The 54,679-nt window shown below is 60.6% G+C and carries 56 protein-coding genes and 1 other RNA gene (1 of these 57 cut by a window edge); 34 read left to right on the top strand and 23 right to left on the bottom strand.

Going from position 1 to position 54,679, the window contains the following annotated elements; genetic code table 11:
* The 3 genes in view from dapF to BI292_RS14345 are tightly spaced (at most 12 nt apart) and all read right to left on the bottom strand, a layout consistent with a single transcriptional unit that may run on beyond the window.
* On the bottom strand, positions 1–682 hold the 5' portion of the coding sequence (dapF, locus tag BI292_RS14355; protein WP_092276322.1) for a diaminopimelate epimerase. The gene continues 149 nt to the left of window position 1, outside the view; only the first 682 of its 831 coding nucleotides appear in the window; it begins with the start codon at positions 680–682; its stop codon lies off the left edge, out of view.
* A gap of 4 nt (positions 683–686) precedes the next feature.
* The gene (gene lysA / locus BI292_RS14350) at positions 687–1,934 is read right to left on the bottom strand and encodes a diaminopimelate decarboxylase (RefSeq protein WP_101208232.1); all 1,248 of its coding nucleotides are present in this window, start codon (positions 1,932–1,934) and stop codon (positions 687–689) included.
* A gap of 12 nt (positions 1,935–1,946) precedes the next feature.
* Complete coding sequence (locus BI292_RS14345; protein WP_092276328.1) at positions 1,947–2,123, bottom strand: lipoprotein; 177 nt, start codon at positions 2,121–2,123, stop codon at positions 1,947–1,949.
* A gap of 314 nt (positions 2,124–2,437) precedes the next feature.
* Between BI292_RS14345 and cyaY the strand changes: the two genes are divergently transcribed.
* The 3 genes from cyaY to rnk all read left to right on the top strand — a co-directional run bounded on the left by cyaY (position 2,438) and on the right by rnk (position 3,685).
* The gene (gene cyaY / locus BI292_RS14340; RefSeq protein ID WP_101208231.1) at positions 2,438–2,770 is read left to right on the top strand and encodes an iron donor protein CyaY; all 333 of its coding nucleotides are present in this window, start codon (positions 2,438–2,440) and stop codon (positions 2,768–2,770) included.
* A 4-nt stretch (positions 2,771–2,774) separates the two neighbouring features.
* Positions 2,775–2,993 (top strand): DUF1289 domain-containing protein, encoded by a 219-nt coding sequence (locus BI292_RS14335; RefSeq protein WP_101208230.1) that lies wholly within the window; start codon positions 2,775–2,777, stop codon positions 2,991–2,993.
* A 281-nt stretch (positions 2,994–3,274) separates the two neighbouring features.
* Positions 3,275–3,685, top strand: a complete 411-nt coding sequence (gene rnk, locus BI292_RS14330) for a nucleoside diphosphate kinase regulator (protein WP_092276339.1) — start codon at positions 3,275–3,277, stop codon at positions 3,683–3,685.
* A 4-nt stretch (positions 3,686–3,689) separates the two neighbouring features.
* On the opposite strand, the gene BI292_RS14325 is transcribed toward rnk, so the two are convergent.
* The 3 genes from BI292_RS14325 to BI292_RS14315 form a co-directional block, all read right to left on the bottom strand.
* Positions 3,690–6,548, bottom strand: a complete 2,859-nt coding sequence (locus BI292_RS14325) for a class I adenylate cyclase (protein ID WP_101208229.1) — start codon at positions 6,546–6,548, stop codon at positions 3,690–3,692.
* A gap of 180 nt (positions 6,549–6,728) precedes the next feature.
* Positions 6,729–6,974, bottom strand: coding sequence for a TIGR02647 family protein (locus BI292_RS14320; protein ID WP_092276346.1), 246 nt, complete (start codon positions 6,972–6,974; stop codon positions 6,729–6,731).
* A gap of 257 nt (positions 6,975–7,231) precedes the next feature.
* On the bottom strand, positions 7,232–7,516 hold the full coding sequence (locus tag BI292_RS14315) for a hypothetical protein (protein ID WP_092276352.1): 285 nt from the start codon (positions 7,514–7,516) through the stop codon (positions 7,232–7,234).
* Positions 7,517–7,640: 124 nt separating this feature from the next.
* On the opposite strand from BI292_RS14315, the gene BI292_RS14310 reads away from it, so the two are divergent.
* The gene (locus BI292_RS14310) at positions 7,641–8,300 is read left to right on the top strand and encodes a glutathione S-transferase family protein (protein ID WP_101208228.1); all 660 of its coding nucleotides are present in this window, start codon (positions 7,641–7,643) and stop codon (positions 8,298–8,300) included.
* A 112-nt stretch (positions 8,301–8,412) separates the two neighbouring features.
* Here the strand turns inward: BI292_RS14310 and argH are convergent, their stop codons facing one another.
* On the bottom strand, positions 8,413–9,807 hold the full coding sequence (gene argH, locus BI292_RS14305) for an argininosuccinate lyase (RefSeq protein WP_092276358.1): 1,395 nt from the start codon (positions 9,805–9,807) through the stop codon (positions 8,413–8,415).
* Between the two features lie 508 nt (positions 9,808–10,315).
* On the opposite strand from argH, the gene BI292_RS14300 reads away from it, so the two are divergent.
* The 7 genes from BI292_RS14300 to rsd all read left to right on the top strand — a co-directional run bounded on the left by BI292_RS14300 (position 10,316) and on the right by rsd (position 16,933).
* Positions 10,316–11,062, top strand: coding sequence for a LytTR family DNA-binding domain-containing protein (locus BI292_RS14300; protein ID WP_101208227.1), 747 nt, complete (start codon positions 10,316–10,318; stop codon positions 11,060–11,062).
* A 138-nt stretch (positions 11,063–11,200) separates the two neighbouring features.
* Positions 11,201–12,142 (top strand): hydroxymethylbilane synthase, encoded by a 942-nt coding sequence (hemC, locus tag BI292_RS14295; RefSeq protein ID WP_101208226.1) that lies wholly within the window; start codon positions 11,201–11,203, stop codon positions 12,140–12,142.
* Positions 12,139–12,906 carry a uroporphyrinogen-III synthase gene (locus tag BI292_RS14290; RefSeq protein ID WP_101208225.1) on the top strand — a complete coding sequence of 256 codons (768 nt, stop codon included), beginning with the start codon at positions 12,139–12,141 and terminating at the stop codon, positions 12,904–12,906. The genes hemC and BI292_RS14290 overlap by 4 nt, the downstream gene beginning before the upstream one ends.
* Before the next feature lie 16 nt (positions 12,907–12,922).
* Complete coding sequence (locus BI292_RS14285) at positions 12,923–14,077, top strand: uroporphyrinogen-III C-methyltransferase (protein WP_101208224.1); 1,155 nt, start codon at positions 12,923–12,925, stop codon at positions 14,075–14,077.
* Positions 14,074–15,312, top strand: a complete 1,239-nt coding sequence (locus tag BI292_RS14280; RefSeq protein WP_101208223.1) for a heme biosynthesis protein HemY — start codon at positions 14,074–14,076, stop codon at positions 15,310–15,312. Before BI292_RS14285 ends, BI292_RS14280 begins: the two co-directional genes overlap by 4 nt.
* Before the next feature lie 436 nt (positions 15,313–15,748).
* A complete protein-coding gene (locus tag BI292_RS14275) occupies positions 15,749–16,297 on the top strand; it encodes a disulfide bond formation protein B (RefSeq protein ID WP_101208222.1) in 549 nt (182 codons plus the stop codon).
* 177 nt (positions 16,298–16,474) lie between these two features.
* Positions 16,475–16,933, top strand: coding sequence for a sigma D regulator (rsd, locus tag BI292_RS14270; protein ID WP_092276379.1), 459 nt, complete (start codon positions 16,475–16,477; stop codon positions 16,931–16,933).
* A 59-nt stretch (positions 16,934–16,992) separates the two neighbouring features.
* Here the strand turns inward: rsd and BI292_RS14265 are convergent, their stop codons facing one another.
* Positions 16,993–17,658 carry an FKBP-type peptidyl-prolyl cis-trans isomerase gene (locus BI292_RS14265; protein WP_101208221.1) on the bottom strand — a complete coding sequence of 222 codons (666 nt, stop codon included), beginning with the start codon at positions 17,656–17,658 and terminating at the stop codon, positions 16,993–16,995.
* Between the two features lie 192 nt (positions 17,659–17,850).
* On the opposite strand from BI292_RS14265, the gene BI292_RS29020 reads away from it, so the two are divergent.
* Complete coding sequence (locus BI292_RS29020) at positions 17,851–19,080, top strand: AlgP family protein (RefSeq protein WP_101208220.1); 1,230 nt, start codon at positions 17,851–17,853, stop codon at positions 19,078–19,080.
* On the opposite strand, the gene BI292_RS14255 is transcribed toward BI292_RS29020, so the two are convergent.
* Entirely contained in the window at positions 19,077–19,541 is a 465-nt protein-coding gene (locus tag BI292_RS14255) for a TIGR02444 family protein (protein ID WP_101208219.1), read from the bottom strand. The two genes, BI292_RS29020 and BI292_RS14255, sit on opposite strands and share 4 nt — an antisense overlap.
* A gap of 50 nt (positions 19,542–19,591) precedes the next feature.
* Between BI292_RS14255 and abc-f the strand changes: the two genes are divergently transcribed.
* The 5 genes from abc-f to BI292_RS14230 all read left to right on the top strand — a co-directional run bounded on the left by abc-f (position 19,592) and on the right by BI292_RS14230 (position 25,643).
* Complete coding sequence (gene abc-f, locus BI292_RS14250) at positions 19,592–21,502, top strand: ribosomal protection-like ABC-F family protein (RefSeq protein WP_092276390.1); 1,911 nt, start codon at positions 19,592–19,594, stop codon at positions 21,500–21,502.
* The gene (locus BI292_RS14245) at positions 21,502–22,083 is read left to right on the top strand and encodes a mechanosensitive ion channel domain-containing protein (RefSeq protein ID WP_101208218.1); all 582 of its coding nucleotides are present in this window, start codon (positions 21,502–21,504) and stop codon (positions 22,081–22,083) included. The genes abc-f and BI292_RS14245 overlap by 1 nt, the downstream gene beginning before the upstream one ends.
* Positions 22,084–22,307: 224 nt before the next feature.
* Positions 22,308–22,940, top strand: a complete 633-nt coding sequence (locus BI292_RS14240) for a LysE family transporter (protein ID WP_092276396.1) — start codon at positions 22,308–22,310, stop codon at positions 22,938–22,940.
* A 242-nt stretch (positions 22,941–23,182) separates the two neighbouring features.
* Positions 23,183–25,081, top strand: a complete 1,899-nt coding sequence (locus BI292_RS14235; protein WP_101208217.1) for an FTR1 family protein — start codon at positions 23,183–23,185, stop codon at positions 25,079–25,081.
* 106 nt (positions 25,082–25,187) lie between these two features.
* Positions 25,188–25,643 carry a YaiI/YqxD family protein gene (locus tag BI292_RS14230; protein ID WP_092276402.1) on the top strand — a complete coding sequence of 152 codons (456 nt, stop codon included), beginning with the start codon at positions 25,188–25,190 and terminating at the stop codon, positions 25,641–25,643.
* A gap of 135 nt (positions 25,644–25,778) precedes the next feature.
* Here the strand turns inward: BI292_RS14230 and elbB are convergent, their stop codons facing one another.
* Positions 25,779–26,447 (bottom strand): isoprenoid biosynthesis glyoxalase ElbB, encoded by a 669-nt coding sequence (gene elbB, locus BI292_RS14225; RefSeq protein WP_101208216.1) that lies wholly within the window; start codon positions 26,445–26,447, stop codon positions 25,779–25,781.
* Positions 26,448–26,562: 115 nt separating this feature from the next.
* Between elbB and BI292_RS14220 the strand changes: the two genes are divergently transcribed.
* Positions 26,563–27,798: a sterol desaturase family protein gene (locus tag BI292_RS14220; protein ID WP_101208215.1), complete on the top strand. Its 1,236-nt coding sequence runs from the start codon at positions 26,563–26,565 to the stop codon at positions 27,796–27,798.
* On the opposite strand, the gene BI292_RS14215 is transcribed toward BI292_RS14220, so the two are convergent.
* Entirely contained in the window at positions 27,779–28,411 is a 633-nt protein-coding gene (locus BI292_RS14215) for a DedA family protein (RefSeq protein WP_092276411.1), read from the bottom strand. The two genes, BI292_RS14220 and BI292_RS14215, sit on opposite strands and share 20 nt — an antisense overlap.
* Positions 28,412–28,619: 208 nt before the next feature.
* Between BI292_RS14215 and hemB the strand changes: the two genes are divergently transcribed.
* Positions 28,620–29,633 (top strand): porphobilinogen synthase, encoded by a 1,014-nt coding sequence (gene hemB, locus BI292_RS14210; protein WP_092276414.1) that lies wholly within the window; start codon positions 28,620–28,622, stop codon positions 29,631–29,633.
* Between the two features lie 18 nt (positions 29,634–29,651).
* The gene (gene ppk1 / locus BI292_RS14205; protein WP_092276417.1) at positions 29,652–31,871 is read left to right on the top strand and encodes a polyphosphate kinase 1; all 2,220 of its coding nucleotides are present in this window, start codon (positions 29,652–29,654) and stop codon (positions 31,869–31,871) included.
* A 165-nt stretch (positions 31,872–32,036) separates the two neighbouring features.
* Here the strand turns inward: ppk1 and ppx are convergent, their stop codons facing one another.
* From ppx to BI292_RS14180, 5 genes are all read right to left on the bottom strand, one after another.
* Positions 32,037–33,539, bottom strand: coding sequence for an exopolyphosphatase (gene ppx, locus BI292_RS14200; RefSeq protein WP_092276420.1), 1,503 nt, complete (start codon positions 33,537–33,539; stop codon positions 32,037–32,039).
* Positions 33,540–33,769: 230 nt separating this feature from the next.
* Positions 33,770–34,507 (bottom strand): amino acid ABC transporter ATP-binding protein, encoded by a 738-nt coding sequence (locus tag BI292_RS14195; RefSeq protein ID WP_092276424.1) that lies wholly within the window; start codon positions 34,505–34,507, stop codon positions 33,770–33,772.
* On the bottom strand, positions 34,494–35,144 hold the full coding sequence (locus tag BI292_RS14190; RefSeq protein ID WP_101208214.1) for an amino acid ABC transporter permease: 651 nt from the start codon (positions 35,142–35,144) through the stop codon (positions 34,494–34,496). Before BI292_RS14190 ends, BI292_RS14195 begins: the two co-directional genes overlap by 14 nt.
* On the bottom strand, positions 35,141–35,809 hold the full coding sequence (locus tag BI292_RS14185) for an amino acid ABC transporter permease (RefSeq protein WP_101208213.1): 669 nt from the start codon (positions 35,807–35,809) through the stop codon (positions 35,141–35,143). The genes BI292_RS14190 and BI292_RS14185 overlap by 4 nt, the downstream gene beginning before the upstream one ends.
* Before the next feature lie 21 nt (positions 35,810–35,830).
* Entirely contained in the window at positions 35,831–36,616 is a 786-nt protein-coding gene (locus BI292_RS14180) for a transporter substrate-binding domain-containing protein (protein ID WP_101208212.1), read from the bottom strand.
* 302 nt (positions 36,617–36,918) lie between these two features.
* Here BI292_RS14180 and trxA point away from each other — a divergent pair, with 302 nt between their 5' ends.
* The 6 genes from trxA (at position 36,919) to BI292_RS14150 (ending at position 44,366) form a co-directional block, all read left to right on the top strand.
* On the top strand, positions 36,919–37,248 hold the full coding sequence (trxA, locus tag BI292_RS14175; protein WP_003206727.1) for a thioredoxin TrxA: 330 nt from the start codon (positions 36,919–36,921) through the stop codon (positions 37,246–37,248).
* Between the two features lie 243 nt (positions 37,249–37,491).
* Positions 37,492–38,751 carry a transcription termination factor Rho gene (gene rho, locus BI292_RS14170; protein WP_007942421.1) on the top strand — a complete coding sequence of 420 codons (1,260 nt, stop codon included), beginning with the start codon at positions 37,492–37,494 and terminating at the stop codon, positions 38,749–38,751.
* A gap of 252 nt (positions 38,752–39,003) precedes the next feature.
* On the top strand, positions 39,004–40,959 hold the full coding sequence (locus BI292_RS14165) for an acyltransferase family protein (RefSeq protein ID WP_101208211.1): 1,956 nt from the start codon (positions 39,004–39,006) through the stop codon (positions 40,957–40,959).
* 80 nt (positions 40,960–41,039) lie between these two features.
* Complete coding sequence (gene ubiD / locus BI292_RS14160; RefSeq protein WP_092276439.1) at positions 41,040–42,506, top strand: 4-hydroxy-3-polyprenylbenzoate decarboxylase; 1,467 nt, start codon at positions 41,040–41,042, stop codon at positions 42,504–42,506.
* Positions 42,506–43,474 (top strand): CDP-6-deoxy-delta-3,4-glucoseen reductase, encoded by a 969-nt coding sequence (locus BI292_RS14155; protein ID WP_092276442.1) that lies wholly within the window; start codon positions 42,506–42,508, stop codon positions 43,472–43,474. The genes ubiD and BI292_RS14155 overlap by 1 nt, the downstream gene beginning before the upstream one ends.
* Before the next feature lie 220 nt (positions 43,475–43,694).
* Positions 43,695–44,366 carry a gamma-glutamylcyclotransferase gene (locus BI292_RS14150; RefSeq protein ID WP_101208210.1) on the top strand — a complete coding sequence of 224 codons (672 nt, stop codon included), beginning with the start codon at positions 43,695–43,697 and terminating at the stop codon, positions 44,364–44,366.
* On the opposite strand, the gene glpT is transcribed toward BI292_RS14150, so the two are convergent.
* On the bottom strand, positions 44,339–45,691 hold the full coding sequence (gene glpT, locus BI292_RS14145; protein WP_092276448.1) for a glycerol-3-phosphate transporter: 1,353 nt from the start codon (positions 45,689–45,691) through the stop codon (positions 44,339–44,341). The genes BI292_RS14150 and glpT overlap by 28 nt on opposite strands.
* A gap of 328 nt (positions 45,692–46,019) precedes the next feature.
* Between glpT and BI292_RS14140 the strand changes: the two genes are divergently transcribed.
* On the top strand, positions 46,020–46,634 hold the full coding sequence (locus BI292_RS14140; protein WP_101208209.1) for an energy transducer TonB: 615 nt from the start codon (positions 46,020–46,022) through the stop codon (positions 46,632–46,634).
* A 72-nt stretch (positions 46,635–46,706) separates the two neighbouring features.
* Here BI292_RS14140 and BI292_RS14135 read toward each other — a convergent pair whose 3' ends face one another.
* A complete protein-coding gene (locus tag BI292_RS14135; protein WP_101208208.1) occupies positions 46,707–47,684 on the bottom strand; it encodes an NADPH:quinone oxidoreductase family protein in 978 nt (325 codons plus the stop codon).
* Between the two features lie 150 nt (positions 47,685–47,834).
* Between BI292_RS14135 and BI292_RS14130 the strand changes: the two genes are divergently transcribed.
* A complete protein-coding gene (locus BI292_RS14130) occupies positions 47,835–48,251 on the top strand; it encodes a flagellar basal body-associated protein FliL (RefSeq protein WP_092276454.1) in 417 nt (138 codons plus the stop codon).
* Positions 48,252–48,371: 120 nt separating this feature from the next.
* Here BI292_RS14130 and BI292_RS14125 read toward each other — a convergent pair whose 3' ends face one another.
* A complete protein-coding gene (locus BI292_RS14125; protein WP_101208207.1) occupies positions 48,372–48,821 on the bottom strand; it encodes an EVE domain-containing protein in 450 nt (149 codons plus the stop codon).
* Between the two features lie 193 nt (positions 48,822–49,014).
* On the opposite strand from BI292_RS14125, the gene BI292_RS14120 reads away from it, so the two are divergent.
* Positions 49,015–49,167, top strand: a complete 153-nt coding sequence (locus BI292_RS14120) for a hypothetical protein (protein WP_007942433.1) — start codon at positions 49,015–49,017, stop codon at positions 49,165–49,167.
* A 108-nt stretch (positions 49,168–49,275) separates the two neighbouring features.
* Here the strand turns inward: BI292_RS14120 and BI292_RS14115 are convergent, their stop codons facing one another.
* From BI292_RS14115 to BI292_RS14100, 4 genes are all read right to left on the bottom strand, one after another.
* Positions 49,276–49,890, bottom strand: coding sequence for a 5-formyltetrahydrofolate cyclo-ligase (locus BI292_RS14115; RefSeq protein ID WP_101208206.1), 615 nt, complete (start codon positions 49,888–49,890; stop codon positions 49,276–49,278).
* An 86-nt stretch (positions 49,891–49,976) separates the two neighbouring features.
* Positions 49,977–50,155: non-coding RNA, 6S RNA (ssrS, locus tag BI292_RS14110), on the bottom strand.
* Positions 50,156–50,185: 30 nt separating this feature from the next.
* Complete coding sequence (locus BI292_RS14105) at positions 50,186–50,503, bottom strand: cell division protein ZapA (RefSeq protein ID WP_092276463.1); 318 nt, start codon at positions 50,501–50,503, stop codon at positions 50,186–50,188.
* Complete coding sequence (locus tag BI292_RS14100; RefSeq protein ID WP_003213954.1) at positions 50,500–50,709, bottom strand: TIGR02449 family protein; 210 nt, start codon at positions 50,707–50,709, stop codon at positions 50,500–50,502. Before BI292_RS14100 ends, BI292_RS14105 begins: the two co-directional genes overlap by 4 nt.
* A gap of 125 nt (positions 50,710–50,834) precedes the next feature.
* Between BI292_RS14100 and BI292_RS14095 the strand changes: the two genes are divergently transcribed.
* The 5 genes from BI292_RS14095 to BI292_RS14075 form a co-directional block, all read left to right on the top strand.
* Positions 50,835–51,389, top strand: a complete 555-nt coding sequence (locus BI292_RS14095) for a YecA family protein (RefSeq protein ID WP_101208205.1) — start codon at positions 50,835–50,837, stop codon at positions 51,387–51,389.
* A gap of 27 nt (positions 51,390–51,416) precedes the next feature.
* Positions 51,417–52,751, top strand: a complete 1,335-nt coding sequence (gene pepP, locus BI292_RS14090; protein WP_092276469.1) for a Xaa-Pro aminopeptidase — start codon at positions 51,417–51,419, stop codon at positions 52,749–52,751.
* Positions 52,748–53,935, top strand: a complete 1,188-nt coding sequence (gene ubiH / locus BI292_RS14085) for a 2-octaprenyl-6-methoxyphenyl hydroxylase (RefSeq protein ID WP_101208204.1) — start codon at positions 52,748–52,750, stop codon at positions 53,933–53,935. Before pepP ends, ubiH begins: the two co-directional genes overlap by 4 nt.
* A complete protein-coding gene (locus BI292_RS14080; RefSeq protein WP_092276474.1) occupies positions 53,928–54,413 on the top strand; it encodes a DUF4442 domain-containing protein in 486 nt (161 codons plus the stop codon). The genes ubiH and BI292_RS14080 overlap by 8 nt, the downstream gene beginning before the upstream one ends.
* Positions 54,414–54,416: 3 nt before the next feature.
* The coding region (locus BI292_RS14075) for an NAD(P)-binding protein (protein WP_157831256.1) at positions 54,417–54,679 on the top strand (263 nt) is incomplete at its 3' end.

The following is a 54,679-nucleotide window of genomic DNA, read 5'->3' as shown; positions in this document are numbered from 1 at the left end:
CTGCTGCAGCGCAGGCGCCGGTGCCGCAGGCCTGGGTTTCCCCGGCCCCGCGTTCCCACACGCGCAACTGCGCACGGTTGCGGTCGATGACCTGGAGGAAACCGACATTGACCCGCGCCGGGAAGCGCGGATGGTGTTCGATTTTGCGCCCCAGTTCATGCACTGGCGCGTTGTTGATGTCGCTGACCCGCAAGACCGCGTGCGGGTTGCCCATCGACACGGCAGCCAGTTCGACCACGTTGCCGTCGACTTCGAGCTGATAGCTCAAGGCCTGGCTTTCGGCTTCGAACGGGATATCGGCCGGCACCAGGCGCGGTGCGCCCATGTCGACACTGATCTGGCCGTCGCTGCGGATATCCAGTTCGATAATGCCGCTTTTGGTCTCGACGCGGATCTGCCGTTTTGCGGTCAGGCGCTTATCGAGCACGAAGCGCGCGAAGCAGCGCGCACCGTTGCCGCACTGCTCCACTTCGGAACCGTCGGAGTTGAAGATCCGGTAACGGAAATCCACGTCCGGGTTGCTCGGTGCTTCGACGAGCAGCAACTGGTCAAAACCGATGCCGGTGTGCCGATCGCCCCATTGCTTGGCGTGCTTGGGCAAAATGTGCGCGTGCTGGCTGACCAGGTCGAGGACCATGAAGTCATTGCCCAGGCCGTGCATCTTGGTAAAACGCAGCAGCATGGTTTTACTCCGGCAGCAGGCTTTCGCCAGCGAACAACTCGGCTACCGTCTCACGGCGACGCACTTCAAATGCCTGATCACCGTCCACCAACACCTCGGCGGTACGCCCGCGCGTGTTGTAGTTGGAGCTCATGACAAACCCGTAGGCGCCGGCCGAATGAATCGCCAGCAGATCGCCTTCTTCCAGCGCCAACTCGCGTTCCTTGGCGAGGAAGTCGCCGGTTTCGCAGATCGGCCCGACGATGTCGTATGGGCGCGCGGCGCTGTCGCGCGGGCGCACTGGCGTGACGTCCATCCAGGCCTGGTACAGCGCCGGGCGGATCAGGTCGTTCATGGCCGCATCGACGATGGCGAAGTCTTTGTATTCGGTGTGCTTGAGGTACTCGACCTGGGTCAGCAGCACGCCGGCATTGGCGACGATGAAGCGGCCCGGTTCGAACAGCAGCGTCAGGTCGCGACCGTCGCAGCGCTCGCGCACGGCTTTGATGTAGTCGGCCACCAGCGGCGGCTCTTCATCGCGATAACGCACGCCGACGCCGCCACCGAGGTCGATGTGGCGCAGGTAAATGCCGCATTCGCCAAGACGATCGATCAAGCCGAGCAGGCGATCGAGCGCATCGAGGAACGGTGGCAGGGTGGTCAGTTGCGAGCCAATGTGGCAATCGACGCCCAGCACTTCCAGGTTCGGCAGTTGCGCGGCGCGGATGTACACGTCTTCGGCGTCGGCAATGGCGATGCCGAACTTGTTCTCTTTGAGACCGGTGGAAATGTACGGGTGGGTGCCGGCATCGACGTCCGGGTTGACGCGCAGCGAGATCGGCGCGCGAACGCCGAGTTCGGCGGCGACCACTTGCAGGCGTTCGAGCTCGTCGGTGGATTCGACGTTGAAGCAGTGCACGCCGACTTCGAGGGCGCGGCGCATGTCGTCGCGGGACTTGCCGACGCCGGAGAAAACGATTTTGTCGGCGCTGCCGCCAGCCGCCAGGACGCGTTCCAGTTCACCACGCGAGACGATGTCGAAGCCGGCGCCGAGGCGGGCCAGGACATTCAGCACGCCAAGGTTGGAGTTGGCCTTGACCGCAAAACACACCAGGTGCGGCACGCCGGCCAGCGCGTCGGCATAGGCCAGGTACTGGGCTTGGATGTGGGCGCGCGAGTAGACGTAAGTCGGCGTGCCAAAGCGTTCGGCGATGGCGGACAGGGCCACGCCTTCCGCGAACAGCTCACCGTCACGGTAGTTAAAAGCGTCCATGGCGTTCCCTTATTATTGGTAGACGTCGTGCTTGTGTGCTTTGGAAGCAGGCTGTTTTTGCGACGATTTGGCCTGTTCGACAGGGTCCTGGTCGTCATCTGGCAGGTACAGCGGGCCTTTTTGACCACAGGCCGACACAAGGCAAGCAACCGCGACGAGCGCAGCAAGGGAAGAGATCAGGCGCTTCATGGCGAAATCCTTGAAAATGCGTTAATTGCGCCGGAGTATACCGGCCACCCGGCAGCTTGCCTATGTAACGCCGCTCCCGTCCGGCGGGCCTTGTGACAATGCAGGTCAGCCAAGTGCAATCCCTGTGGGAGCAAGCTTGCTCGCGATGGCGTAGTGTCAGGCACCATTGATGTTGAATATGATGGCTTCATCGCGAGCAGGCTCGCTGCCACAGGTTTCGTGGTTGCCCTTGGTCGTTATCCTTTGCATTCACTGGGGCTCGCCCGTATCTTGCGGCGCTTGAGCGTGATCAGACACTTTTTGAGGTTCCTGCAATGAGTTTGACCGAAGCCCGTTTCCACGATCTGGTCGATGCCACCCAGCAGTCGTTGGAGGATATTTTCGATGAGAGTGATCTGGATATTGATCTGGAGAGTTCGGCCGGTGTGCTGACGGTGAAGTTCGAGAATGGCAGTCAGTTGATTTTCAGTCGGCAGGAGCCGTTGCGGCAGTTGTGGCTGGCGGCGGTGTCTGGTGGTTTTCACTTCGATTATGACGAGGAGAGTGAGCGCTGGATGTGTGACAAGAGTGAGGAGCAGTTGGGCGAGATGCTTGAGCGCATCGTCGAGCAGCAGGCGGGCGTGAAACTCGATTTCGAAGGTCTGTGAAACCGTGACTCAGCCTGCACCGCTTCGTCCGCCCAAGCCGCTCTACAGCAACATCAGCCCGGCGGTGCCTTCGCCTTGCAGCGGCGTGTGCCGGCTCGATGAACAGAAGGTTTGCCAAGGGTGTTTTCGCCATGTCGAAGACATCCGCGAATGGCGCTCGGCCGACGACGATCGTCGTCGGGTGATCTGCGCCCAGGCGGCTGACCGCAAAGCCCTGGCATAAGAGCTTTTGTGGCGAGGGGGCTTTTCGGAATGCCGCACCACCCCGCTGGGTCGCGAAGCGGGCTTAAAAGCTCACGACTGCTTCGCAGCCGAACGGGGGCTAGCCCCCTCGCCACAGGGTTTACCCCCACACGGCTAATGCGCCCCTTGCCCTCACTTGTTTATTTATTGTGCTGTGATAGTGTCCGGGAACGCCTCAACTCATCGAGGCTCGTGAAAACCCCGCCTTTTTCTGGCGGGGTTTTGCTTTTTTTGTGCAGAAGAAAGGAGTCTGCCTGGATCATGACTGTACCTTCCATCACCCTTACCCGTCTGGACGTGCAACGTCTGGAGCGCCTGATTGACAGCCTGGATGACACGCTGCCGGGCGTTATCGCGCTGCAAACCGAGTTGGATCGCGCCGATACTCTGGTCGGTCACGATGAAGTGCCCGCGGATGTCGTGACCATGAATTCCCGTGTGCACTGCCGCGAAGAAGGCAGTGGCAAGGATTACCACCTGACTCTGGTTTATCCCAAGGATGCCAATGCCGACGAAGGCAAGATTTCCATTCTGGCGCCGGTCGGCAGTGCGTTGCTCGGGCTGAAAGTCGGCCAGCACATTGACTGGCCAGCACCGGGTGGCAAGACGTTGAAGCTCACCCTGCTGGAAGTTGAATCGCAGCCTGCCAATGGCGGCGACTTTCCGGAGTAAGCGTTCAGACCTGCTCGAGTGCCTCGTTCAGGGCGCGCTCCAGGTCGGCCTTGTAGCGTAGATACAAATTGCTCGAACTCTGCCCATCACCGAGCAGCCCCGACAGGTCGAGGTCGGTGATGTAGCAGCGGTAACGTTCTGTTTCGCGGCGTTGTTCGATGATTTCCCGGGCGACCACGGTAAACAGCTGATCGCCATACTCCAGTTCCGAAAACTCCCGCTGATTGCAATACAACGTCACCTGCACCTGTCCCGGTGCGGCTTTGCCGATGATTGCCTGGACGTCGTAGAACGCCTTGTCGGCCTGGGTTTGCGGCGCGGGGCGCGGTTCGACTCGGCGGGCGCGGCCGGGGCCGGATGGCAATAACTGGTAATACAAAGTGTCGAGGCTCGACGGCTGGGCGGCGTCCATCGGCAGCAGGGCTTCGCGGCGATAGAGGATCGATTGCAGGAAGCGTTGCAGCGGCACCAACAGGCTTTGTTCATCGTGGTACGGCAGGCGTTGTTGCCACAGCGCGTTGAATTCATCCAGCACGTACAAATCGGCCTGTTGCTCGGTGATCCGGTAGAACACCTGGATGCATTCGGGTTGGCCCATCGGCAGCAGCAACGCGATGTCCTGTTCTTCGAGGGCCATCGGGTCGAGGTGCAGCGGGCTGTAGCTCGCCAGTTCTTCGCCAAGGTAATCGAACAGCGCCGGCAGGGTGGCGAGGGCAATGTGGTTGACCTGGCCGGGGATCAATTCGAGCACGTGGTAATGCTGCTGGACCTGAATCAGATAGCGATGATTGAGTTTGCTCAGTAGCAGGTTCTGCGCGGTATCGAGGATTTCCTCGACGCGGCGGGCGATGAATTGCGCGCGGTTGTGGCAGAAGCAGCGCACCTGTAAACGCACCTGCGAGCGTTGCTGCAACGGACTTTTCGGCAAATTGTTGAGGTGATCGCGGACGCAATCGAGCAGCGCATGGGCGCCGTCGTAGCGGCTGACCAGCACTTCGTTCCAGCTATTGAGGGTGACTTGATCGAGCGTCAGCACCAGATTTTCGCGCACGCCGGCGTAGCTCAGCGAGTCGGTGCGTTCGGTGGTCATCAGGATGTTGAGGTCGCGATGGTGCTTGAGCGGATCGACGCCGACGTTCACCAGAATCAGCACTTCGCTCGGCACGCTGGGGCGCAACAGCGCGTCTTCGGCGACGCTGGTAAGGGGCAGGGCGATGGTTTGTTGCAGGCTGCCGAGCAGGTTGAACAGTTCGAATTCGCTCAAATCGCTGGTGCCGGGGTGCAGCGCCAGGCGGGTGCTGCTGTCGATCACGCCGTTGCGGTGGCACCAGGTCAGCAGTTCGAGCAATTCGCGGCTGCGTTTGATCGGCGCAAAATGCTCCCACTCATGCGCGGTCAGGCTGCCGTTGTACAAACCCCATTGCGTCTGGCCCGGTTCTTTCTTGTTCGGCGCTTGCACCAGCGTCAAGGTGTCTTCGGCCAAATCCGGGGCGATGCCCGGGTTGATGAATTCGACCTTGTCGGCCTTGCGCTCGAACGCCGCGTACAGGCGCCGACCGAGCACGTTGAGGTCGCGTTTATTGATCAGGCTGACGGTTTGTTCGGTGCGGGCGAATTGGGTCAGGAAGCGGTAGCTGTAATTCAGTTCGCTGACCAGCGCCCGGCGTTCGCTGCCGACCTGACGGACTTTCCACTGGCTGCGGCTATCTAGCAACGCCAGGTGCCGCTGGTCCCACTGCCATTCGCTGGCCAGGCGTTCGAGTAATGAACGCTGCCAGCTCTGCGTGCGGCTGTTGCCGGCGGTGAGTTTGCGATTGACCTTCAGGTACAGCGCGCGGCGCACGACTTCGAGGCGCTCGGGTTCGTTACGCGCAGTCAGGTATTCCTCGATGCGCCGGTAAACCACGATGTACGGGTCCAGCTCGTCGAGGTCGAGCTGGTTGGCAAACACCGCTTGTTTGAAGCGCAGGCTCAGGCATTGGACCTGCGGATGTTCGCTGGCGTAGACCTCGATCAGCAGCAGTTTGAGCACGGATTTGTACGGCGATTCGATGCCCTTGAACAACTGCCAGAGCCCGGCGCCGATGAATTCTCCCGGCGGAATGTGCGCCAGATTGCCCAGGTCGAGGGTTTCGTCGGCGCGGATAAAACGTTTGGACACCAGCGTGTGGGTGTACTCGCTGTAGCTCGCCTCTTCGTAGACCGGCACCAGCCACCAGATCGGCGTGCGCCCGGCGAGCCAGATTGCGGTGCGATAGAACTCATCGAGCAGCAGATAGTGCTGAGTGGTGCCGCAGTCTTCCGAGCTCAATTGCGTATCGCGTTCACCGCGAACAAATCGGCTCGGGTCAATCAGAAAGAAGTGCGCCTCGGCGCCCTGACTGGCGGCCCAGACTTCGAGCAACTGACATTTTTTGCGCAGCTCGGAGAGTTCGCTTTCGTTCAGGTCCGGGCCGTGGCACACCCACACGTCCATGTCGCTCTGGTCCGCCTGCGCGAGGGTGCCGAGGCTGCCCATCAGGAACAGTCCGAGAATCGGTCGCGGCGGATTGCTGCCGTGGCGCGGCTTGTAGGAAAACGAGCGGGTCAGGCGTTGGGCTTCGGTGAGGGTGTTGGCGTCAGGCTCGTAATTCGACAGCCCGGCCGGCGTGCTGCCGGACACATAACCCGGCAGCAGCGGGTGATTGACGTGGAAAAACAGTGGCAGCAGGGTCAGAACCGCTTGTTGGCGCGTCGACAACCCTTCCATCGCCCGGGCCAGGCGGCCTTCATTGAGTTTGAGAAAACGTGCGCGCAGCTGGCTGAGAACCTTGCGGTCGATTCCCTCGTCCAGATCGGGGCGGATTTCATGGGTGCGGGTCATGTCAGCTCAAACCGGCTCGCGAAGCTCGGACGTGGGGTCTGCGGATGAGGGGCAGTTTAGCGCCTCGGCCCCGGGAGTTTTAAGCTGAATTTGATTTTTGACGCCAGATTTCCAGCGAGCGGCATCAGTTGGCCCGCGGAAATCCCTTAGCAGGGGTTTCCGTGGGCGAAACGCTGAGGCTCAGGCTGTTTCTTCGACGCTCAGAATGGTCAGGACGGTTTGCACATTTTGCGCAGCGTCACGACCCAGGCTGGTCAGGTAACCGCCGTCGGGCTGGTCGATCAGTTCTTTTTCATGCAGGCGTTTGGCGGCGGCAATGTGTTTCGGGGCAGCGGTCTGATGAATTTTCAAACCTTCCTGGGAACTGTCCAGGTTGAAGAGGGCAAGGACTTCCAGTTCGGCAACCAACTCAGGGGTAAGCGACATAAGGACTCCAGACTTTCTAGGAATTGGACGACAGCGCCCCTAAGGTGAGCCCACTCGTGCGGCATGTCCAGTGCTTGCATCAGGGTTTTTTCGCCTTGGGAAGCAATCCCCGGCAGCGGGGTGCGTACCAGTGTAGACAGGGTCTGGAAGAACGGCGCAGATGTTACTTGTAGGAGCGAGGCTTGCCCGCGAAGCTTTTGGCGTTATCGAGGACGCCTTCGCGGGCAAGCCTCGCTCCTACAGGGGGCGGGGCGTGTTTAGTTCTTCTCTGGCGGCAATTCTGGCAGCGCGCGCAGGGCTGTTTCGTACCATTCGGTATTGAACGCGCGGTCTTCTTCGAGGATCGCGTCGATTTCCACTGCCAATACGTGGGCCATCAGGCTGAGGATTTCTTCGCGCTCGTAACCCACCAGAGTCAGCTTGTTGAAGGTCGCTTTGGCCGCTGGCGGGTTGTCGCTTTCGATCTGGTTTTCAATCGCTTCGATCAGCGTGTTCTCGGCGAATTCTTCTTCGTCGCTATCGATGTCAGTCGGCTCGCTCATGGCAGGCTCCTCAAGGTAAGGCGCGCAGTTTACCTGCATTCAGCGCCGTGATGCTGCTGGCAAGAAACGCCCCGGCCATCTATAAACACGCACTGCCCACCCCGCACGGCCTGGAGGCTTCGTGATGCTCAAGCTTTATGGATTTTCCGTCAGCAACTACTACAACATGGTCAAACTGGCGCTGCTGGAGAAGGGACTGCCGTTCGAAGAAGTGCTGTTTTACCCGGCAGCCACCGCGGAGGCGCTAGCCATCAGCCCGCGCGGCAAAGTACCGGTGCTCGGCGTCGATCAGGGTTTTGTCAACGAAACCAGCGTGATCCTCGAATACCTCGAACACAGCCAGACAGGCACGCCGCTGCTGCCCAGCGATCCCTTCGAGCGCGCGCAAACGCTGGCGCTGGCCAAGGAAATCGAGCTGTACATCGAACTGCCGGGCCGCGCCTGTTATGGCGAAGCATTCTTCGGCTCGCCAGTGCCGGACGCGATCAAGGACAAGAGCAAATCCGAGTTGCTGCTGGGTTTTGCGTCGTTGGGCAGGCACGGCAAATTCGCCCCGTATGTGGCGGGCGACCGGCTGAGCATTGCCGATCTGTACTTTCTCTACAGCGTGCCGCTGGCCTGTGCGGTGGGGCAGAAGCTGTTCGGGATTGATCTGTTGGCCGAGATGCCGGCGGCGAAGGCGTTGCTGGAACGGCTGGAGCAGAATCCGCATGTGCAGCGGATTGCGGCGGACAAGGACGCGGCCATGCCAGGGTTTATGGCGATGATTGCGGCCAAGAAATAAGGATTTGTAGCGCTCCTGCGAATGTCATCGCGGGCAAGCCTTGCTCCCACAGATTCGTGTTGATTTAAATATCAACGCAGTCCTGTAGGAGCGAGGCTTGCCCGCGAAGCCTTTAACGGCTGGCGAGCAACGCCTGACCGCGCGCCACAGCCTGCTTGACCTGCGCCGGCGCAGTCCCGCCGATGTGGTCACGGGCATTCACCGAGCCTTCCAGCGTCAGCACCGCAAACACGTCCTGATCGATCTGATCGCTGAATTTGCGCAGCTCTTCCAGGCTCATTTCCGCCAGGTCCTTGCCGCTTTCCACGCCGTACTTCACCGCGTGGCCGACGATCTCGTGGCAATCACGGAACGGCAGACCACGGCGCACCAGATAGTCGGCGAGGTCGGTGGCGGTGGAGAAACCACGCAACGCCGCTTCGCGCATCATCGCGTGCTTGGGTTTGATCGCCGGGATCATGTCGGCAAACGCGCGCAGCGAGTCGCGCAACGTGTCGGCGGCGTCGAACAGCGGTTCCTTGTCTTCCTGATTGTCCTTGTTGTAGGCCAATGGCTGGCCCTTCATCAAGGTCAGCAGGCCCATCAACGCGCCGAACACGCGACCGGTCTTGCCGCGCACCAGCTCTGGCACATCGGGGTTTTTCTTTTGCGGCATGATCGAGCTGCCGGTGCAGAAACGGTCCGGCAGATCGATGAACTGGAATTGCGCGCTGGTCCACAGCACCAGCTCTTCGGAGAAGCGCGACAAGTGCATCATCGCGATGCTCGCGGCCGAGCAGAACTCGATAGCAAAGTCACGATCCGAGACGTTATCCAGCGAGTTGCCGCCGACGGCGTCGAAGCCCAGCAGTTGCGCGGTGTATTCGCGGTCGATCGGGTAGGTAGTGCCGGCCAGCGCGGCGCTGCCCAGTGGCATGCGGTTGGTGCGCTTGCGGCAATCGACCAGGCGCTCGTAGTCGCGGCTGAGCATTTCGAACCAGGCCAGCATGTGATGGCCGAAGGTCACCGGTTGCGCGGTTTGCAGGTGAGTGAAGCCGGGCATGATGCTGCCAGCCTCGCGCTCGGCCTGTTCCAGCAAGCCTTTTTGCAGGCGGGTGATTTCGGCGAGGATCAGGTCAATCTCGTCACGCAGCCACAGGCGAATGTCGGTGGCGACCTGGTCGTTACGGCTGCGCCCGGTGTGGAGTTTTTTGCCGGTCACGCCGATGCGATCGGTCAGGCGCGCCTCGATGTTCATGTGCACGTCTTCGAGGTCGATGCGCCAGTCGAACTGGCCGGCTTCGATTTCGCCCTGAATGGTTTTCAGGCCGTCGCTGATGCTGTCGCGTTCGGCATCGGTCAGCACGCCGACCTTGGCCAGCATAGTGGCGTGGGCGATCGAGCCCATGATGTCGTGGCGATACAGGCGCTGGTCGAAAGTGACGGAGGCGGTGAAGCGGGCGACGAAGGCGTCGACGGGTTCACTGAAGCGGCCGCCCCAGGACTGATTGGTCTTGTCAGTGCTCATGAATTCGCTCGTATCGGCTTGAAGAAAGTTGGCGTTTTACGCTGGGGCGGATAATAACAGGGTTGCCAATCCTGTCGTTGACGCTGGTCGCGACGTTTTTTTCTCATGTGCGGGGCCATACTCGGGCAACGCCGGCGGTTAATGCGCAACGATATTTTTCAATTGAGCAATATCGCGCCGGCAACCGTCTACAGTTGGACAGTAGGAACAGCGCACTTCTGTGCGCTGGCGCTGCCTATAAAAAAAGGGGGGTGTTCATGGTGTGTATCAGCAAACCCTACGGCGATGCCTCGGCCAGGTTTAACCGCAATGCCTCGGCCAGCTCTTGCGGCAGTGCCTTGCCAGCGCGAGCCTGGGCCGCCAAACGCCCGGCAGTGGAAAATTTAGCCGCCGGTCTCGCGGCACTTTTTAGCCCTCGCGCCAGTCTTAGCGTGGATCGCGGTGACGGATGTCACTTCACCTGTCTACGCTATCCTTGTGCGAGACTCACGCAGGAATCCAGCGCAATATGAATGTCCTGATCGTTGATGACGAACCCCTAGCCCGCGAGCGCCTGAGCCGAATGGTCGGTGAACTCGAGGGATACAGTGTCATGGAGCCCGGAGCCACGAACGGCGAAGAGGCGTTGGCGCTGATCGACAGCCATAGACCGGATATCGTGCTGCTCGATATCCGCATGCCGGGCCTCGACGGCCTGCAAGTGGCTGCCCGATTGTGCGAACGCGAAACCCCGCCAGCCGTGGTTTTTTGCACCGGCCCTGACGATTTTGCCGAAGAGGCGATGCAAGCCAGCGGCGTGGTTTACCTGGTCAAACCGGTGCGCGCCGAGGCGTTGCTCGAAGCCTTGAAGAAGGCCGAGCGCCCTAACCGCGTGCAACTTGCTGCCCTCACGCGTCCCGCCGCCGAAACCGGTAGCGGCCCACGCAGCCACATCAGTGCGCGGACCCGCAAAGGCATCGAGCTGATCCCGCTGGGTCAGGTGGTTTACTTCATTGCCGACCACAAATACGTGACCTTGCGCCACGAGGGCGGCGAAGTGCTGCTGGATGAACCGCTGAAGGCGCTTGAAGACGAATTCGGCGACCGCTTCGTGCGCATCCACCGCAACGCGCTGGTCGCCCGCGAGCGCATCGAACGCCTGCAGCGCACGCCACTGGGGCATTTTCAGTTGTTCCTCAAAGGCCTGAACGGCGATGCGTTGATCGTCAGCCGTCGTCATGTGGCCGGTGTGCGCAAAATGATGCAACAGCTTTAATCCGCCAGTCTCAGGCGGATTTCACACAAGATTGCCGGACGTTGAGGGCCAGGGAGGCCGCGCAGTTCCTGATACAAGTCAAAGTGGATTTGGCTGAGCTGTTATTATCCGCCGTATCTATTCAGTACGGATTGATCCATGTCCTCTCGCGAAATCCGCATCGCCACCCGTAAAAGTGCGCTGGCCCTCTGGCAGGCCGAATACGTCAAAACTCGCCTCGAACAAGCCCATCCCGGCCTGTCGGTGACGCTGGTGCCCATGGTCAGTCGCGGCGACAAGCTGCTCGACTCGCCACTGTCGAAAATCGGCGGCAAGGGCCTGTTCGTCAAGGAACTGGAAACCGCGCTGCTCGAAAACGAAGCCGACATCGCCGTGCACTCGATGAAAGACGTGCCGATGGACTTCCCTGAAGGCCTCGGTCTGTTCTGCATCTGCGAACGCGAAGACCCGCGCGACGCCTTCGTTTCCAACACTTACGCCAGCCTCGAAGAACTGCCTGAAGGCAGCATCGTCGGGACGTCGAGCCTGCGCCGTCAGGCCCAGTTGCTGACACGTCGGCCAGACCTGGAAATCCGCTTCCTGCGCGGCAACGTCAATACTCGCCTGGCCAAGCTGGATGCCGGCGAGTACGACGCGATTATCCTCGCCGCCGCCGGTTTGATCCGTCTCGGCTTCGAAGACCGCATCACCTCGGCGATCAGCGTCGACGACAGCCTGCCGGCCGGTGGCCAAGGCGCGGTGGGCATCGAATGTCGCAGTGCCGACACGCGAATCCACGCCTTGCTGGCGCCGCTGCATCACCACGACACTGCCACCCGAGTCATCGCCGAACGCGCCCTGAACAAACACCTGAATGGCGGCTGCCAAGTACCGATCGCCTGCTACGCCGTGCTCGAAGGCGAGCAAATCTGGTTGCGTGGTCTGGTCGGTGATCCGAGCGGCGGCCTGCTGCTCAGCGCCGAGGCCCGTGCGCCGCGCGGCTCTGCCGAATCGCTGGGTGTGCAGGTTGCCGAAGACCTGCTCAACCAAGGCGCCGGCGACATTCTCAACGCGGTTTACGGCGAGGCAGGTCACGAGTGAGCGGCTGGCGCCTGCTGCTGACGCGCCCCGCCGATGAGTCGGCGGCGCTGTGCAGCGTGTTGGCCGAACAGGGGGTTTTCAGCACTTGCCTGCCGCTTTTGGAGATCGAGCCGCTGGCCGCCTCTGACACAATGCGCGCGGTGATCGGCGAGCTGGAGCGCTTTTGTGCGGTGATCGTGGTCAGCAAGCCTGCCGCGCGGATCGGCATCGATCTGCTCAAGCAGCAATGGCCGCAGCCACCGTCGTCGAAATGGTTCACTGTGGGCGCCGCGACTGCGCAAATTCTTGAAGATTTCGGCCTCGATGTGAGCTGCCCGGCGCAGGGCGATGACAGTGAAGCCTTGCTTGAACTGGCGCCATTGCGCGAGGCTGTTGCCCGGCCTGATCCGCGCGTGTTGATCATGCGCGGGGAGGGCGGGCGCGAGTTGCTCGCTGAGCGTTTGCGTGAGCTTGGTGCTAGTGTCGAGTATCTGGAGTTGTACCGCCGCTGCTTGCCGCACTATGCGCCGGCCGAGCTGCCCGCGCGTATCGAAGCGGAACGCTTGAACGGGCTGGTGGTCAGCAGTGGACAGGGTTTTGAGCACCTGCATCAATTGGCGGGCGATGCCTGGCCGCAATTGGCGCAGTTGCCGTTGTTTGTTCCAAGCCCAAGGGTCGCCGAGCTGGCACGTGCCGCCGGGGCCCAAACAGTTGTGGATTGTCGTGGCGCGAATGCCACGGCTTTGCTGACGGCGTTACGGGAGCAACCCGTACCCGTTCTCTAATGCAAAGGATGGATACGTGAGCGAAACAGCCTTGCCTAAAGATGATGTGCAACCCGTGCTGAACAAGCCGGTTGAACCGCCAGTTGAAACTGGCCCGCCTGCTGCCGTGCAGCGTCGAGGCAATGGACTGGCCATCGTCGCCCTGTTGCTGGGCGCCGCCGGGGTCGCCGTGGGCGGTTGGGGAGTCTGGCAGGTGCGTCACCTGCAAGCCAATAATCAACAGCAGCTCAGCCAGGTCCAGGCGCTGAACGATACGGCGCAAAGCCTCAAGCTCAATGACCAGCGCCTGACCTCGCGCCTCGAGCAACTACCCGCCGCTGAAGAACTGGATGCGCGCAGCCGTCTGGTGACGCAACTGCAGGGCGATCAGCAGCGCTTGAATCAACGCCTGGAAACCGTCCTCGGCGCCAGCCGCAAGGATTGGCGTCTGGCCGAGGCCGAGCATTTGTTGCGTCTGGCCAGCCTGCGTCTGTCCGCGTTGCAGGACATCAGCAGCGCTCAGGCGCTGGTGCAGGGCGCGGACGAAATCCTCCGTGAACAGAACGATCCAGGTTCCTTTGCCGCTCGCGAGCAAGTGGCGAAAACCCTGGTGGCGTTGCGCAGCACCGAGCAACCGGACCGCACCGGGCTGTTTCTGCGATTGGGTGCCCTGCGCGATCAAGTGATCAACCTCACCGAGCTCGCGCCGGAGTACAAGGACCGTGGCGAATCGCTGCTGGGCCTGACCGCCGATGCGGATGGTTCGAGTCGTTGGGCGCAGTGGTGGGATCAGATTTCGCATTACATTCGCATCGATTTCAACGCTGACAAAAATGTCCGTCCGCTGCTGGCCGGGCAGAGTCTGAGCCAGGTGCGTCTGGCCCTGAGCCTGGCGCTGGAGCAGGCGCAGTGGGCCGCGCTCAATGGTCAGGCGCCGGTGTATACCCAGGCGCTGGCCGAGGCGCGCGATGTGCTCAAGGGCAATTTCAATCCGGATAACCCGCAAAGCAAAGTCATGCTTGAGCAGGTTGGCGAGTTGAGCAAAGAGCCGGTCACCGTGGTCACGCCAGACTTGGCGGGCACGCTCAGCGCAGTTCAGGGTTATCTGGAGCGGCGCAATGTCAACGCCGAGGAATCGATCAAACCGCTGGCCAAACCTGACGCGAGCGCCGCGCAGGAGGCGACGCCATGAAACGCCTTTATGTGATCCTGTTTCTGGTGATCGCGGCCGCTGCGGCGCTGGGGCTGGCGATTGCCGAGCACTCCGGTTACGTGCTGATCGCCTACAAGAGCTTTCGCTTCGAATCGAGCCTGTGGGCGACCCTGGCATTGGTCGCGGTGCTGTGGCTGGTGGTCTGGGGCATCAAGGTGTTGATCGGACTGGTGACGACCTCGGGTGGCGTGGTCAATCCATGGTCGCGGCGCAACCGCAGCCGCCGGGTGCAAGTGGCGATCGAACATGGGCAGATGGACCTCGCCGAGGGTCGTTGGGCGAGTGCTCAGCGTCACCTGCATCGTGCCGCCGAAGCCGAGCGTCAACCGCTGCTGTACTACCTCGGCGCAGCGCGCGCGGCCAATGAATTGGGTCATTACGACGAGAGCGACAGCCTGCTCGAGCGCGCTCTGGAGCGCCAACCTCAAGCCGAATTGGCGATTGCCTTGAGTCACGCACAGTTGCAGACCGATCGCGGTGACACCGAGGGTGCGCTGGCAACCCTGCAAACCATGCACGAACGCCATCCGCACAATGCGCAAACGTTGCGTCAGTTGCAGCGATTGCATCAGCAGCGCGGCGACTGGTCGGCGGTGATTCGTTTGCTCCCGGAACTGCGCAAGGACAAGGTTTTACCTGCGGCGGAACTGGCTGAGCTGGAGCGTCGCGCGTGGGGCGAAAATCTTAGCCTGGCGGCGCACAGCGAAGAGGACGGTTCCGTCGGTTTGCAGTCGCTGACCCGTGCCTGGCAGCAACTGACCAATGCTCAGCGCCAAGAGCCACAACTGGTTTTGGCCTACGCCGAGCAATTGCGCCAGTTGGGCGCGCAGGTCGAGGCCGAAGAAGTGCTGCGCACGGCGCTCAAGCGCAACTACGACAGCCACCTCGCGCGTCTTTACGGCTTGGTGCGTGGCAGCGATCCGTCGCGGCAACTGCAAACGGCTGAAGGCTGGCTCAAGGATCATCCGGGCGATGCGAGCCTGCTGCTGACGCTGGGCCGTTTGTGCCTGCAAAGCAGTTTGTGGGGCAAGGCGCGGGATTATCTGGAAAGCAGCCTGCGCGTGCAGCGTAATCCGGAAGCTTGCGCCGAACTGGCGCGGTTGCTGGCGCAACTGGGCGATACCGAGCGCAGCAATCAGTTGTTCCAGGAAGGCTTGGGTTTGTTGGATGAACGCTTGCTGGCCGCGCCACTGCCGGTCCCGGCTCGGGTCTGACTCAAGACCGCCCGTTGCCCTTTGTAGCAGCTGCCGAGCCCGCGAGGCTGCGTTCGGCTGCGAAGCAGTCGCCAAGCCTGCGCACGCGATTTTGCTGAAACACCGCGGTGCCTGAATTCACGACTGCTGCGCAGCCGGACGCAGCCTCGCAGGCTCGGCAGCTGCTACATGAAGCGGTGATGCGCAGGGGCGGCAGCTGCTACAGGTTTCTTGTGTGTCGGGCGCGGTTTTGGGCTTTGGATCGGCTGATTAATTGGCTGGATATTGAGCTTTGTAGTCCCTGATCGGCTTAGTCCTACAAGGGACTACGCCGATTCCTCTCGCTCCTGTCGGGAATTCCCTACACCTCTGGTGAACTGTCCGTGCCGGGCCGTCTTGAAAGCCTGCTGCGCTTTCCTCTACCGTAACCGTCTGTCTCTATTGGTACGGATTAGCCATGTCTTTGGCCTGCTCACGCTCACTGTTTTTCATGGCATTCACCGCGGCTGCATTGGCCCTTGGCGTTTCCTTTCACCTGGAATACGTGGTCGGACTCAAACCTTGCGGGTTGTGTCTGTTGCAGCGGGGCTGCCTCGCGCTACTGATGATTGTCTACCTGATCGCGTCGGTTCACGGGCCGCGCCGTTTCGGCTCATTCGTCTATTGGCTGGCGGGTGTTTGCGCCAGTCTCGGCGGGACCGTCACGGCGTGGCGCCAAGTGCTGCTGCAAAGTGATCCGCAGCAACTCGCGGGCTGTTCGCCGACTCTGGACAATATGTTCGGCTCCATGCCCTGGACCTGCGTGTTGCGGCGACTGTTCGAGGGCGATACCGATTGCGCGGAGATTTCCTGGACCCTGTTCGATCTGAGCATCCCGGAATGGAGCCTGCTGTTCTTCGTCGCGATGCTCATCCTCGGCGCCTATCAATTGCTGCGCCATGTCTGGGTCGCCTGTCTGCGCCCGCTCAGCGGCGAGTCGTCGCACCCGGCCATAGCAGGTGATTAAACACTTGTATGAACTTTATCTCCTGCGTACCTTGAAGCCATTGTCGTGCGGGCATAATCTGGCCCGCACGTGTCATTGGAATTATGTTGCTCGATGACGCTCTGCCTGGCCGATTCTTGACCTTCAAGGGTGCGACAGGTGTAGGGCAACATGACCCACAAGGGAAGAGAGATCACCATGCTCGAAAGTTGTCAGAATGCTCAGGAACGCTGGGGTGGAGTGCATCTGCTGATCGACCGCTGGTTGCAGGAGCGTCACGAACTGGTTCGGGCCTATGATGCTCTCGGCGCCAAGCCCGAAGCGCTGGGCGAGAACGCTAAACCGCTGCAGGAATTTTGCGGTGTGCTGGTCGATTACGTGTCGGCGGGTCACTTCGAAATCTACGAACAGCTCACCGGTGAAGCCAAGGCCTTTGGTGACACTCGCGGTCTGGAGCTGGCCGAGACGATTTATCCGCGCATCGACGTCATTACCGAGAAGCTGCTCGCGTTCAACGACCTGTGCGATGCCGGCAAATGCGTCGCAGAAAAATTCAAGGAACTGGGTGGCCTGTTGCACGAACGCTTCGAACTGGAAGATTGCCTGATCGAAGTGCTGCACACCGCTCACAAGGAAGAGGATCCGGTTCAGGCCTGAACCCTTTCCGGCAACACCACAAACGGTGCGCTATGCGCGCCGTTTTTTGTTTGCGCGATTCAGCTGCTGGCGCCGCGCAATTCAACTTCGAACACCAGCGGGGTGAACGGCGCGATCAGGTCGCCGGCACCGTCGGCGCCATAAGCCTGGGCCGATGGAATCACCAACCGCCACCTCGCGCCGACCGGCATATTTTGCAGCGCGATGCGCCATCCCGCGATCACGCTGTCGAGGCTGAACCATTGCGGTTGGCTGTTCTGGTCGAACACTGTGCCGTCGGGCAAGCGACCGATATACAGCACTTGGACCTTGCCGGTTGGCCCAGCGTTGGCGCCGGTGCCTGGCGTCAATTCGGTCAGCAAAATCCCCTCGTCCAATTGACGAACGCCGGGACGGGCTTTTTCCTGAGTGAGAAAACGCTGCTCTTTTTCCAGCGCTTCTTCGGTTTGCGACACCGCCGGTTGCTCGGCAATTTGCGCTTCGTGCTCGGCGAGGATCTGTTCGATCTGCGCGTCTTTCAATGCCAGCGGCTTGCCTTGATAGGCTTGCTGCAAACCATCGATCAGCGCCTGCAATTGCAGGTCCGGGACCTCTTGGCGCAAGCGTTCACCGAGGCTGGCGCCGAGGCTGTAAGCGAGATCGTGAGCATCATTCGCCGCGGTTTTTTCCGCCGCTTGGGTCGCGGAAAAACACACCAGCAAGGATAAAAAAAGGTAACGCGACATGGGCACTCTCCGACCTCAGATGCGGGGGATTATGCCAGTGCGAATGCGTCGAACGGTGAACTGCTTTTGCGCTGACGCAGAACATTTTCGATCCCGTGCAACGCAGCGCTATGCTTACTGTCAACATGACCTAGCAGCGGCGTCAGCAGAAGTCTAGTATGAGCCGCACTCACGTCAGCCAGGAGGTAAACCATGTCGGCCACCAAGAAGCCTGTAAATACTCCGTTGCACTTACTCCAACAACTGTCGGGCAGCCTGCTCGAACATTTGGAAACCGCTTGTTCGCAAGCCTTGGCTGATGCTGAAAAACTGCTCGCCAAACTGGAAAAACAGCGCGGCAAAGCGCAAGAAAAACTGCATAAATCCCGTACCAAATTGCAAGACGCGGCAAGCGCCGGCAAAGCCAAGGCACAGGCCAAGGCAAAGGACGGCGTCAAGCAACTCGAAGACTTGCTCGATGCGTTGAAAGATCGTCAGTCCGAGACTCGCAGCTACATTCTGCAACTCAAGCGCGATGCTCAGGAAAGCCTGAAACTGGCCCAGGGTATCGGTCGCGTTCAAGAGGCTGTCGGCAAAGCGTTGTCCCAGCGTTCGGCCAAACCTGCTGCAGCACCGGCGAAGAAAACTTCGGCTAAACCTGTGACTGAAAAAGCGGCGTCCAAGACTGTGGTCAAACCGGCTGCCAAAGCATCGAGCAAAGCGGCGTCGAAACCGGCTGCCAAAACTGCTTCGAAAGCTGTAGCGAAGAAACCCGTCGCCGCCAGCGCCGCGAAATCCACAGCTAAAACGACGGCTGCAAAACCTGCTGCTGCCAAGCCTGCTGTGGCGAAAACCACTGCTGCAAAAACCACTGCTGCAAAAACCGCCGCTGCGAAATCGACTGCTGCCAAGTCGACTGCCGCGAAGTCGACACTAGCAAAAACCGCAGCCGCTAAACCTGCTGCGAAACCAGCTGCCAAAACTGCCGCAGCGAAACCTGCTGCCAAGTCGGCTGCCAAACCGGCCGCTGCGAAAACCGCTGCAAAACCTGCTGCTGCAAAAGCACCGGCCAAACCAGCTGCTGCAAAACCCGCTGCTAAAACCGCCGCCGCCAAACCTGCTGCGAAAACTGCTGCTGCCAAACCGGCCACTGCCAGCGCTGCGAAACCAGCCGCTGCCAAACCTGCGGCCAAAACGACTGCTGCAAAACCAGCCGCCAAGCCTGCAGCCAAACCCGCAGTGAAAAAACCAGCTGCCGCCAAACCAGCTGCTGCGAAACCTGCTGCCGCCAAACCGGCCACCGCGCCAGTCGCCAAGCCTGCTACACCGGCCCCAGCTCCGGCCGCCGCGCCTGCGCCAGCCGCCAGCACCTCGACCACAACCGCCGCGCCAACGCCGGCAGCATCGTCGAGCACCGGCACCAACCCAACCAGCGCTTCCTAAGCGCCGGTCACCGCGACGCGCAGCTGTTGCAGCGCGTCGCGGTCCAGGTTGGCGGCGCCTGCCGCCACACCTTCCAGCCAGGCCGATGGTTCGGTCAGCTCATCTTGCGGCCAGTTCTCGGCTGTTCGTTCCAGTCGCACCAGCAGATGCCGTTCGGCCTGCAACTCCAACGTCTTGATGTGCTCGCGCAACGCCGCGAGGTCGATGTCGTCAGCGGCAGCGGTTTTCCATTGCGTGCGCAACGCTCGAAGCGGTTCCACGACCGTCGCCTCCCACGGCCCGACGATCTCTGAAAGTTGCCGCAAACGTTGCGTCGTGCAGGCTACGCCGCGTTGTTCCAGCCACAACCCGCACAGCAGCAGGCAAACATTTGCCCCCGCCGCTTGCCATTGCAGGCACAGGCCTTCCACGCCGGGACGGGCGTAAGTGTTCAGGGAAAAGCTCCACAGGTCAGAGGACATAGTGCTACTCGCGCCAGTTGCGAGCGAAGCTGGTAGACTCCGCCGCCATTATGATTCGACTTCAGAACCTGACTTTACAGCGTGGCCCGCAACGTCTGCTAGAAGACGCCGAGCTGACCCTGCACGCCGGCCACAAAGCCGGCCTCATCGGTGCCAACGGCGCCGGCAAATCGAGCCTGTTCGCCTTGCTTCTCGGCGACCTGCACCCCGACTCGGGTGACTGCTTGCTGCCGGGCGACTGGCGCATCGCCCACATGCGCCAGGAGATCGACACGCTCGATCGGATCGCGGTCGACTACGTGCTCGATGGCGACCTGCGTCTGCGCGAGGTACAACGTGACCTCGCCGCCGCCGAAGCGGCGCATGACGGTGCCGCTCAGGCGCGCCTGCACTCCGAACTCGACAGCGCCGACGGTTACACCGCCGATGCCCGGGCGCGCAAATTGCTCGCAGGTCTGGGGTTCACCAACGATCAGATGGATCGTCAGGTAGGAGATTTCTCCGGTGGCTGGCGGATGCGTCTGAATCTGGCGCAGGCGTTGATGTGTCCATCGGACCTGCTGCTGCTCGACGAACCGACCAACCACTTGGACCTCGACGCCATCATCTGGCTCGAAGAGTGGCTGAAAAGCTACCCCGGCACGCTGATGTTGATTTCCCACGACCGGGATTTCCTCGATGCTGTGGTCGATCACGTGGCCCACGTCGATCAACGCAAAATCACCTTGTATCGCGGCGGCTACAGCGCCTTCGAACGTGCGCGTGCCGAGCGTCTGGCCCAGCAGCAACAGGCCTACGAGAAGCAGCAAGCGCAACGTGCGCACATGGAAAGCTACATCGCCCGCTTCAAGGCCCAGGCCACCAAGGCCCGTCAGGCGCAGAGCCGGATCAAGGCGCTGGAGCGGATGGAAGAGTTGTCCGCCGCGCACGTCGATTCGCCATTCGATTTCGTTTTCCGCGAATCGCACAAGATCTCCAGCCCGCTGATCGACATCTCCGACGCCCGTCTGGGTTACGGCGAGCGCGCGGTGCTGGAAAAGGTCAAATTGCAGCTGACCCCCGGCGCGCGCATCGGTTTGCTCGGCCCGAACGGCGCCGGTAAATCGACTCTGATCAAAAACCTTGCCGGTGAGCTCGAGCCGTTGTCCGGGCGCCTGACCCGTGGCGAGAACACCGTCGTAGGCTACTTTGCCCAGCATCAGCTGGATTCGCTCGACTCCAAGGCCAGCCCGTTGCTGCACATGCAGCGCCTGGCGCCGACCGAGCGCGAGCAGACCTTGCGCGATTTCCTCGGCGGTTTCGACTTCCGTGGCGCGCGCATCGATGAGCCGGTGCTGAACTTCTCCGGTGGCGAAAAGGCTCGACTGGCGCTGGCGTTGATCGCCTGGGGCCGGCCGAACCTGTTGCTGCTCGACGAACCGACCAACCACCTCGACCTGGAAATGCGTCTGGCGCTGACCATGGCGCTTCAGGAATTCAGCGGCGCGGTGTTGGTGGTGTCTCATGATCGTCATTTGCTCAAAAGCACCACCGATAATTTCTATCTGGTGGCGGACGGCAAGGTCGAAGAGTTCGACGGCGATCTGGAAGACTACACGCGCTGGCTGGTTGACTATCGCCAACGCAATGCGCCGGTCAGCAACACCCCGGTCAACCCGGACAAGACCGACAAGAAAGCCCAGCGCCAGGCCGCTGCTGCGTTGCGTCAGCAACTGGCGCCGCACAAGCGCGAGGCCGACAAGCTCGAAGCCGAGCTGGGCAAGCTGCACGAGAAACTGGCGAAGATCGATGTCAGCCTCGGCGACAGCGATATCTACGAGCCGGCGCGCAAGAACGAATTGCGCGATCTGCTGGCCGAACAAGCCCGACTCAAGGTGCGTGAAGGCGAGCTTGAAGAGTCGTGGATGGAAGCGCTGGAATTGCTGGAAAGCATGCAAGCGGAGCTGGAGGCGCTGTCCTGATGGAGGCTTTCACGCTGCCGCTGCCGGCAATGTGGGTCGAACCGATCTGGCTCGTCGTGCAAATCCTGCTGATTCTGCTGGCCGGTTATTTCGCCCAGCGCTTCGTCGCCCGCTGCCTCACGCGCCTCGGCGAGCGCTATCCGTTTCCGCCGCAATTGCTGCTGCCGCTGCGCGGGGTGTTGCGCTGGTTGATCATGGGCAGCGCGCTGATATTCGTGCTCGGCCGTCTCGGCGTTTCGGCGACGGTGCTGTGGACCGCGTTGTCCGGGTTCGTCGCGGTCGCGGCGGTGGCATTCTTCGCGATGTGGAGCGTGCTCTCCAATCTGCTGTGCGCCATTCTGATCTTTACCGTCGGCCCGTTCCGTATCGGTGATGTCGTCGAGTTGGTGGACACCCTCGACAAACCGGGCGTCAAGGGCCGGGTGGTGGCGATCAATCTGCTGTTCACCACGCTGATCGAAGTTGAAGCGGCCGGGACCGGTAGCTTGATGGTGCAAGTGCCTAACAGCCTGTTCTTCCAGCGCTCGGTTCGGCGGTGGCGGGGGACGGATGTGTTGCCTTCGAGCGGGTTTGAAAAGTAGGCCTGCGGTTATCTGACAGGCCGCTATCGCGAGCAAGCTCGCTCCCACAGTGGATCTTCAGTGGATTGCTTTATTGCGACCAACTGAAATTCCTGTGGGAGCGAGCTTGCTCGCGATGGCGCCGCCCGCCCTGTTCATTGGCTTATCCCGCAAAAAATCGGTAGTCATCCGCCAAATCCCGCATTAGCTTAGACGTCTGTCACGAGTCTGAGTCGAGGTGTGTAATGGGGCTTCAAACATGGCTGGCGTTTTTCGCCGCTTGCTGGGTCATCAGCCTGTCGCCCGGTGCCGGCGCGATTGCGTCGATGTCCAGCGGTCTGCGCTACGGTTTCTGGCGCGGCTATTGGAATGCCCTGGGACTGCAAATCGGTCTGGCGGTGCAGATTGCGATTGTCGGCGCCGGTGTCGGCGCGGTGCTCACGGCATCGGCCACAGCGTTCTATGCGATCAAGTGGTTCGGCGTGGCGTACCTGGTTTACCTCGCGGTCAAACAATGGCGCGCGCTGCCCAGCGACATGAGCGACGACGCGGCGGTGCGGCAGATCGGCAAACCGTTGGCGCTGATGTTCCGTGGTTTTCTGGTCAACATCAGCAACCCCAAGGCGCTGGTGTTCATGCTCGCGGTGCTGCCGCAATTCATTGATCCGCATGCGCCGCTGCTGGCGCAGTACCTGATCATCGGCGTGACCATGGTCTGCGTTGACCTGATCGTCATGGCCGGTTACACCGGGCTCGCGTCCAAAGTGCTGCGCATGCTGCGCACGCCGCAACAGCAGAAACGCATGAACCGAACCTTCGCCGGCCTGTTCATCGGCGCCGCGGCGTTCATGGCAACGTTGCGCAAAGCGGTGGTGTAAAACCCGCCCCATCACCGCGTACCCCCTGTGGCGAGCGAGCTTGCTCGCGCCGGGGTGCGACGCGGTCTGCTGTCCAGCAACCGCTATCCACCCCTCTCCCAGCCGCGTCAAACGGGGCGAGCCCCATCACCAAAGTTGTCCTGCCATTTGATATCTCACCTCCCGAGCGACCAACAAAGCTTGAGTGAAAGGCATTCGAAGTGAACAATATGTAACTTCGTATTTCCCCTTGAGACTCATTCATGATTGCCTCTTCCCGTTTGCTGGCGTGGCTCGTGTTGCCGGTTATTGCGTTTTGCAGCCTCAACGCCTCGGCCGAGACCGCTGAGGGCGCCCCGAAAGCCCTGCATTTGCTCGACTACATTGGCGCCGATTACCCGGCGACGGTCGCGGCGGGCAAGGTGATCGATGAGTCTGAATACCGCGAGCAGCAGGAATTTCTCGGTGTGCTGCAAGGCTTGATCGCCGAATTGCCGGACAAACCGGAGCGCGCCGATCTGGAGAAAGGCGTGAGCAACTTGCGCGCAGCCATCGCCGCCCACCAGGACGGCGCCGATGTTGCGCGCCAGGCGCGGCAGCTCGGGGCGAAATTGGCGGTGGCCTACGAGGTCAGCCAGGCGCCGATCATCACCCCGGATCCGACGCGCGGCGCGCCGCTGTATGCCCAGCAATGTTCGGTGTGTCACGGCGATGCAGGCGCAGGCGATGGCCCGGCGGGCGTCGGCATGACCCCGCCGCCGGCCAACCTGCGCGATGCGGCGCGGCTGGATCGCTTGAGCCTGTACGCGATCTACAACACTTTGGTCCAAGGCGTCGAAGGCACGGATATGCCGTCCTTCGCCGATCAACTGGATGACCGTCAGCGCTGGGATCTGGCGACTTACATTGCCGGTTTCAGCGCCGATCCGGCGGCAGCGAAATCCGCGAAGACTTACAACATCGCCGATCTGGCGCGGCAGACGCCGGCCGAAGTGCTCGCCGCTGAAGGCCCGCAAGCACTGGCGACGTTCCGCGCGCAACGGGCGCAACCGCCGCAGGTCAAGCGCGGCCCGGCGCAGTTGCTTGATTACACCGCAGCGACCTTGGATAAAAGCATCGCCGCTTACCGTGGCGGCGAGCACGATCAGGCCTATGACCTGTCGGTGGCGGCGTATCTGGAAGGCTTTGAACTGGTTGAAAGTTCGCTGGATAACGTCGATGCCAACGTGCGCAAAGACACCGAAAAATCGCTGATGGCGTACCGGCAATCGTTGCAGGACGGCTTGCCGATCGCACAGGTCGAGCAGCGCCTGGACGTCGCCAAAGGCAAATTGAAAGAATCCGCCGGACTGTTGGGCAGCGATAGTTTGAGTTGGTCGTTGAGCTACATTTCCGGCCTGCTGATTCTGCTGCGCGAAGGTCTGGAAGCAATTCTGGTGCTGGCGGCGATCCTCGCATTCCTGCGCAATACCGGCCAGCAGTCGGCGGTGCGCAGCGTCAACGTTGGATGGGGGCTGGCGCTGCTGGCCGGTCTGGCGACCTGGGCGCTGGCGGCGTATGTGATTGACGTCAGCGGCGCCCAGCGTGAATTGCTCGAAGGCTGCACGGCGTTGTTCGCCAGCGTCATGGTGCTGTGGCTGGGCGTGTGGATGCACGATCGGCGGCACGCGGCGGCGTGGCAGGATTACATCAAGAGCAGCCTGGTTGGCGGCGGCGGGCGCTGGGGGTTTGCGATCCTGGCGTTTTTCTCGGTGTATCGCGAATTGTTCGAAGTGATCCTGTTTTACGAAACCCTGTGGCTGCAGGCCGGTCCCGCCGGGCATGACGCGGTGTTGGCGGGCGGGGCGACGGCGCTGGTGTTGCTGATCGGGCTGGCGTGGGTGATCCTGCGCGGCTCGGCGAAACTGCCGCTGGCGTTGTTTTTCGGGATCAACGCCGGGTTGCTCTGCGCGTTGTCGGTGGTGTTTGCCGGGCATGGCGTGAAGGCGTTGCAGGAAGCCGGGGTGTTTGGCACGCGGCCGGTGGCGTTCTTCGATTTCGATTGGCTGGGGATTCACGCCGATGCGTATTCGTTGAGCGCGCAGGCCGTGGCGATTATTGCGATTGCAGTGTTGTATGGTCGTAGCCGGATGGCCGAGAAGCGGCGGGTGCCGGTTTCCTGAAGGCATTCGCTGCGCTCATGTTCGCGGGCAAGCCTCGCTCCTACAGGTTCGTGTGTAATCTGTGGGAGCAAGGCTTGCCCGCGATGCTTCTAACAGGAGAAACACAATGCGTGTCTGGATCGATGCCGACGCTTGCCCTCGGGCGGCCAAGGATCTGGTGGTGAAGTTCGCTTTGAAGCGCCAGTTCGAAGTGGTGATGGTCGCCGGTCAGCCGCAGATCAAGCCGGCTCTGGCGCTGGTGAAACTGATTGTGGTGCCCAGCGGCCCGGACGCGGCCGACGATTACCTGGTGGAGCACGCGGTGCCCGGTGAGCTGGTGATTTGCAGCGATGTGCCGTTGGCGGACCGGCTGGTGAAGAAGGGCGTTTCGGCGCTCGACCCGCGCGGCAAGGAGTTTGACGCGCAGAACATGGGCGACCGGCTGGCGGTGCGCAATTTGTTCACCGACTTGCGCGAACAAGGCCAGATGAGCGGCGGTCCGGCGCCGTTTGGCGAACGCGAGAAACAAGCGTTCGCCAATGCGCTGGACCGGATCCTCACCCGCTTGACCCGCAAACCCTGATCCATACCGAGAACCCTGTGGGAGCGAGCTTGCTCGCGATGGCGCCGCATCAGTCGACATTAATGTTGGCTGAAAGTCCGCTATCGCGAGCAAGTCCGCTATCGCGAGCAAGCTCGCTCCCACAGTTGAACGGGGTCAGGCGTCGTTTTCGTGGGTCAGTTCGAGCACGCGGTCGACCAGTTTGTTGATCCCCGTCGCCACTTCGCTGATCGACTGGCCGAGCATGTACGCCGGTGTACTGACCAACCGGCGCGCCTTGTCCTCGACGATATCGCCCACCGCACATTCAGTGTGCGTGGCGCCCATCTTATTCATCGCCGCCGCTGTTTCCTCGTCATTGCCAATCGTGCACGTCACGCCCGGCCCGTAGATCTTCGCTGCCAGCGCTGGCGAAATGCAGATCAGACCCACCGGTTTACTCGCTTCGGCGAAGGCCTCGGCCAACGCCAGCACTTCAGGTTGCACCGTGCACGCTGCGCCTTCGACAGCAAAGTTCGAGAGGTTTTTCGCCGCGCCAAAACCGCCGGGCACGATCAACGCATCGAAGTCCTCGACGCTGGCCTCGCGCAGGTCCTTGACGTTGCCGCGAGCGATGCGCGCCGACTCCACCAGCACGTTGCGCGACTCCGGCATCTCTTCGCCGGTCAGGTGGTTGATCACATGCAGTTGCGCGATGTTCGGCGCAAAGCACTGCACCTGCGCGCCGCGCTGGTCGAGGCGCAGCAGGGTGATCACGCTTTCGTGGATCTCGGCGCCGTCGTAAACGCCACAGCCGGAAAGGATCACTGCAATTTTTTTGCTCATGGGCTTTTCTCCAGATTCATGGCGTTAAATGTCCACTAATTTGTCACTCGTTGCCATAGGGTTAATTCGCGGCTACACCTAGGATCTGTGATCCGGATTCCGTTCAGGGCACGTCATGAACTTCATTCTGTACGCGGTGCCGTTTTTCTTTATGCTGATTGCCGTCGAACTGCTGGCCGACCGTTGGCGCGGCACGCGCAATTATCGTCTCGCCGATGCGATCAACAGCATCAGCACCGGCGTGTTGTCGACCACTACCGGCCTGCTGACCAAAGGCGTGGGGCTGCTGACGTATGCTTTTGCGCTCGAGCATCTGGCCCTGTTCAAACTCGACGGCGACAGCGTTTGGGCCTGGCTGTTTGCCTTTGTCCTGTACGACTTCTGCTACTACTGGCTGCACCGCATGGGCCACGAGCGCAACATCCTCTGGGCCGCGCACTCGGTGCATCATCAGAGCGAGGACTACAACCTCTCCACCGCTCTGCGCCAGACCAGCACCGGATTTCTCCTGAGCTGGATCTTCTACTTGCCGATGGCCGTGCTTGGCGTGCCGCTGCTGGTATTCGTCAGCGTCGCGGCGCTGAACCTGCTGTACCAATTCTGGGTGCATACAAAACACATTCCCAAGCTCGGCTGGTTCGAGTGGTTCTTCGTCACGCCATCCAATCATCGGGCCCACCATGCACAGAACGCTCTCTACATGGATCGCAACTACGGCGGGGTGTTCATTATTTGGGACCGTCTATTTGGCTCGTTCCAGGAAGAGGACGATAACGAACCGGTGATTTTCGGTGTGACCACGCCGCTGGCGAGCTGGAATCCGCTGTGGGCCAACGTGCAGTTTTATGCGCAGTTGTGGGAGGACGCGAAACGCGCGGAGAGCAAGTGGGACAAGCTGCGCATCTGGTTCATGCGCACCGGTTGGCGCCCGGCTGACGTCGCCGCGAAGTACCCGATGAGCAAGCCCGACCTGAGCCAGTTCCGCAAATTTGAAGTGCCGCTGGACGCGCGCCAGCAAATCTACGTGGTGCTGCAGTTTTGCGTCTACATCGCGTTGGGCAGCTATTTGATGAACCTGGAACCGAGCCTGCCGACCGCCGCGCTGGTGCTCGGCTGGAGTGCCGTGGCGCTGGGGCTGTTTACGTTGGGCGTGGCCCTGGAGAATCGCCCGTGGGCTTGGAAGCTGGAGCTGTTGCGCCTGGCATTGAACGTGCCGCTGGTGTGGCTGGCGCCGCTGGTCGGGCTGTGGCCGGCCAGCGCGGTGGGTTGGGTCGCGCTGCTCAGCTACAGTCTGCTCAGCGCAATCGGTCTCTACTGCTGCAGAAACCGCTTCACTCGGCTGGCGTCTTAGTCTCTTCGATCCGCGCCTGTTCGGCTTTCAGCGCTTGCTCGTCGGCGTAGATCTTCTTCGCCAGACGAGCATTCTTGAAGCGCCGACGGATCCACAGGCCCAAGCCCAGCACCAGCAGCGCGCCGAGCACCCACAGTTCGTACTTCTTGACGCTGCCGAGCATGCCCTCAAGCACCGCGCCAAAGTGATAAGCCGCGGCGGCGAGGGCGCTGGCCCAGATCGCCGCGCCAATCCCGTTCAGCAGTAGATAACGTCCCGGCGGATAACCCGACAGGCCGATCGCCACCGGCATCACCGTGCGCAAGCCATAGACAAACCGGAAGCTCAGCACCCAGATGTCCGGGTGGCGGCGGATGTGTTCCAGCGCGCGGTCGCCCATCAATTGCCAGCGCGGTTTGCGCGCAAGCAATTTGCGCCCGTGCTTGCGCCCCAGGAAGTACCACAGCTGATCGCCGGCATAACTGCCGCAGAACGCCACGACAACCACAAGGTTGATGTCCATGTATCCGCGAAACGCGAGGAAGCCCGCGAGCACCAGGATGGTTTCGCCTTCGAAGAACGTGCCGAGAAAAAGGGCAAAGTAGCCGAAGTCATGCAGAAATTGTTGGAGCATTGTCTGGGTGCTGGCGAAATGAACGCGCAGCCTAACCCTTCAGACACATTGAGGAAAGTGTCCAAATGTGTCTCGACGTGAACAATTCCTACACGGACAATGGAATGCGGCTACGCGTCACAGGGCTGAGCACAACTGTCATCTGTTCGTCATAATGGCCGCTTATAACTGTCACGCTCGCCTGCCAGCGCGGGCTCAGGAGTCTGCCGTGAGCTTTACCCCCGCCAATCGCTTGTTTCCTGCAACCCGCCTGCGTCGCAACCGTCGTGATGATTTCTCGCGTCGACTGGTGCGTGAAAACGTACTGAGCGTCGATGACCTGATCCTGCCGGTGTTCGTGCTGGACGGTGAAAACCGTCGCGAAGCAGTCGCCTCGATGCCCGGCGTTGAACGTCTGACCATCGATCTGTTGCTCGAAGAAGCGGCCAAATGGGTCGAATTGGGGATCCCGGCGCTGGCGCTGTTCCCGGTGACCCCGGCAGAACTGAAATCGCTGGACGCCGCCGAAGCCTGGAACCCGGACGGCATCGCCCAGCGCGCCACCCGCGCCCTGCGTGAGCGCTTCCCGGAACTGGGAGTGATTACCGACGTGGCGCTGGACCCGTTCACCACGCACGGCCAGGACGGCATTCTCGACGAAGAAGGCTACGTGCAGAACGACATCACCGTCGATGCGCTGGTCAAGCAAGCCTTGTCCCACGCCGCTGCCGGCGCGCAAGTCGTCGCGCCGTCGGACATGATGGACGGTCGCATCCAGGCAATCCGCGAAGCGCTGGAGCTGGCCGATCACGTCAATGTGCGGATCATGGCTTACTCGGCGAAGTACGCCAGCGCCTATTACGGCCCATTCCGCGATGCGGTGGGTTCGGCGCTGAACCTCGGCAAAGCGAACAAGGCGTCCTACCAAATGGACCCGGCCAACAGCAACGAAGCCCTGCACGAAGTGGCGGCGGACTTGTCAGAAGGCGCGGACATGGTCATGGTCAAGCCAGGCATGCCGTATCTGGACATCCTTTACCGGGTCAAAGAAGAATTCAAAGTGCCGACGTTTGTCTACCAAGTCAGCGGCGAATACGCCATGCACATGGCGGCAATCCAGAATGGCTGGTTGAGCGAAGGGGTTATTCTCGAATCCCTGACCGCTTTTAAACGTGCAGGCGCAGATGGCATCCTGACTTATTTTGCTGTGCGCGCTGCTCAATTGTTACGAGAGCAAAAATAGCCCTCCCAGGAACATTCCATGAATACCGAAGGACTCACTGAAGTTGCTGTAAAAGAGGCTCAACCCGTGGTCGAGCAAATCGCCGAAACCCCGCCGGAGCTGGAGCCCTCTGCGCCCGCGGTGCCAAACGAGGCGCATGCCGCCCCGGCGATTGCCATTCCCGGCCTGGATGACAGCAGCCTGTACATCCATCGCGAGCTCTCGCAACTGCAGTTCAACATTCGCGTGCTGGAACAGGCGCTGGATGAGTCCTACCCGTTGCTCGAGCGGCTGAAGTTTCTGCTGATTTTCTCCAGCAACCTCGACGAGTTCTTCGAGATTCGCGTCGCCGGCCTGAAGAAGCAGATCACCTTCGCCCGCGAACAGGCGGGCGCCGATGGCTTGCAGCCGCATCAGGCGCTGGCACGGATCAGCGAACTGGTGCACGGCCACGTCGATCGCCAATACGCGATCCTCAACGACATTCTGTTGCCGGAACTGGAGAAACATCAGGTCCGCTTCATCCGTCGTCGGCACTGGACCACCAAGATCAAAACCTGGGTGCGTCGTTACTTCCGTGACGAAATCGCGCCGATCATTACTCCGATCGGCCTCGACCCGACGCATCCGTTCCCGCTGCTGGTGAACAAGAGCCTGAACTTCATCGTCGAGCTCGAAGGCATCGACGCCTTCGGCCGTGACTCCGGCCTGGCGATCATCCCGGCGCCGCGTCTGCTGCCGCGCGTGATCAAAGTGCCGGAAGAGGTTGGCGGTTCGGGAGACAACTATGTGTTCCTGTCGTCGATGATCCACGCGCACGCCGATGACCTGTTCCAGGGCATGAAGGTCAAGGGCTGCTACCAGTTCCGCCTGACCCGAAACGCCGATCTGGCGGTCGATACCGAAGACGTCGAAGACTTGGCCCGTGCGCTTCGCGGCGAGCTGTTCTCGCGTCGTTACGGCGATGCGGTGCGTTTGGAAGTGGCTGATACCTGCCCGAAACACTTGTCCGATTACCTGCTCAAGCAATTCAACCTGCACGAGACCGAGCTGTATCAGGTCAACGGTCCGGTCAACCTGACCCGCCTGTTCAGCATCACCGGCCTCGACAGCCAGCGCGCGCTGCAATACCTGCCGTTCACGCCGCAGATTCCGAAACTGCTGCAGAACAGCGAGAACATTTTCAGCGTGATCAGCAAGCAGGACATTCTGCTGCTCCACCCATTCGAGTCGTTTACGCCAGTGGTCGACCTGCTGCGCCAAGCGGCGAAAGACCCGCACGTATTGGCGGTTCGCCAGACCTTGTACCGCTCGGGTGCCAACTCGGAAATCGTCGATGCGCTGGTCGATGCGGCGAGAAACGGCAAGGAAGTCACGGCGGTGATCGAGTTGCGTGCGCGGTTCGACGAAGAGTCCAACCTGCAACTGGCCAGCCGTCTGCAAGCGGCCGGTGCGGTGGTGATTTACGGTGTGGTCGGCTTCAAGACCCACGCCAAGATGATGCTGATCCTGCGCCGCGAGGCTGGCGAAATTGTTCGTTACGCGCACTTGGGCACCGGCAACTACCACGCCGCCAACGCCCGTTTGTACACCGACTACAGCTTGCTGACGTCCGACGACGCTTTGTGCGAAGACGTCGGCAAACTGTTCAGCCAGTTGATCGGCATGGGCAAGACGCTGCGCATGAAGAAGTTGCTGCACGCGCCGTTCACGCTGAAGAAGGGCATGCTCGACATGATTGCCCGCGAAACCCAGTTCGCCCTCGACGGCAAACCGGCGCACATCATCGCCAAGTTCAACTCGCTGACTGACCCGAAAGTCATCCGCGCGTTGTACAAGGCCAGCCAGTCCGGCGTGCGTATCGATTTGGTGGTGCGCGGCATGTGCTGCCTGCGTCCGGGGATTGCCGGGGTTTCGCACAACATCCATGTGCGCTCGATCATCGGCCGCTTCCTTGAGCACACGCGGGTGTTCTACTTCCTCAATGGCGGCGAAGAGCAGATGTTCCTCTCCAGCGCCGACTGGATGGAGCGCAACCTCGACAAGCGCGTCGAGACTTGCTTCCCGGTGGAAGGCAAGAAGCTGATCATGCGGGTCAAGAAAGAGCTGGAGCTGTACCTGACTGACAACACCCACAGTTGGAGTCTGCAGTCGGACGGCCGCTACATCCGCAACACCCCGACCGGCAACCAGAACCCCCGCAGCGCCCAGGCCACCCTGCTGGAACGGTTGGGTAGCCCGATCCTGGCGGTGCGTTAAGGTTCGCGCGGCATAAAAAATGGCGATCCCTCGGGATCGCCATTTTTTTTTGTTCCACCACCGCCCCCTGTAGGAGCACAGCTTGCTGGCGAAGGCGTCAGTGAGATCGCCTTCGCCAGCAAGCTGTGCTCCTACAGGATGGTGTTCGGTAAGTTTTAACGGGGATTAGCGGACGTTGAGGGTGAAGCCCACGCGTGTCAGCCATTCCGCTTCGAGGGCGAAGTCGGCCTGGGTCAGCTGGTTTTCATCCAGCCAATTGGCCGGGAACAGCACGTCGAGGCTGTCGCCATTGGCGCGCAGGGTCACTTGCGGCATTTCCTGGGTGCCACGGATGTGGTGGAACAGGATCGCAAACCGCAGCAGCGCGCACAGGCGGATCAGCTTGATGCCGTCCTTGCCGAAGTCGGCAAACTTGTCCTTGGGAATATTGCGCCGATGGCCGCGCACCAGCAGCGCGAGCATCAACTGGTCTTCGCGGGAGAAACCGGCGAGGTCCGAGTGCTCGATCAGGTAGGCGCCGTGCTTGTGATAGTGATAGTGGGCGATGTCCAGACCCACTTCATGCACCTTGGCAGCCCAGCCGAGCAACTCGCGCCAGACGCCGTCGTCCAGATCCCAGTCCTCGGCCACCTGATCAAACGCGTGCAGCGCTTTGCGTTCGACCCGCGCCGCTTGTTCCAGATCGACGTGGTAACGCTCCATCAGCGAGCTGAGCGTGCGCTCGCGGACGTCTTCGTGATGATGACGGCCCAGCAAGTCGTAGAGCACGCCTTCACGCAGCGCGCCTTCGCAGTGATCCATGCGTTGCAGTTCGAGCGCATCGAAAATCGCTTCGAGAATCGCCAGACCGGCCGGGAAGATCGCGCGGCGGTCAGGCTTGATGCCTTCGAAATCGATTTTCTCGGCGTCACCGAGTTTGAACATCTTGCGCTTGAGCCAGGCCAGGCCTTCGGCATTCACTTCGCCGCTGCCGTGGCCGCCGGCCTTCAGCGCCAGGCCGATGGCGCGGATGGTGCCCGAGGAGCCGATGGCTTCATCCCAGGTCAGACGATGCAAAGCGTGCTCGATGCTCATGATCTCCAGCCGCGCCGCCGTGTAAGCCTGGGCGTAGCGGGCCGGGGTGACCTTGCCGTCCTTGAAATAACGCTGGGTATAACTGACGCAACCCATTTGCAGGCTTTCGCGCAGCAATGGCTCGAAGCGTTGGCCGATGATGAATTCGGTACTGCCGCCGCCGATGTCGGCGACCAGGCGTTTGCCCGGAGTGTCGGCGAGGGTGTGCGAGACGCCGAGGTAGATCAGGCGTGCTTCTTCACGGCCAGAGATGACTTCCACCGGGTGGCCGAGAATTTCTTCGGCACGGCGGATGAATTCACCACGGTTGCGGGCTTCGCGCAGGGCGTTGGTGCCGACGATGCGCACGGCGCCCAGCGGCATACCGTTGATCAGTTGGGCGAAGCGCTTGAGGCAATCGAGCCCGCGCTGCATCGATTCTTCGTTGAGCTGGCGCTCATCGTCGATGCCGGCGGCCAATTGGACCTTTTCGCCGAGGCGCTCAAGAATGCGGATTTCGCCGTTCTGGGCCTTGGCCACGACCATGTGAAAGCTGTTGGAGCCCAGGTCGATTGCGGCGATCAGGGACAGATTCTTGGCTTGGGATTGCGGCATGGTCTGGGGGTCTCGGTCGATAACCTCGACATCGTGCCACGATCAAACGCTCGCGCCAACGCGTACGGCGCAAAGCCTTGATCCAGAGCACCCCTGTGGCGAGGGGACTTGCCCCCGTTCGGCTGCGCAGCAGTCGTAAAACCTGCATGCGCGGTCTATCCGCAATTGATGTGCAAGGTTTTGGGGCTACTTCGTAGCCTAACGGGGGCAAGCCCCCTCGCCACAAAAGCCTAACCGGCGGCCTCAACGGTCCCGATGAAATTCGCCAACTCCGCCGTCTGCGGCCGCGCGAACAGATCTTTCGGCGCGCCGACCTCGTGCACCTTGCCCTGATGCATGAACACCAACTTATCCCCAACCTCGCGGGCGAAGCGCATTTCGTGGGTGACCATGATCAGCGTCATGCCTTCCCTGGCCAATTGCCGGACCACGCTCAGCACCTCATTGACCAGTTCCGGATCCAGCGCCGAGGTGATTTCATCGCACAGCAACACCTTCGGCGACATCGCCAGCGCCCGGGCAATCGCCACGCGCTGCTGCTGGCCGCCGGACAAGCGGTCCGGGAACGCATCAAACTTCTCGCCCAAACCGACCCGTTCAAGCATCTGCCGGGCCAGGTCCGAGGCAATCTTCTTCGGCATTTTTTGCACCACTTGCGGCGCGAGCATCACGTTTTCGCCCACGGTCAGGTGCGGGAACAGGTTGAACTGCTGAAACACCATGCCGACCTTCTGCCGCAAGCTGCGCAGGTCGGCGCGGGCGGCGTCGAGGTATTCGCCGTCGACTTCGATGACGCCGTCATTGATCGATTCCAGACCGTTCAACGTGCGCAATAACGTCGATTTGCCCGAGCCGCTGCGGCCGATAATCGCCACCACCTGGCCTTCCTCGACGCTGAGGTCGATGCCTTTGAGCACATGGTGATCGCCGTAATATTTATGCAGGGCGGAAATTCTAAGCAGGGGCATGCAGTCTCCTTTCCAGGTAGCGCGCACTGAGGGACAAGGGATAACAGAGCAAAAAATAACCAAGCGCGACGAGGCCGTAGACCATGAATGGCTCGAACGTGGCGTTGGCCAACATGCCGCCGGTTTTGGTCAGTTCGGTGAAACCGATGATCGAGGTGACAGCGGTGCCTTTGACCACTTGCACCGAAAACCCCACGGTCGGCGCCACCGCAATGCGCAAGGCTTGCGGCAGGATCACGTAGCGCAATTGCTCCAGCGGATTGAGCGCCAGACTCGACGAGGCTTCCCACTGGCCGTGGGGGATCGATTCGACGCAACCGCGCCAGATCTCCGCGAGGTACGCGCTGGTAAACAGCGTCAACGCCACCGCCGCCGCCATCCACGGCGAAATCTCCACGCCGGCCAGCGCCACGCCGAAGAACACCAGGAACAGCTGCATCAACAGCGGCGTGCCCTGAAACAGTTCGATGTAAGTGCGGGCGAAACTGCGCGGGAAGGTCTTCTTGGAAATGCGCATGACCATCACCAGCAAACCGATCACGCCACCGCCGATAAACGCCACCAGCGACAGCGCCAGCGTCCATTGCAGGCCGGTCAGCAGGTTGCGGACGATGTCCCAAAAGGTGAAATCGCTCATTGGCCGCTCCTTGCGATGTAGCGTCGACCGATCCAGTTCAGCAATTGGCGGATCATCAGCGCCATGCACAGGTAAACCAGGGTGGTCAGGGCGTAGGTTTCGAAGGCGCGGAAGTTGCGCGACTGAATAAAGTTGGCGGCGAAGCTCAACTCTTCGGTGGCGATCTGCGAACACACCGCCGAGCCGAGCATGACGATGATGATCTGGCTGCTCAGCGCCGGCCAGACCTTGCCCAGCGCCGGCAGCAAAACCACATGGCGAAACGCTTCGAAACGGGTCATCGCCAGTGCGGCGGCGGCTTCCAGTTGCCCGCGCGGAATCGCCTGAATGCCGGCGCGAATGATCTCGGTCGAATAGGCGCCGAGGTTGATCACCATCGCCAGCACCGCCGCCTGCCATTCGGAAATCTGCAGGCCCAGCGAGGGCAAACCGAAGAAGATGAAAAACAGCTGCACCAGAAACGGCGTGTTGCGGATCAACTCGACATACACGCCGAAGATCGCCGCGAACGGCCGGATGTTCCACGCTCGCACCAGCGCGCCGACGATCCCCAGGCTGACCCCGAGCACCGCGCCGATGGCCGTCAGTTCCAGGGTGAACAGCGCACCGCGCAGCAATAGATCGGTGTTTTGCACCACCGGCAGAAAATCAAACTGATAAGCCATGTCGCGTCTCCCGGCGGGTGATCAGAGATCGGCCGGCAGCGGCTCTTTGAGCCAGGTCATGGCGTTCTTTTCCAGCGAACCGTCGGTCTTGGCGGTGGCCAGGATCTGGTTGACCTTGTCCAGCAGCGCCGGCTCGTTCTTGTTCACGCCCACGTAGACCGGCGAATCCTTGAGCTTCACTTTCAGCGCCGGCACGCGCTTCGGGTTTTTCTCGCTGATCGCGACCATTACCACGTTGCCGCTGGCGATCAGGTCAACCTGGCCGGCGAGGTAGGCGGCGATGGTCGAATTGTTGTCCTCGAAGCGCTTGATGGTCACGCCTTCGGGGGCGACTTTGCTCAATTCGATGTCTTCGATGGCGCCACGGGTGACGCTGATGGTTTTGCCCTTGAGGTCGTCAAGGCTCTTGATGTCGGCGTCTGGCGGGCCGAACACGGCGAGATAGAACGGCGCGTAGGCACTGGAGAAATCGATGACTTTTTCGCGCTCGGCGTTTTTACCTAGGCTGGAGATCACCAGATCGACCTTGCCGGTGGTCAGGAATGGAATGCGGTTGGTGCTGTTTACCGGGGTCAGTTCGAGTTTGACTTTGAGCTGGTCGGCCAGCAGTTTGGCGGTGTCAATGTCGAGGCCGCGCGGTTTCATGTCCGGGCCGACCGAGCCGAACGGCGGGAAGTCCTGCGGCACGGCGACTTTGAGCGTGCCGCGTTTGACCACGTCTTCGAGGCTGTCGGCGTGGGCGGGTGCCTGGGTCAGCAACAGGCTGGCGAACAGGGCGGCGAGGAGGGCGCGGTAACGCTGGGTCATGGGAAACTCCGAATCGGCTTGAAGGCAATGCGATTCGATAGAGCACGGGCCATGCCAAGATCCGTTTCGGCGCCTCAGGCGCGGCGGCGCAGGGGTTTATCGGGATAATCAACGCCGGATAAATCAGCGGTTCGTGCACTGCGATAGTGCATTTTTACAATGCGAGTCCCGCCGGTGCGCGAATTGAGCTATACCCAAACTCATGCGCCACCATAGCGAGAGTCAATCATCTGCGGCTTCCTGAACGGGGGAAGGGCGGCTATGATGGGCCACGTTTTTTTGCTTACAACCTGGAGACTTCCATGAGCAGCGATCTTATCAAACACGTTAGCGACGCTAGCTTCGAGGCCGATGTACTCAAGGCCGAAGGCGCTGTACTGGTCGACTACTGGGCTGAATGGTGCGGCCCTTGCAAAATGATCGCTCCTGTTCTGGACGAAATTGCTGAAACCTACAAAGGCAAGCTGACCGTTGCCAAACTGAACATCGACGAAAACCAGGAAACCCCGGCCAAGCACGGCGTTCGTGGCATTCCTACCCTGATGCTGTTCAAGAACGGCAACGTGGAAGCGACCAAGGTTGGCGCGCTGTCCAAGTCGCAATTGGCTGCATTCCTCGACGCCAACATCTGAGTCGGCGACGTTGTATGAAAAGCCCCGCATATTGCGGGGCTTTTTGCATATTCAGGGCTAGACGCTCCGAAACTCAGGTGGTACATTCGGCCCCGCACTGGTTTCTCCACTGCCCCCTGCTAGCCGTCGCCGACGCACTCCTTTTCGAATAAGTACGCGATCCTGTCGCCTTCTCTGCGGCGCGGCCTCATTAAGCCAAAAGCTTAATTTCCCCCCCTCCATAAATGATTACGTCATTCCTATATGAATCTGACTGAACTCAAGCAAAAGCCGATTACCGAACTGCTCGAATTGGCCGAACAGATGGGCATAGAAAATATGGCCCGTTCGCGCAAGCAGGACGTGATTTTCTCCCTGCTCAAAAAGCACGCGAAAAGCGGCGAGGAAATCTCCGGTGATGGCGTGCTGGAGATTCTCCAGGACGGCTTCGGCTTCCTCCGCTCTGCTGACGCTTCCTATCTCGCCGGCCCAGACGATATCTACGTCTCGCCGAGCCAGATCCGTCGCTTCAACTTGCGCACCGGTGACACCATCGTTGGCAAGATCCGCCCTCCAAAGGAAGGCGAGCGTTATTTCGCGCTGCTCAAAGTTGACACGATCAACTACGACCGTCCCGAGAACGCGAAAAACAAGATTCTCTTCGAGAACCTGACCCCGCTGTTCCCGACCGTGCGCATGAAGATGGAAGCCGGCAACGGTTCCACCGAAGACTTGACCGGTCGTGTCATCGACCTGTGCGCCCCGATCGGCAAAGGCCAGCGCGGTCTGATCGTTGCACCGCCGAAAGCCGGTAAAACGATCATGCTGCAGAACATTGCCGCAAACATCGCGCGTAACAACCCTGAAGTTCACCTGATCGTGTTGCTGATCGATGAGCGTCCGGAAGAAGTAACCGAAATGCAGCGCACCGTGCGCGGCGAAGTGGTTGCCTCGACGTTCGATGAGCCGCCAACCCGCCACGTGCAGGTTGCCGAAATGGTGATCGAGAAGGCCAAGCGCCTGGTCGAACACAAGAAAGACGTGGTGATCCTGCTCGACTCCATCACCCGTCTGGCTCGCGCCTACAACACCGTGATCCCGAGCTCCGGCAAAGTGCTCACCGGTGGTGTCGATGCCCACGCCCTGGAGAAACCGAAACGTTTCTTCGGCGCCGCGCGGAACATCGAAGAAGGCGGCTCGCTGACCATTATCGCCACCGCGCTGGTTGAAACCGGCTCGAAAATGGACGAAGTGATCTACGAGGAATTCAAAGGCACGGGCAACATGGAACTGCCTCTGGATCGCCGCATCGCTGAAAAACGCGTGTTCCCGGCTATCAACATCAACCGCTCCGGCACCCGCCGCGAAGAGTTGCTGACGGCCGACGACGAACTGCAGCGTATGTGGATCCTGCGCAAGCTGCTGCACCCGATGGACGAAATCGCCGCCATCGAGTTCCTGGTCGACAAGTTGAAGACGACCAAGACCAACGACGAGTTCTTCTTGTCGATGAAGCGCAAGTAACACGCAGCTCGCTGCAAAAAAGAGCGCCCCGCAACGGGCGCTCTTTTTTTATGTCGACGATTTTGTATCTGGATTGAAAATTACTGTGCTGTAAACTGGCGCCCATTAATCGGGTGCCACCACCCCGCCAACCGCGTATTTATTGCCTTGCAGACAGTTTGCGGGGGATCAGTCATGTGTTGCGCGAGGTCCGGTCGTTCCCGTTTCAAAGCAATTTCAATCTGATTTGTATCGGGAACGACAAGGGACGTTATGCACACTTTTGGCAATCGCCGCGATATTGACGGCTTGCGCGCCCTGGCGGTTATTCCGGTGGTGCTGTTTCACTTCGGTTTCAGCACGTTCAGCGGCGGTTTTGTCGGGGTTGACGTGTTCTTCGTCATTTCCGGATTCCTCATCACCAGCATCCTGTTCCGCGAGATCAGCGCGCAACGGTTCAGCTTCGTCGACTTCTGGGCGCGTCGCGCACGGCGGATCATTCCAGCGCTGAGCGTGGTGCTGTTGGCGACGTTGGCATTGGGCTGGCTGTTGCTGACCGCCAAGGACTTCTCCGAACTGGGCAGGACGGTGCGCTATCAGGCGCTGTTCATTTCCAACATTCTGTTCATGCGCGAAGACGGTTACTTCCAACCGGCTTCGGATCTGAAACCGTTGCTGCACACTTGGTCGCTGGCCGTTGAAGAGCAGTACTACATCTTCTTCCCGCTGCTGATGGTGTTGTTGATGCGGTATATCCGGCATTGGCGCTGGATGCTGTTTGCGGTGCTGTTGGTGTCGTTCGGTTTGAACATCGCTTACATCGAGCGCAAACCCGACTTCGCGTTTTTCTCGTTGCCGACCCGTGCCTGGGAATTGCTCTGCGGTGCAATGCTCGCCGTGGTCCCGGCGCCAAAACAGCCAATTCGGCCGTGGCTCTATCAGTTTGTCGGAGTTGCCGGGTTGGTCGCGGTGCTGGTGGCGGTGTTCACCTTTGATCGCGGCACCGTGTTTCCAGGCTGGGCAGCGTTGCTCCCGGTGCTGGGCGCGACCGCGCTGATCTGGTCCGGCGCGCACGGTTCGACCATCGCCGGGCGCCTGTTGAGCGCGCGGGTATTCGTCTGGATCGGTTTGCTGTCCTATTCCTTTTACCTGTGGCACTGGCCGGTTTTTGTCTACGCCAACGCCATTTCCATCGACGGTATTCAACCGTGGGAAGCGGCCGGCTGGATTCTCCTGGCGCTGGGCCTGGCATGGTTGAGCTGGCGTTTCGTCGAATTGCCGTTCCGTGAGAAGCGCCTGCTGGCCGGGCGCAAACCGGTGCTGGTCGGCGGCTTGCTGGCCATGGCGGCGTTGGCCGTCACCGGTTCAGTGGTGCGCTCCTCCGATGGTTTTCCGCAACGCCTGACCGGCAAAGCGCTGGAATATGCGCAGGCACGTGAATGGCGCGCCGGGCAGATGAAATGCATGCTGGTGACGTCGGACAAGAAGTTCGACAAGGCGTGTCTGGTTGGCGACAACCAGAGCGTGCCCGCGACCCAGTTGGTCTGGGGCGACAGTCACGCCGCCGCGCTGTTGCCGGCGATCAAAACCAACGCCGCTCGCGAGGGCCGGCCGGTATGGCTCTACAGCATGAGCGCCTGCCCGCCGATCCTCAGCGATGACCCGCGCGAGCGCTGCAGGGATTTCAACGAACAGACCATGGAGCAGGTGCGTCGCTTGCAGATCAAGGATGTAGTGCTCGCGTCCAACTGGAGTCTCTACGTTTACGGGCGTGAGGACGGCGATAAAAAAGTGCTGCTCAACTCCCACGACAACATTGCGCAATCGGAAGCACGCATGGCCGCCGCGATCGAAGCCCGTGTGGCGGCGATTCGGGCGGCGGGCGCGCAGGTCTGGCTGTTCAAGGAAGTGCCGCTGCAACGCAAGGGCGCCATTGGCCGCTTGACCAGCCTGGCTCGCGTCGGGCGTTCGGCCGAGGGTTTGGGGCGTCCGCTCGAAGAGCACCTGGCGCGTCAACATTTCCTCAGTTCGCTGTTTGATTCGATGAGCGCCGCCGACCCGGGCGTGCATGTCATCGACCCGACGCCGCTGATGTGTGCCGACAAGGTCTGCAGCATCGAGGTCAACGGCCATTCGCAGTACAAGGACGAAGACCATTTGTCCGACGTCGGCAGTGCGCGTTTGAGCCCGTTGTTTGCGCCGGTGCTGTTGGGTGCGGCGCACAATTGATCGCTGGCATGCGCTGACAGGCTGCTGTTCGGGCGTCAGAGCAGGTAGGATGTACGCCTATTTTACGGGTGCCAACATCGATGAAATTCAAGGATCTTCGGGATTTCGTGCAGCAGCTTGAGCAGCGCGGAGAGTTGAAACGCATCCAGATCCCTGTCTCTCCAGTGCTGGAGATGACCGAGGTGTGTGATCGCACGCTGCGGGCCAAAGGCCCGGCGCTGCTGTTCGAAAACCCCACCGGCTATGACATTCCGGTGCTCGGCAACCTGTTCGGTACTCCCGAGCGGGTGGCCATGGGCATGGGCGCCGAGGCGGTCAGCGAGCTGCGCGAAATCGGCAAACTGCTGGCGTTCCTCAAGGAGCCCGAGCCGCCGAAGGGCTTGAAAGACGCCTGGTCGAAACTGCCGATCTTCCGCAAGATCATTTCCATGGCGCCGAAAGTCGTCAAAGACGCGGTGTGCCAGGAAGTGGTGATCGAGGGCGACGACGTCGATCTGGCCATGCTGCCGGTGCAGACCTGCTGGCCCGGCGACGTCGGCCCGCTGATCACCTGGGGCCTGACCGTCACCAAAGGTCCGAACAAGGACCGGCAGAACCTCGGCATCTACCGTCAGCAAGTGATCGGCCGTAACAAGGTGATCATGCGTTGGCTCAGCCACCGTGGCGGCGCGCTGGATTACCGCGAATGGTGCGAAAAGCATCCGGGCAAGCCATTCCCGGTGTCCGTGGCATTGGGCGCTGACCCGGCGACCATTCTCGGCGCCGTGACGCCGGTGCCCGACAGCCTTTCCGAATACGCGTTTGCCGGTCTGCTGCGCGGCAACCGCACCGAACTGGTGAAGTGCCGTGGCAACGACCTGCAAGTGCCGGCCACCGCCGAGATCATCCTCGAAGGCGTGATTCATCCCGGCGAGATGGCCGACGAAGGCCCGTATGGCGACCACACCGGTTACTACAACGAAGTCGACAGCTTCCCGGTGTTCACCGTCGAGCGCATCACCCACCGGATCAAACCGATCTACCACAGCACCTATACTGGCCGTCCACCGGATGAGCCGGCGATTCTCGGTGTGGCGCTGAACGAAGTGTTCGTGCCGATCCTGCAGAAGCAGTTCCCGGAAATCACCGATTTCTACCTGCCGCCCGAAGGCTGCTCGTACCGCATGGCCATCGTGACGATGAAGAAGTCGTATCCGGGCCACGCCAAGCGGGTAATGCTCGGTGTCTGGTCGTTTCTGCGACAGTTCATGTACACCAAGTTCGTTATCGTCTGTGATGACGATATCAACGCGCGAGACTGGAACGACGTGGTCTGGGCCATTACCACGCGCATGGACCCCAAGCGCGACACGGTGATGATCGAGAACACGCCGATCGATTACCTCGACTTCGCCTCGCCGGTCTCCGGCCTGGGGTCGAAGATGGGGCTCGATGCCACGCACAAATGGCCCGGCGAAACCACTCGCGAGTGGGGTCGGGTGATCGTCAAGGATGAAGCCGTGACCAAGCGGATCGATGACATATGGAATCAGTTAGGAATAGATTGATGCGCGTAACCTTGCAGCCCTCCGGAGCAGTGCTTGAGATTCTGCCCGGCGAGCGGATTCTCGATGGCGCGCGGCGGCTGGGCTATGAATGCCCGCAAAGCTGCCGCAATGGCAATTGCCACGTGTGTGCGGCGTTGCTGGTGGAAGGCCGGGTCGAACAGGCCGGCGCGGTGCGCGATCACGGCGAGTTCTACACTTGCATAGCAGAGCCGCTGGAAGACTGCATCGTGCTGTGGGATGGCGTGCTCGCGCTGGGAGAACTGCCGGTGCGCAGCTTGTCGTGTCAGGTCATTGAATGTCGGGAGGTTGGCGGCGACACTTTTCGCGTCCAGCTGCGCGCGCCGGCCGGCAAGCCGCCGCGCTATCACGCCGGGCAGTATTTGATGATCGAACGCGAGAACGGCGAGAAATCGGCGTTCTCCCTGGCCTCGGCGCCACACGCCGGGCGCGATCTGGAAATCCACGTGCTGGCGCGCGAAAGCAGTGCGCTGAGCCTGATCGAACAGCTGCAACGCAATCCGATGGTGCGCATCGAGATGCCGTTCGGCGACACCCACCTGGCCGAGTTGCCGGACGGTCCGCTGGTGCTGATCGCCGCAGGCACCGGCATGGGCCAGATCCACAGCCTGATCGAACATTGCCGCGCCCAGGGCTTCAAGCACCCGGTGCATTTGTATTGGGGTGTGCGTCGTCCTGAAGATTTCTACGAAATCGAGCATTGGGACGAATGGCTGAAGTTGCCCAATCTGTTCCTGCACAAAGTGGTCAGCGACCAATGCGGCTGGGAAGGCCGTTGCGGCATGCTGCACGCGGCGGTCTGTGAGGACTTCAGCGATCTGAAGGCGTTGCACGTTTACGCCAGCGGCTCACCGGCAATGGTCTATGGCACGCTGGATGCGCTGGTCGACGCGGGAATGGATGCGCATCAGATGCGCGCAGATGTGTTTGCGTACGCGCCTCGATCTTGATCCGCGATCTTGATCCGAGGGTTGATCGTTATAACTCCCCATATAGCCGATCGGTATTTATAAATTTATATAAATGCCGGTAGGTTATATCCGAATCAGGCAATTAGTTAAGAACTGTGCCATGGCACTTAAATTGCCTTAAAACATATGTGCCTTATTGTTTCAGCGGTGCGTTCTATTAAGTAATTCTTTATTCGCGGGGAGCTGAACGCTATTCGCCATGAGTGCCATTGAATCTGCTTTGCTGAATTTGCCTTACCCTCCGCGACTCGATCTTGGGCCGCAGCTTACTCACGAACAATTGCTCAGCTCGATGCAATCGACCATGGCGCGCCACAAGGGTGGGCCGGTCTGGTTGTTCGCCTATGGCTCGCTGATCTGGCGCCCTGAATGCGCCGCCGTCGAACGCGTTCGCGGCCGAGTGCATGGTTACCATCGCGGCTTGTATTTGTGGTCCCACGAACATCGCGGCACGCCGGAAGTGCCGGGGTTGGTGTTTGGCCTCGATCGCGGCGGTTCTTGCAGCGGGTTTGCCTATCGGTTGCCGGAAGAGCAACTAGAAGCGTCGCTGTATGCCTTGTGGCAGCGCGAAATGCCATTCCCGTCTTATCGCCCACATTGGCTCAACTGCCGTCTCGAAGACGGAAGTCAGGTTCAGGCGTTGGGGTTTGTCTTGGAGCGGCACCTGCCGAGCTACGCCGGTAACTTGCCGGATCACGTGCTCAGCCAGGTCTTCGAAAGCGCTTGCGGGCGTTACGGCACCACTCGCGATTATGTCGAGCAGACCGCCAACGCCCTGCGCAGCCACGCCATGCCAGACCGAAATCTGGAGGCGCGGCTCAAGCGTTGCCAATCACAGGCTGATCAGGCGACGGCTTCTTCGCGAGTCTGACTGGCGATTTGTTTGTGCCATAGCGTCGGTGCCAGGCAAATCATCGCCAGGATGCACGCGCCGATCAGCAGGACAAATCCGCCGTCCCAGCCGAAATGGTCCACGGTGTAGCCCATCGCTGCACTGGCCGCGACCGAACCTCCGAGATAACCGAACAACCCGGTGAAGCCCGCTGCGGTCCCGGCGGCTTTCTTCGGCACCAGTTCCAGTGCTTGCAGACCGATCAGCATCACCGGGCCGTAGATCAGGAAGCCGATGGACACCAGCGCGATCATGTCGATGGTCGGGTGGCCGGCCGGGTTCAGCCAGTAAACCAGCGTTGCCACGGTCACCAGGCCCATGAACACCATACCGGTCAGGCCACGGTTGCCACGGAAGATCTTGTCCGACATCCAGCCGCACAGCAGCGTGCCCGGAATACCCGCCCACTCATAAAGGAAGTACGCCCACGAGGTTTTATCCACGTTGAAGCCCTTGGCTTCCTTGAGGTAGGTCGGCGCCCAGTCCAGCACGCCGTAGCGCAGCAGGTAAACGAAGACGTTGGCGAGGGCGATGTACCAGAGCATTTTGTTGCGCAGCACGTACTTGACGAAGATTTCCTTGGCGCTGAATTCGTCTTCGTGGCTGGAATCGTAGCCTTGCGGGTAATCGTTTTTGTATTGCTCGATAGGCGGCAGGCCAACCGATTGCGGAGTGTCGCGCATGGTAATGAAGGCAAACACCGCCACGGCCAACGCTACTGCTGCCGGCACGTAGAATGCCGCGTGCCAGTCATTGAACAGGCCCATGCCGAGCAGGAACAACGGGCCGATCAAACCACCACCGACGTTGTGCGCCACGTTCCACACCGACACCACGCCGCCGCGTTCTTTCTGCGACCACCAGTGCACCATCGTCCGGCCACTCGGCGGCCAGCCCATGCCTTGTGCCCAACCGTTGATGAACAACAGGATGAACATCATCGTCACGCTGGACGTCGCCCATGGCGCGAAACCGAAAATGAACATCACCCCGGCCGACACCAGCAGGCCGAAGGGCAGGAAGTAGCGCGGGTTGGAACGGTCCGAGACCAGGCCCATCAGGAACTTCGACAAACCGTAGGCAATCGCGATCGCCGACATCGCCAGGCCCAGCTGACCACGGGTGTAACCCTCGTCGATCAGGTACGGCATGGCCAGGGAGAAGTTCTTGCGCAGCAGGTAATAACCCGCATAGCCAATGAAAATACCGGCGAAGATCTGCCAGCGAAGGCGTCGATAGGTGCTGTCTATTTTTTCTTCAGGCAAGGCAGCCTGATGTGCGGCTGGTCGAAAGAAAGCAAACATTCAAGAGCTCCAGATTTCTTGTTTTGACTGCGGATGCGAATGTTACAGTTTCGTTACCGAAAATAGCACCGGTTCGCATTGACCAAACAGCGGAAATATTGGAGATGGGGTGTTCTTTTATGAACATGTCGCTTTGGTGTAAGTGGAGGGCGTTGCGGGAAATGTCGCGTGGTAATCCTTTGTGCGGCGGGTCAGTCCAACGTAAGACAAACCTCTAGGAAACGTCCTTCAACCAAACAGGAAGCCATCCCATTCCAGTGCACGGCGAGCGTGACTTAATCTGAGATCGCTGTCGGGTCTGGAATTTCAATCGCCTAGGGATGAGTGCATGCAATGGTTTGCGTTAGTGATTTCAGTGGTTTTTTCAACGATGGGTTGGGCGTCAGAGGGTTTCCTGATTGCGCAAAAGAATCCCCAGCCGGCTTACTCCAAGGTCTTGGTCAGGGCAGGCATAACCGGCAATGTCGAAGTCGCGTTCACGGCCCACTCGGATGGCTCGGTCAGCAAAGTGCGAGTTCGGCGAAGCGATCATCCCGAACTGGCGCGGGCATCCACTGACGCCGTGCGTCAATGGCGGTACCAGCCGTGGAGCGTCAGCGACGACACACCGGCCGAAGTGGAAGTGGTGGCGCCAATGGCTTTCCTTCTCTATTCGGATTTGCCGGAAGACCTGAATGAATGGCTTAAAACGGTGAAGTGCCGAGAGATTACCGAGTCTTTGCAGGACATTGCTGACTACGCCTGGGTCGATTCGGACGTGTTCTACAAAACCCGCGGTTATCTGTTGGGGGCGGATTCGACCGCGCACATGCCGAAAGAACAGCGGCTGGATTTGATCAGCAAACTCAACAGGCGTGCGTCAGATATCGTTCGCGAGTGTCGTAACTCGCCAATTTCCAAGTTCTCCAGGCATTTGCCTGCGGATATCCGCAAGCTGCTTTAGGTTTGACGATAGGAGGCGGTCTGCGCATTTCCTTTATAGCCGCAGAGATAGGCGCAGACCGCTTCGTCAGGATCAGCGAACCTGCACAACGACCTTGCCGACCGCTTTGCGCTGGCCCAGATCATTGATCGCCTGCGCCGCTTCACTCAGCGGATACACCTGCGACACCAGCGGCTTCAACTTGCCCTCGGCAAACCAACCGAATAATTGTTGGAAGTTCGCCGCGTTGTCCTGCGGTTGGCGCTGGGCGAATGAGCCCCAGAAAACGCCAACCACGGAGGCGCCTTTGAGCAAGGCGAGGTTGACCGGGAATTCGGGGATGCGGCCGCTGGCGAAACCGACCACCAGCAGGCGGCCGTTCCAGGCGATGGCGCGAACGGCCTGGTCAAACAGATCGCCGCCGACCGGGTCGTAGATGACGTCGGCGCCTTGGCCGTCGGTCAGGCGTTTGATTTCATCCTTGAGGCTGGTTTCGCTGTAGTTGATCAGTTCATCGGCGCCGGCAGCCTTGGCCACGGCAAGTTTTTCCGCGCTGCTGGCGGCGGCGATCACCCGGGCGCCCATGGCTTTGCCGATTTCCACGGCGGCCAGGCCGACCCCGCCGGACGCGCCGAGCACCAGCAAGGTTTCACCGGGTTGCAGATGGGCGCGTTGCTTGAGGGCGTGCATCGAAGTGCCGTAGGTCATGCTGAATGCGGCGGCGGTGTTGAAATCCATCGACGCTGGAATCGGCAAAACGTTATAGCCCGGTACCGCGACCTGCTCGGCAAAACTGCCCCAGCCGGTCAGGGCCATGACCCGGTCGCCGACTTTCAGGTGGCTGACCTTTTCGCCCACTGCGCTGACCACGCCCGCCGCTTCACCGCCGGGGGAAAACGGGAAGGGCGGCTTGAACTGGTATTTGCCCTCGATGATCAGCGTGTCCGGGAAGTTGACCCCGGCGGCGTGCACGTCCAGGAGGATTTCGTTCTTCTTCGCGACAGGACTGGCGACGTCTTCCAGCACCAGCGATTCGGCAGGGCCGAAGGCTTTGCACAGCACGGCTTTCATCAGGGCTATTCCTTTGGGAGTGATGGCCGATAAGTGTAGGTGTGTGAGTCGTTGGGTCAACGAGCATGCCCGGCCCTGATAGCCAGCCATAAGCTTGTGCTTGCGCGGCGGGTGGTTATGCTAGGCCGCAAACCGGATAAGGAGCGAATTGTGAAAGCGTGGATCATGTTGTTGCTGGCCCTGTCTCTGCCGATGGCAGCGATGGCCGAAGAAGCCAAAGAGGCCAAAGAAGGCGAGGCGCCGAAGGTCAATTATATTTCCCTGACCCCGCCGTTCGTGGGCAACTACGGGCTGGATGGAACGCCGAAGTTAAAGGTGTTCAAGGCTGACGTGGCGTTGCGCGTTACCGGTGAAGAGGCGACCAAAGCGGTCAAGGCCAATGAACCGTTGATTCGCAATCAACTGGTGGCGCTGTTCAGTCAGCAGACCAGCGATGCGATGGCGAGTGTCGAGGGCAAGGAAAAACTGCGTCAGGAAGCGCTGAAGCAGACGCAGCAAGTGATGAATGATGAAACCGGCAAGCCAGTGGTTGAGGATCTGTTGTTTAACAACCTGATCATCCAGTAATCCTGGATCCTGTAGGAGCAAAGCTTGCTCGCGATAGCGCCCTCAAGACCGCCATCGCCGGCAAGCCGTGCTCCTACAGCACGCACGTCTCAAGACCGCCATCGCGGGCAAGCCTTGCTCCTACAAAAGCGCTTTCACTGCCGCCCATTGCTCCGCTGTCACCGGCATCACTGACAACCGCGAACCCTTCTGCACCAGCGGCATCTCCGCCAGCGCGCTTTGCTGCTTCAAATAATCCAGCTTCAATACCTTGGCAAACGTCTTGCCGTGCGCGACATCAATGGCGCTCCAGGCATTTTTCTCGGCGCTGGCCTTCGGGTCGAAATAATGGCTCTCGGGATCGAGCGCCGTCGGGTCGGGATACGCCGCTTGGGCAATCTTGCCGATCCCGGCAATCCCCGGCTCCGGGCAGCTGGAGTGATAAAAAAAGAACTCGTCACCCACCGCCATCGCCCGTAAAAAGTTACGTGCCTGATAGTTGCGAACCCCGTCCCAGCGCGCTTTGCCAAGCTTCTCAAGGTCTTTGATCGAGAATTCGTCGGGCTCGGATTTCATCAGCCAATAGGCCATTTTTTTGCTCCTGGCGGGTGAGTGGGCAAGTTGTCGGGCAATTTTAGGACAAACCGACAGTCGGTTGACGCCAGCGTTTGCGTGTCGGTTCACGTTGTCGCAAAATGCCGGCCTTCTTAGCTTGACGCTGCTGCACGGCCTACAACGGAAACCGCTGCTGTCATCGTGTTGATGTGCCTTTGGGGGGCAATCGATGAAACGCAAACCGGATTTACTATGGATTTTGGTTATTTTGTTCGGCCTCGGCGTCGTGACCACCGGTTATGCCCAAAGCTTGTGGAACAACAAGACTGACGCACCGATCGAGATCGCCCAGCAACAACAGCCGTCGGCCTTCAAGCGCTGATCCTGTCTTCCTGACGCCGCATTGTGGGAGCAAAGCTTGCTCGCGATGACGGCGTCGCATTGAATATCTATCTGCCTGAAAGACCGCCATCGCGAGCAAGCTTTGCTCCTACGGTGTGGATCCTGCGAAATACCACGCCTTGTCTGTCACCGTTCCCTGCAACGGCACATCCCAGCTCGCTTGCGCCAAGCGTCCAACCTTCTGACATTCATGGGCCAGCCCCAATAACGTCGGCTGCCGCCAGTTTTTCCGGCGAGAGAGATAGGCGAGGCTGCGGTCGTAAAATCCGCCGCCCATTCCCAAACGTCCGCCGGTATCGTCAAACCCGACCAATGGCAACAACACCAGATCCAGTGCCCAGACTTTGCGTTGGCGGGCGAGGTTGTGGCGCGGTTCCAGAATGCGGAAACGGTTGGGTTTCATTTTCTCGCCGGGGCGAATCCGCTGGAACACCATTTTGGTTCGCGGCCAAGCGCTGAGCACCGGCAGATAGGTGGCTTTGCCTCGGCGTTGTGCGGCGCGCAGCAACAGACGCGGGTCGATTTCACCGTCGGTGGGCAGATAAAGAGAGATGTGTCTTGCGCGGCGAAACAGCGGGTGCTGAGCCAATTGCTGATACAACCCGCGAGCGGCCTGGCGCTGCTGACTGGGTGTCAGTGCGCGGCGGGCCTTGCGCAGCATGCGTCGAAGTTGCGGGCGGGGAAGCAGCGCAGGTTCGGTCATGAAATAGGGCTTCAACAGGTCGGGTGCACAAAGCGTACCCGTAAAAAAGCCGATGCCGGTAATTAAACCGGCATCGGACAAGAATCAGGCTCCCCGGATGAACCGCTGCTGACTTAGCCCTTGAACCCGAAAGTTCAAGGTGGAAGAAGCAGTAGGCTTTAAGGCTTTCCGTCTAGCGGACATGCACACCAGCCCAACGTGCAACTTCCAGGGTAGTGCGAATCGGCTCAGGGACATCGTCAACTGGCAAGCACCCCAGGGAGTGACGCGAGTATACCCCAAGCGGTTTCGCGTTTCAGCCCTTGGTGACGTCCGGATCGGTTGCGAGCACCAGATCGACACGATCCAGCAGGTCGCGAACCTGCTCGCGGGTAGAGCCACTGGCGTTTACGTCCGGGCGATCTTCCTTGTGCAACAGGTCGTGAGTAATGTTCAACGCGGCCATTACGGCGATGCGATCGGCGCCGATGACTTTGCCGCTGCTGCGGATTTCGCGCATCTTGCCGTCCAGGTAACGGGCGGCGCTCACCAGGTTGCTGCGCTCTTCCTGGGGGCAGATGATCGAATATTCTTTGTCGAGGATCTGCACGGTAACGCTATTGCTTGAACTCATGAGTCTTGCTCCAGGGCCTTGAGGCGCGAAATCATCGATTCGACCTTACGCCGGGCGATTTCGTTTTTTTCAATGAGGTGAGCGCGTTCCTCGCGCCAGGTTTTTTCCTGAGCTAATAGGAGTCCATTTTGGCTTTTTAGTTGCTCAACTCGGTTAATTAGCAACTCGAGTCTCGCCATCAGCGCTTGCAGATCGGTGTCTTCCATTGTGTCCACTGAGAATGTCTGATGGGTAATAACGGGCGGACAGCCTTTAATAGTCTTGGCGAGTCTGTCGATGTAGGATACAGGGCTTCATTCTAGACATAGCGCCGTCTGGCGCCTAGCTGCCCATGCCCATTCAGAATTCCCCGTACCAAGCCTTCGCCACGCTGCTGACTTCCAGCGGCCATAACGTCTCGCCTGCCGAACTGCACGGCCTGCTGCTCGGTCGCAGTTGCGCCGGCGCCGGTTTTGAAGCCGACAGCTGGCTGGCCGACGCCGCCGAGCTGCTCGAAGGCGAGCCACAAGACAACGTTCGCAATGCCCTGATCGGCCTGCAAGAGATGGTCAAAGGCGAACTGACCGGCGACGACATGACTGTCGTCCTGCTGCTGCCCACCGACGATGCACCGCTGGCCGACCGCGCCGCCGCACTGGGCCAATGGTGCCAGGGCTTCCTCAGCGGTTTCGGCCTGACCCGTCGCGAATACGCGCTGACCACTGAAGCCACCGAAGTGCTCCAGGATCTGGCCGCCATCGCGCAGGTTCAGGACGCGCTGGAAGAGTCCGACGACGGCGAAAGCGACTACATGGAAGTCATGGAGTACCTGCGCGTGGCGCCGTTGCTGCTGTTCACCGAAACCAAGAAAACCGACGAAGCTGCGGCCAAGCCGTCGTTGCATTAATCGCGTGCCAGGAATAACCATCTGCCCATGATTCATATCCCGAAATCGGAATACAGTCGTCGCCGCAAGGCCTTGATGGCGCAGATGGAACCCAACAGCATCGCCATCCTGCCCGCCGCCGCGGTGGCCATTCGCAACCGCGACGTCGAGCACGTCTACCGCCAGGACAGCGACTTCCAGTACCTCAGCGGGTTCCCCGAGCCACAAGCCGTGATCGTGCTGATGCCCGGCCGTGAGCATGGCGAATACCTGCTGTTCTGCCGCGAGCGCAATGCCGAACGGGAATTGTGGGATGGCCTGCGCGCCGGCCAGGAAGGCGCGATTCGCGACTTCGGCGCCGACGATGCTTTCCCTATCACCGACATCGACGACATCCTGCCGGGCCTGATCGAAGGGCGCGACCGCGTGTATTCGGCGATGGGCAGCAACCCCGAATTCGATCGGCATTTGATGGACTGGATCAATGTGATCCGCTCCAAAGCGCACCTCGGCGCGCAGCCACCGAACGAGTTTGTTGCGTTGGATCATCTGCTGCACGACATGCGTCTGTATAAATCGGCGGCAGAAGTGAAGGTGATGCGCGAAGCCGCACGGATTTCCGCTCAGGCGCATATCCGCGCGATGCAGGCCAGCCGTGCCGGGCTGCATGAGTTCAGCCTCGAGGCCGAACTCGACTACGAATTCCGCAAGGGCGGGGCGAAGATGCCGGCCTATGGCTCGATCGTCGCCGCCGGGCGCAACAGCTGCATCCTGCATTACCAGCAGAATGACGCGGTGCTCAAGGACGGTGACCTGGTGCTGATCGACGCCGGTTGCGAGATCGATTGCTACGCCAGCGACATCACCCGCACCTGGCCGGTCAACGGCAAGTATTCAGTGGAACAGAAAGCGATTTACGAACTGGTGCTGGCTTCACAAGAAGCCGCATTCGCGCAGATCGCCCCGAACAAACACTGGAATCAGGCGCACGAAGCCACGGTCCGAGTGATTACCAGCGGGCTGGTCGAGTTGGGCTTGTTGCAGGGCGACGTTGACGAGTTGATCGTCAGCGAAGCGTACAAGGCTTTCTATATGCACCGCGCCGGCCATTGGCTGGGCATGGATGTGCATGATGTCGGCGAGTACAAGGTTGGCGGCGAATGGCGCGTGCTCGAAGTCGGCATGGCGCTGACGGTCGAGCCGGGCATTTACATTGCCCCGAACAATACGAGCGTCGCGAAAAAATGGCGCGGCATTGGCGTACGCATCGAGGACGACGTAGTGGTGACGAAGACCGGTTGTGAAATCCTGACCAAAGGCGTGCCGAAAACGGTCGCTGAAATCGAGGCTTTGATGGCCCAAGCGCGGACACAAGCGGCATGAGTCGAGTCAATCTGGCAATCATCGGTGGCGGTCTGGTTGGCGCCAGTCTGGCGTTGGCCCTGCAGGCCGGGGCCAAGGCGCGTGGCTGGAAAATCGTCCTGATCGAACCGTTCGCCCCCGGCGACACCTACCAACCGAGCTACGACGCGCGTTCTTCGGCGCTGTCCTACGGCGCTCGGCAGATTTATCAACGACTCCGCGTGTGGCAGGAAATCTCCCGCCGCGCCGAGCCGATCAAGCAGATTCACGTGTCCGACCGTGGGCGCTTTTCCACGGCGCGGTTGTCGGCGATGGAAGAGGGCGTGCCGGCACTCGGCTATGTCGTCGAAAACGCCTGGCTCGGCCAATGCCTGTGGCAGGGTCTGGACAAGGACGTGGTCAGTTGGCGCTGCCCGGCGGAAGTCACGCGCATGGAGCCGTTGGCCGATGGCTATCGCCTGACTCTCAACGACGAAACCACGCTGGAATGCGACCTCGCGGTGCTGGCCGATGGCGGCCGTTCCGGTCTGCGCGAGCAACTGGGTATCGGCATCAAGACGCGCCCGTACAACCAGAGCGCGCTGATCGCCAACATCACCCCGAGCGAATCGCACAACGGCATGGCGTTCGAGCGTTTCACCGACGAAGGCCCGATGGCTTTGCTGCCGCTGCCGGACAACCGTTGCGCATTGGTCTGGACCCGTTTGGGCATGGACGCGCAACGGCTCGCGGCGCTCGATGAAAAGAGTTTCCTCAGCGAGTTGCAAGGCGTGTTCGGCTACCGCCTCGGCACTTTGAAACAAGTCGGCGCGCGGCATCTGTACCCGCTGACCTTGATCGAGGCCGAAGAGCAAGTGCGTCCACATCTGGCGATTCTCGGCAACGCCGCGCACAGCTTGCACCCGATTGCCGGGCAAGGTTTCAACCTGTCGCTGCGCGATGCCCAGGCTTTGGCCGATGCGTTGCTCGCCAGCGAAACCGGCCCCGGCGACTTCGCCACGTTGCAGGCGTATCGCGAACGACAGCGCATGGATCAGAACCTCACCGTCGGTTTCTCCGATCAGGTCACGCGTCTGTTCGGCAGCACTCAGCCGCTGGTGTCGCTGGGCCGCAACATCGGCCTGCTTGGCCTCGATCTGCTGCCGCCGGCCAAACGCTGGTTCGCCCGGCAGGCGATGGGCTTGGGTACTCGCCCGGATGCTTAAGTGGCTGACAGCAAAATTCGGCAAGGCGCGCTTGATGCGCTGGGCCATGACCCTCTATCCGCCGTACCTCGGCGCGGGCGTGCGGGTGCGGCACATCAGCGATGACTTTCGCGACATCAAAGTCTCGATGGGCCTGGGCTGGTACAACCGCAATTACGTCGGCACGCAGTTCGGCGGCAGCCTGTATTCGATGGTCGATCCGTTCTACATGTTGATGCTGATGGAAAACCTCGGACGCCAATACATCGTCTGGGACAAGGCCGCCGACATCGATTTCATTGCGCCGGGCAAAGGTCCGGTGTTCGCCCGATTCAACATCGACGAGACCTTGCTCGATGAGATTCGCCGGCAAACGGCGAGCGGCGAGAAATACCTGCCGAAGTTGCAGGTCGATATTCATGACGGCGCGGGCACCTTGGTGGCGCGGGTCGAAAAAACCCTTTACGTGCGGCTCAAGCCGCAAGCGAGACAGGCTTAAAGCATGGAAATGCGCGCAGATCTGCTGATAGTCGGGGCCGGAATGGTCGGCAGTGCCTTGGCGCTGGCGTTGCAGGACAGCGGCCTGGAAGTCCTGCTGCTGGACGGCAGCCCGATGAGCGTCAAACCTTTCGACGCCGCCGCACCGTTCGAGCCGCGAGTCAGCGCCTTGTCGGCGGCCAGACAACGCATCCTCGAACGTCTTGGCGTGTGGGACGGCATCGACAACCGGCGCAGCAGTCCTTACACCGGCATGCACGTCTGGGA

The organism is Pseudomonas sp. 43NM1 (genome assembly GCF_002836905.1).
Taxonomy (GTDB): domain Bacteria; phylum Pseudomonadota; class Gammaproteobacteria; order Pseudomonadales; family Pseudomonadaceae; genus Aquipseudomonas; species Aquipseudomonas prosekii.
The sequence above is the reverse complement of the archived record's forward strand: the minus strand, read 5'-3'. Positions and strand labels throughout refer to the sequence as shown.

What these genes read in the sequence shown, in the direction of transcription:
- BI292_RS14245 (WP_101208218.1), top strand. Translation starts at nt 21,502, where the DNA reads ATGGAGGCTTTCACGCTGCCGCTGCCGGCAATGTGGGTCGAACCGATC.
- BI292_RS14230 (WP_092276402.1), top strand. Translation starts at nt 25,188, where the DNA reads ATGCGTGTCTGGATCGATGCCGACGCTTGCCCTCGGGCGGCCAAGGAT.
- cyaY (WP_101208231.1), top strand. Translation starts at nt 2,438, where the DNA reads ATGAGTTTGACCGAAGCCCGTTTCCACGATCTGGTCGATGCCACCCAG.
- BI292_RS14280 (WP_101208223.1), top strand. Translation starts at nt 14,074, where the DNA reads ATGAAACGCCTTTATGTGATCCTGTTTCTGGTGATCGCGGCCGCTGCG.
- BI292_RS14185 (WP_101208213.1), bottom strand. Translation starts at nt 35,809, where the DNA reads ATGGCTTATCAGTTTGATTTTCTGCCGGTGGTGCAAAACACCGATCTA.
- lysA (WP_101208232.1), bottom strand. Translation starts at nt 1,934, where the DNA reads ATGGACGCTTTTAACTACCGTGACGGTGAGCTGTTCGCGGAAGGCGTG.
- BI292_RS14140 (WP_101208209.1), top strand. Translation starts at nt 46,020, where the DNA reads ATGCAATGGTTTGCGTTAGTGATTTCAGTGGTTTTTTCAACGATGGGT.
- pepP (WP_092276469.1), top strand. Translation starts at nt 51,417, where the DNA reads ATGATTCATATCCCGAAATCGGAATACAGTCGTCGCCGCAAGGCCTTG.
- BI292_RS14255 (WP_101208219.1), bottom strand. Translation starts at nt 19,541, where the DNA reads ATGTCCTCTGACCTGTGGAGCTTTTCCCTGAACACTTACGCCCGTCCC.
- elbB (WP_101208216.1), bottom strand. Translation starts at nt 26,447, where the DNA reads ATGAGCAAAAAAATTGCAGTGATCCTTTCCGGCTGTGGCGTTTACGAC.
- BI292_RS29020 (WP_101208220.1), top strand. Translation starts at nt 17,851, where the DNA reads ATGTCGGCCACCAAGAAGCCTGTAAATACTCCGTTGCACTTACTCCAA.
- BI292_RS14310 (WP_101208228.1), top strand. Translation starts at nt 7,641, where the DNA reads ATGCTCAAGCTTTATGGATTTTCCGTCAGCAACTACTACAACATGGTC.
- BI292_RS14215 (WP_092276411.1), bottom strand. Translation starts at nt 28,411, where the DNA reads ATGCTCCAACAATTTCTGCATGACTTCGGCTACTTTGCCCTTTTTCTC.
- BI292_RS14265 (WP_101208221.1), bottom strand. Translation starts at nt 17,658, where the DNA reads ATGTCGCGTTACCTTTTTTTATCCTTGCTGGTGTGTTTTTCCGCGACC.
- BI292_RS14345 (WP_092276328.1), bottom strand. Translation starts at nt 2,123, where the DNA reads ATGAAGCGCCTGATCTCTTCCCTTGCTGCGCTCGTCGCGGTTGCTTGC.
- abc-f (WP_092276390.1), top strand. Translation starts at nt 19,592, where the DNA reads ATGATTCGACTTCAGAACCTGACTTTACAGCGTGGCCCGCAACGTCTG.
- BI292_RS14105 (WP_092276463.1), bottom strand. Translation starts at nt 50,503, where the DNA reads ATGAGTTCAAGCAATAGCGTTACCGTGCAGATCCTCGACAAAGAATAT.
- BI292_RS14100 (WP_003213954.1), bottom strand. Translation starts at nt 50,709, where the DNA reads ATGGAAGACACCGATCTGCAAGCGCTGATGGCGAGACTCGAGTTGCTA.
- BI292_RS14155 (WP_092276442.1), top strand. Translation starts at nt 42,506, where the DNA reads ATGCGCGTAACCTTGCAGCCCTCCGGAGCAGTGCTTGAGATTCTGCCC.
- trxA (WP_003206727.1), top strand. Translation starts at nt 36,919, where the DNA reads ATGAGCAGCGATCTTATCAAACACGTTAGCGACGCTAGCTTCGAGGCC.
- rho (WP_007942421.1), top strand. Translation starts at nt 37,492, where the DNA reads ATGAATCTGACTGAACTCAAGCAAAAGCCGATTACCGAACTGCTCGAA.
- BI292_RS14320 (WP_092276346.1), bottom strand. Translation starts at nt 6,974, where the DNA reads ATGTCGCTTACCCCTGAGTTGGTTGCCGAACTGGAAGTCCTTGCCCTC.
- BI292_RS14275 (WP_101208222.1), top strand. Translation starts at nt 15,749, where the DNA reads ATGTCTTTGGCCTGCTCACGCTCACTGTTTTTCATGGCATTCACCGCG.
- rsd (WP_092276379.1), top strand. Translation starts at nt 16,475, where the DNA reads ATGCTCGAAAGTTGTCAGAATGCTCAGGAACGCTGGGGTGGAGTGCAT.
- BI292_RS14325 (WP_101208229.1), bottom strand. Translation starts at nt 6,548, where the DNA reads ATGACCCGCACCCATGAAATCCGCCCCGATCTGGACGAGGGAATCGAC.
- glpT (WP_092276448.1), bottom strand. Translation starts at nt 45,691, where the DNA reads ATGTTTGCTTTCTTTCGACCAGCCGCACATCAGGCTGCCTTGCCTGAA.
- ppx (WP_092276420.1), bottom strand. Translation starts at nt 33,539, where the DNA reads ATGCCGCAATCCCAAGCCAAGAATCTGTCCCTGATCGCCGCAATCGAC.
- BI292_RS14080 (WP_092276474.1), top strand. Translation starts at nt 53,928, where the DNA reads ATGCTTAAGTGGCTGACAGCAAAATTCGGCAAGGCGCGCTTGATGCGC.
- ubiH (WP_101208204.1), top strand. Translation starts at nt 52,748, where the DNA reads ATGAGTCGAGTCAATCTGGCAATCATCGGTGGCGGTCTGGTTGGCGCC.
- BI292_RS14190 (WP_101208214.1), bottom strand. Translation starts at nt 35,144, where the DNA reads ATGAGCGATTTCACCTTTTGGGACATCGTCCGCAACCTGCTGACCGGC.
- BI292_RS14315 (WP_092276352.1), bottom strand. Translation starts at nt 7,516, where the DNA reads ATGAGCGAGCCGACTGACATCGATAGCGACGAAGAAGAATTCGCCGAG.
- ppk1 (WP_092276417.1), top strand. Translation starts at nt 29,652, where the DNA reads ATGAATACCGAAGGACTCACTGAAGTTGCTGTAAAAGAGGCTCAACCC.
- BI292_RS14150 (WP_101208210.1), top strand. Translation starts at nt 43,695, where the DNA reads ATGAGTGCCATTGAATCTGCTTTGCTGAATTTGCCTTACCCTCCGCGA.
- BI292_RS14115 (WP_101208206.1), bottom strand. Translation starts at nt 49,890, where the DNA reads ATGACCGAACCTGCGCTGCTTCCCCGCCCGCAACTTCGACGCATGCTG.
- BI292_RS14165 (WP_101208211.1), top strand. Translation starts at nt 39,004, where the DNA reads ATGCACACTTTTGGCAATCGCCGCGATATTGACGGCTTGCGCGCCCTG.
- BI292_RS14240 (WP_092276396.1), top strand. Translation starts at nt 22,308, where the DNA reads ATGGGGCTTCAAACATGGCTGGCGTTTTTCGCCGCTTGCTGGGTCATC.
- BI292_RS14125 (WP_101208207.1), bottom strand. Translation starts at nt 48,821, where the DNA reads ATGGCCTATTGGCTGATGAAATCCGAGCCCGACGAATTCTCGATCAAA.
- BI292_RS14195 (WP_092276424.1), bottom strand. Translation starts at nt 34,507, where the DNA reads ATGCCCCTGCTTAGAATTTCCGCCCTGCATAAATATTACGGCGATCAC.
- ubiD (WP_092276439.1), top strand. Translation starts at nt 41,040, where the DNA reads ATGAAATTCAAGGATCTTCGGGATTTCGTGCAGCAGCTTGAGCAGCGC.
- BI292_RS14235 (WP_101208217.1), top strand. Translation starts at nt 23,183, where the DNA reads ATGATTGCCTCTTCCCGTTTGCTGGCGTGGCTCGTGTTGCCGGTTATT.
- argH (WP_092276358.1), bottom strand. Translation starts at nt 9,807, where the DNA reads ATGAGCACTGACAAGACCAATCAGTCCTGGGGCGGCCGCTTCAGTGAA.
- BI292_RS14300 (WP_101208227.1), top strand. Translation starts at nt 10,316, where the DNA reads ATGAATGTCCTGATCGTTGATGACGAACCCCTAGCCCGCGAGCGCCTG.
- BI292_RS14180 (WP_101208212.1), bottom strand. Translation starts at nt 36,616, where the DNA reads ATGACCCAGCGTTACCGCGCCCTCCTCGCCGCCCTGTTCGCCAGCCTG.
- BI292_RS14095 (WP_101208205.1), top strand. Translation starts at nt 50,835, where the DNA reads ATGCCCATTCAGAATTCCCCGTACCAAGCCTTCGCCACGCTGCTGACT.
- BI292_RS14120 (WP_007942433.1), top strand. Translation starts at nt 49,015, where the DNA reads ATGAAACGCAAACCGGATTTACTATGGATTTTGGTTATTTTGTTCGGC.
- hemC (WP_101208226.1), top strand. Translation starts at nt 11,201, where the DNA reads ATGTCCTCTCGCGAAATCCGCATCGCCACCCGTAAAAGTGCGCTGGCC.
- BI292_RS14220 (WP_101208215.1), top strand. Translation starts at nt 26,563, where the DNA reads ATGAACTTCATTCTGTACGCGGTGCCGTTTTTCTTTATGCTGATTGCC.
- rnk (WP_092276339.1), top strand. Translation starts at nt 3,275, where the DNA reads ATGACTGTACCTTCCATCACCCTTACCCGTCTGGACGTGCAACGTCTG.
- BI292_RS14135 (WP_101208208.1), bottom strand. Translation starts at nt 47,684, where the DNA reads ATGAAAGCCGTGCTGTGCAAAGCCTTCGGCCCTGCCGAATCGCTGGTG.